The organism is Nocardia uniformis NBRC 13702 (assembly GCF_001613345.1).
GTDB classification, from domain to species: Bacteria; Actinomycetota; Actinomycetes; order Mycobacteriales; family Mycobacteriaceae; genus Nocardia; species Nocardia uniformis.
In genome coordinates this window covers 1-57671 of record NZ_BDCE01000006.1, presented here as the reverse complement: position 1 = coordinate 57671, position 57671 = coordinate 1, and the positions used below count along the sequence as shown (strand labels likewise).

At 65.4% G+C, this 57671-nt stretch carries 53 protein-coding genes and 1 pseudogene (1 of these 54 running past the window's edge); 27 read left to right on the top strand and 27 right to left on the bottom strand.

The window, feature by feature from the left end; translation table 11 throughout:
- A protein-coding gene (locus NU1_RS01250; RefSeq protein WP_371859748.1) for a DUF6049 family protein crosses the window boundary here: on the bottom strand, nt 1-1916 show its 5' portion. Its footprint begins 622 nt before the window's first position; the window shows 1916 of its 2538 coding nt (coding positions 1-1916); it begins with the start codon at nt 1914-1916; the stop codon falls past the left edge of the window.
- On the bottom strand, nt 1913-2452 hold the full coding sequence (locus NU1_RS01245) for an NUDIX hydrolase (protein ID WP_067516449.1): 540 nt from the start codon (nt 2450-2452) through the stop codon (nt 1913-1915). The genes NU1_RS01250 and NU1_RS01245 overlap by 4 nt, the downstream gene beginning before the upstream one ends.
- Nucleotides 2453-2614: 162 nt before the next feature.
- Between NU1_RS01245 and NU1_RS01240 the strand changes: the two genes are divergently transcribed.
- Nucleotides 2615-4099 carry a CCA tRNA nucleotidyltransferase gene (locus NU1_RS01240; protein ID WP_067516447.1) on the top strand — a complete coding sequence of 495 codons (1485 nt, stop codon included), beginning with the start codon at nt 2615-2617 and terminating at the stop codon, nt 4097-4099.
- Nucleotides 4100-4340: 241 nt separating this feature from the next.
- Here NU1_RS01240 and NU1_RS01235 read toward each other — a convergent pair whose 3' ends face one another.
- Nucleotides 4341-5168: a hypothetical protein gene (locus NU1_RS01235; protein ID WP_067516445.1), complete on the bottom strand. Its 828-nt coding sequence runs from the start codon at nt 5166-5168 to the stop codon at nt 4341-4343.
- Nucleotides 5169-5423: 255 nt separating this feature from the next.
- On the opposite strand from NU1_RS01235, the gene NU1_RS01230 reads away from it, so the two are divergent.
- Genes NU1_RS01230 through NU1_RS01215 form a run of 4 tightly spaced genes read left to right on the top strand, consistent with a single transcriptional unit; the run spans nt 5424 to nt 8513 of the window.
- A complete protein-coding gene (locus NU1_RS01230) occupies nt 5424-5861 on the top strand; it encodes a TOBE domain-containing protein (RefSeq protein ID WP_067516443.1) in 438 nt (145 codons plus the stop codon).
- Entirely contained in the window at nt 5819-6595 is a 777-nt protein-coding gene (gene modA, locus NU1_RS01225; protein WP_157551932.1) for a molybdate ABC transporter substrate-binding protein, read from the top strand. Before NU1_RS01230 ends, modA begins: the two co-directional genes overlap by 43 nt.
- On the top strand, nt 6592-7410 hold the full coding sequence (locus NU1_RS01220) for an ABC transporter permease (protein WP_067516441.1): 819 nt from the start codon (nt 6592-6594) through the stop codon (nt 7408-7410). The genes modA and NU1_RS01220 overlap by 4 nt, the downstream gene beginning before the upstream one ends.
- Nucleotides 7407-8513, top strand: coding sequence for a sulfate/molybdate ABC transporter ATP-binding protein (locus NU1_RS01215; RefSeq protein WP_067516439.1), 1107 nt, complete (start codon nt 7407-7409; stop codon nt 8511-8513). Before NU1_RS01220 ends, NU1_RS01215 begins: the two co-directional genes overlap by 4 nt.
- Nucleotides 8514-8516: 3 nt before the next feature.
- On the opposite strand, the gene NU1_RS01210 is transcribed toward NU1_RS01215, so the two are convergent.
- Entirely contained in the window at nt 8517-9422 is a 906-nt protein-coding gene (locus tag NU1_RS01210) for an NAD-dependent epimerase/dehydratase family protein (RefSeq protein WP_067516437.1), read from the bottom strand.
- An 85-nt stretch (nt 9423-9507) separates the two neighbouring features.
- On the opposite strand from NU1_RS01210, the gene NU1_RS01205 reads away from it, so the two are divergent.
- Genes NU1_RS01205 through NU1_RS01195 form a run of 3 tightly spaced genes read left to right on the top strand, consistent with a single transcriptional unit; the run spans nt 9508 to nt 11843 of the window.
- A complete protein-coding gene (locus tag NU1_RS01205; protein WP_067516435.1) occupies nt 9508-10260 on the top strand; it encodes a LamB/YcsF family protein in 753 nt (250 codons plus the stop codon).
- A 12-nt stretch (nt 10261-10272) separates the two neighbouring features.
- Nucleotides 10273-10992 (top strand): 5-oxoprolinase subunit B family protein, encoded by a 720-nt coding sequence (locus NU1_RS42950; protein ID WP_084520871.1) that lies wholly within the window; start codon nt 10273-10275, stop codon nt 10990-10992.
- Entirely contained in the window at nt 10989-11843 is an 855-nt protein-coding gene (locus NU1_RS01195; RefSeq protein WP_067516433.1) for a 5-oxoprolinase subunit C family protein, read from the top strand. The genes NU1_RS42950 and NU1_RS01195 overlap by 4 nt, the downstream gene beginning before the upstream one ends.
- On the opposite strand, the gene NU1_RS01190 is transcribed toward NU1_RS01195, so the two are convergent.
- From NU1_RS01190 to NU1_RS01180, 3 genes are all read right to left on the bottom strand, one after another.
- Entirely contained in the window at nt 11840-13483 is a 1644-nt protein-coding gene (locus NU1_RS01190; protein WP_084520870.1) for a glycoside hydrolase family 183 protein, read from the bottom strand. The two genes, NU1_RS01195 and NU1_RS01190, sit on opposite strands and share 4 nt — an antisense overlap.
- Nucleotides 13484-13623: 140 nt before the next feature.
- Nucleotides 13624-14928: an MFS transporter gene (locus NU1_RS01185; protein WP_067516431.1), complete on the bottom strand. Its 1305-nt coding sequence runs from the start codon at nt 14926-14928 to the stop codon at nt 13624-13626.
- Between the two features lie 53 nt (nt 14929-14981).
- Nucleotides 14982-15452 (bottom strand): NUDIX hydrolase, encoded by a 471-nt coding sequence (locus tag NU1_RS01180; protein ID WP_067516430.1) that lies wholly within the window; start codon nt 15450-15452, stop codon nt 14982-14984.
- A gap of 276 nt (nt 15453-15728) precedes the next feature.
- Here NU1_RS01180 and NU1_RS01175 point away from each other — a divergent pair, with 276 nt between their 5' ends.
- Both NU1_RS01175 and NU1_RS01170 read left to right on the top strand, forming a co-directional pair.
- Nucleotides 15729-16505 carry a pirin family protein gene (locus NU1_RS01175; protein ID WP_157551922.1) on the top strand — a complete coding sequence of 259 codons (777 nt, stop codon included), beginning with the start codon at nt 15729-15731 and terminating at the stop codon, nt 16503-16505.
- A 115-nt stretch (nt 16506-16620) separates the two neighbouring features.
- Nucleotides 16621-17100 carry a DUF4190 domain-containing protein gene (locus NU1_RS01170; RefSeq protein WP_067516426.1) on the top strand — a complete coding sequence of 160 codons (480 nt, stop codon included), beginning with the start codon at nt 16621-16623 and terminating at the stop codon, nt 17098-17100.
- Here NU1_RS01170 and NU1_RS01165 read toward each other — a convergent pair.
- The gene (locus NU1_RS01165) at nt 17097-17555 is read right to left on the bottom strand and encodes a hypothetical protein (protein WP_067516420.1); all 459 of its coding nucleotides are present in this window, start codon (nt 17553-17555) and stop codon (nt 17097-17099) included. The genes NU1_RS01170 and NU1_RS01165 overlap by 4 nt on opposite strands.
- 117 nt (nt 17556-17672) lie before the next feature.
- On the opposite strand from NU1_RS01165, the gene NU1_RS01160 reads away from it, so the two are divergent.
- The 3 genes from NU1_RS01160 to NU1_RS01150 all read left to right on the top strand — a co-directional run bounded on the left by NU1_RS01160 (nt 17673) and on the right by NU1_RS01150 (nt 21105).
- The gene (locus NU1_RS01160; protein WP_067516419.1) at nt 17673-18527 is read left to right on the top strand and encodes a helix-turn-helix domain-containing protein; all 855 of its coding nucleotides are present in this window, start codon (nt 17673-17675) and stop codon (nt 18525-18527) included.
- 28 nt (nt 18528-18555) lie between these two features.
- Complete coding sequence (locus NU1_RS01155) at nt 18556-18936, top strand: DUF397 domain-containing protein (protein WP_067516567.1); 381 nt, start codon at nt 18556-18558, stop codon at nt 18934-18936.
- A 186-nt stretch (nt 18937-19122) separates the two neighbouring features.
- On the top strand, nt 19123-21105 hold the full coding sequence (locus NU1_RS01150; protein ID WP_067516417.1) for a M13 family metallopeptidase: 1983 nt from the start codon (nt 19123-19125) through the stop codon (nt 21103-21105).
- A 254-nt stretch (nt 21106-21359) separates the two neighbouring features.
- Here the strand turns inward: NU1_RS01150 and NU1_RS01145 are convergent, their stop codons facing one another.
- The 6 genes from NU1_RS01145 to NU1_RS01120 all read right to left on the bottom strand — a co-directional run bounded on the left by NU1_RS01145 (nt 21360) and on the right by NU1_RS01120 (nt 28604).
- A complete protein-coding gene (locus tag NU1_RS01145) occupies nt 21360-22442 on the bottom strand; it encodes an ABC transporter ATP-binding protein (protein ID WP_067516415.1) in 1083 nt (360 codons plus the stop codon).
- A 186-nt stretch (nt 22443-22628) separates the two neighbouring features.
- Entirely contained in the window at nt 22629-23957 is a 1329-nt protein-coding gene (locus NU1_RS01140) for an ABC transporter substrate-binding protein (protein WP_084520869.1), read from the bottom strand.
- Nucleotides 23958-24002: 45 nt separating this feature from the next.
- Nucleotides 24003-24857 carry a carbohydrate ABC transporter permease gene (locus tag NU1_RS01135; protein WP_067516413.1) on the bottom strand — a complete coding sequence of 285 codons (855 nt, stop codon included), beginning with the start codon at nt 24855-24857 and terminating at the stop codon, nt 24003-24005.
- Nucleotides 24854-25837 (bottom strand): carbohydrate ABC transporter permease, encoded by a 984-nt coding sequence (locus NU1_RS01130; protein ID WP_371859750.1) that lies wholly within the window; start codon nt 25835-25837, stop codon nt 24854-24856. Before NU1_RS01130 ends, NU1_RS01135 begins: the two co-directional genes overlap by 4 nt.
- A gap of 190 nt (nt 25838-26027) precedes the next feature.
- Nucleotides 26028-26930 carry a L,D-transpeptidase gene (locus NU1_RS01125; protein ID WP_067516408.1) on the bottom strand — a complete coding sequence of 301 codons (903 nt, stop codon included), beginning with the start codon at nt 26928-26930 and terminating at the stop codon, nt 26028-26030.
- A 303-nt stretch (nt 26931-27233) separates the two neighbouring features.
- Nucleotides 27234-28604: a cytochrome P450 gene (locus tag NU1_RS01120; protein ID WP_067516406.1), complete on the bottom strand. Its 1371-nt coding sequence runs from the start codon at nt 28602-28604 to the stop codon at nt 27234-27236.
- A 150-nt stretch (nt 28605-28754) separates the two neighbouring features.
- Here NU1_RS01120 and lppU point away from each other — a divergent pair, with 150 nt between their 5' ends.
- Nucleotides 28755-29369, top strand: a complete 615-nt coding sequence (gene lppU, locus NU1_RS01115) for an LppU family putative lipoprotein (protein ID WP_067516404.1) — start codon at nt 28755-28757, stop codon at nt 29367-29369.
- Between the two features lie 90 nt (nt 29370-29459).
- On the opposite strand, the gene NU1_RS01110 is transcribed toward lppU, so the two are convergent.
- Nucleotides 29460-30134, bottom strand: a complete 675-nt coding sequence (locus tag NU1_RS01110; protein WP_067516403.1) for a S1 family peptidase — start codon at nt 30132-30134, stop codon at nt 29460-29462.
- Between the two features lie 487 nt (nt 30135-30621).
- On the opposite strand from NU1_RS01110, the gene NU1_RS01105 reads away from it, so the two are divergent.
- From NU1_RS01105 to NU1_RS01065, 9 genes are all read left to right on the top strand, one after another.
- Nucleotides 30622-31491, top strand: a complete 870-nt coding sequence (locus NU1_RS01105) for an MlaE family ABC transporter permease (protein WP_067516401.1) — start codon at nt 30622-30624, stop codon at nt 31489-31491.
- A gap of 3 nt (nt 31492-31494) precedes the next feature.
- Nucleotides 31495-32358 carry an MlaE family ABC transporter permease gene (locus NU1_RS01100; protein ID WP_067516399.1) on the top strand — a complete coding sequence of 288 codons (864 nt, stop codon included), beginning with the start codon at nt 31495-31497 and terminating at the stop codon, nt 32356-32358.
- 7 nt (nt 32359-32365) lie between these two features.
- The gene (locus NU1_RS01095) at nt 32366-33838 is read left to right on the top strand and encodes an MCE family protein (RefSeq protein WP_067516398.1); all 1473 of its coding nucleotides are present in this window, start codon (nt 32366-32368) and stop codon (nt 33836-33838) included.
- Nucleotides 33835-34863, top strand: coding sequence for an MCE family protein (locus NU1_RS01090; RefSeq protein ID WP_067516396.1), 1029 nt, complete (start codon nt 33835-33837; stop codon nt 34861-34863). Before NU1_RS01095 ends, NU1_RS01090 begins: the two co-directional genes overlap by 4 nt.
- A complete protein-coding gene (locus NU1_RS01085) occupies nt 34860-35858 on the top strand; it encodes an MCE family protein (RefSeq protein WP_067516394.1) in 999 nt (332 codons plus the stop codon). Before NU1_RS01090 ends, NU1_RS01085 begins: the two co-directional genes overlap by 4 nt.
- Nucleotides 35855-36952 carry an MlaD family protein gene (locus NU1_RS01080; protein WP_067516392.1) on the top strand — a complete coding sequence of 366 codons (1098 nt, stop codon included), beginning with the start codon at nt 35855-35857 and terminating at the stop codon, nt 36950-36952. The genes NU1_RS01085 and NU1_RS01080 overlap by 4 nt, the downstream gene beginning before the upstream one ends.
- A complete protein-coding gene (locus NU1_RS01075; protein ID WP_067516390.1) occupies nt 36949-38070 on the top strand; it encodes an MCE family protein in 1122 nt (373 codons plus the stop codon). The genes NU1_RS01080 and NU1_RS01075 overlap by 4 nt, the downstream gene beginning before the upstream one ends.
- Nucleotides 38071-38096: 26 nt before the next feature.
- Nucleotides 38097-39236 carry an MlaD family protein gene (locus NU1_RS01070; protein WP_307642651.1) on the top strand — a complete coding sequence of 380 codons (1140 nt, stop codon included), beginning with the start codon at nt 38097-38099 and terminating at the stop codon, nt 39234-39236.
- A gap of 102 nt (nt 39237-39338) precedes the next feature.
- Nucleotides 39339-40217 carry a hypothetical protein gene (locus NU1_RS01065; RefSeq protein ID WP_084520867.1) on the top strand — a complete coding sequence of 293 codons (879 nt, stop codon included), beginning with the start codon at nt 39339-39341 and terminating at the stop codon, nt 40215-40217.
- A 609-nt stretch (nt 40218-40826) separates the two neighbouring features.
- Here NU1_RS01065 and NU1_RS01060 read toward each other — a convergent pair.
- The 6 genes and pseudogenes from NU1_RS01060 to NU1_RS01035 all read right to left on the bottom strand — a co-directional run.
- Nucleotides 40827-41262, bottom strand: a pseudogene (locus NU1_RS01060) (ribonuclease H family protein); the annotation flags it as partial.
- Between the two features lie 10 nt (nt 41263-41272).
- On the bottom strand, nt 41273-41773 hold the full coding sequence (locus NU1_RS01055; RefSeq protein WP_067516386.1) for an SRPBCC family protein: 501 nt from the start codon (nt 41771-41773) through the stop codon (nt 41273-41275).
- 128 nt (nt 41774-41901) lie between these two features.
- On the bottom strand, nt 41902-43071 hold the full coding sequence (gene lhgD, locus NU1_RS01050; RefSeq protein ID WP_245719891.1) for an L-2-hydroxyglutarate dehydrogenase: 1170 nt from the start codon (nt 43069-43071) through the stop codon (nt 41902-41904).
- A 334-nt stretch (nt 43072-43405) separates the two neighbouring features.
- Nucleotides 43406-44212: a hypothetical protein gene (locus NU1_RS01045; RefSeq protein ID WP_067516384.1), complete on the bottom strand. Its 807-nt coding sequence runs from the start codon at nt 44210-44212 to the stop codon at nt 43406-43408.
- Nucleotides 44213-44527: 315 nt separating this feature from the next.
- Entirely contained in the window at nt 44528-45316 is a 789-nt protein-coding gene (locus tag NU1_RS01040) for a TIGR03084 family metal-binding protein (protein WP_067516382.1), read from the bottom strand.
- Nucleotides 45317-45523: 207 nt separating this feature from the next.
- Complete coding sequence (locus NU1_RS01035; protein WP_067516381.1) at nt 45524-46879, bottom strand: DUF445 domain-containing protein; 1356 nt, start codon at nt 46877-46879, stop codon at nt 45524-45526.
- 172 nt (nt 46880-47051) lie between these two features.
- Between NU1_RS01035 and NU1_RS01030 the strand changes: the two genes are divergently transcribed.
- A complete protein-coding gene (locus tag NU1_RS01030; protein WP_067516379.1) occupies nt 47052-48116 on the top strand; it encodes a metallophosphoesterase in 1065 nt (354 codons plus the stop codon).
- 50 nt (nt 48117-48166) lie between these two features.
- Here NU1_RS01030 and NU1_RS01025 read toward each other — a convergent pair whose 3' ends face one another.
- On the bottom strand, nt 48167-49291 hold the full coding sequence (locus tag NU1_RS01025) for a zinc-binding dehydrogenase (RefSeq protein ID WP_307642594.1): 1125 nt from the start codon (nt 49289-49291) through the stop codon (nt 48167-48169).
- A gap of 153 nt (nt 49292-49444) precedes the next feature.
- Here NU1_RS01025 and NU1_RS01020 point away from each other — a divergent pair, with 153 nt between their 5' ends.
- Entirely contained in the window at nt 49445-50830 is a 1386-nt protein-coding gene (locus tag NU1_RS01020) for a TIGR01777 family oxidoreductase (RefSeq protein ID WP_067516377.1), read from the top strand.
- A gap of 69 nt (nt 50831-50899) precedes the next feature.
- Here NU1_RS01020 and NU1_RS01015 read toward each other — a convergent pair whose 3' ends face one another.
- Nucleotides 50900-51745 (bottom strand): MerR family transcriptional regulator, encoded by an 846-nt coding sequence (locus NU1_RS01015; RefSeq protein ID WP_067516374.1) that lies wholly within the window; start codon nt 51743-51745, stop codon nt 50900-50902.
- Nucleotides 51746-51871: 126 nt separating this feature from the next.
- The gene (locus NU1_RS01010; protein WP_067516371.1) at nt 51872-52309 is read right to left on the bottom strand and encodes an Lrp/AsnC family transcriptional regulator; all 438 of its coding nucleotides are present in this window, start codon (nt 52307-52309) and stop codon (nt 51872-51874) included.
- Nucleotides 52310-52443: 134 nt separating this feature from the next.
- Between NU1_RS01010 and ddaH the strand changes: the two genes are divergently transcribed.
- Nucleotides 52444-53295 (top strand): dimethylargininase, encoded by an 852-nt coding sequence (ddaH, locus tag NU1_RS01005; RefSeq protein WP_245719890.1) that lies wholly within the window; start codon nt 52444-52446, stop codon nt 53293-53295.
- Nucleotides 53296-53464: 169 nt separating this feature from the next.
- The gene (gene lon, locus NU1_RS01000; protein WP_067516557.1) at nt 53465-55804 is read left to right on the top strand and encodes an endopeptidase La; all 2340 of its coding nucleotides are present in this window, start codon (nt 53465-53467) and stop codon (nt 55802-55804) included.
- Nucleotides 55805-55891: 87 nt separating this feature from the next.
- On the opposite strand, the gene NU1_RS00995 is transcribed toward lon, so the two are convergent.
- The 3 genes from NU1_RS00995 to NU1_RS00985 all read right to left on the bottom strand — a co-directional run bounded on the left by NU1_RS00995 (nt 55892) and on the right by NU1_RS00985 (nt 57411).
- Nucleotides 55892-56335, bottom strand: a complete 444-nt coding sequence (locus tag NU1_RS00995; RefSeq protein ID WP_067516367.1) for a PaaI family thioesterase — start codon at nt 56333-56335, stop codon at nt 55892-55894.
- A complete protein-coding gene (locus NU1_RS00990; RefSeq protein WP_067516365.1) occupies nt 56332-56913 on the bottom strand; it encodes a TetR/AcrR family transcriptional regulator in 582 nt (193 codons plus the stop codon). Before NU1_RS00990 ends, NU1_RS00995 begins: the two co-directional genes overlap by 4 nt.
- A gap of 75 nt (nt 56914-56988) precedes the next feature.
- The gene (locus NU1_RS00985; protein WP_157551920.1) at nt 56989-57411 is read right to left on the bottom strand and encodes a hypothetical protein; all 423 of its coding nucleotides are present in this window, start codon (nt 57409-57411) and stop codon (nt 56989-56991) included.
- Between the last annotated feature and the right edge of the window lie 260 nt (nt 57412-57671).

The following is a 57671-nucleotide window of genomic DNA, read 5'->3' as shown; positions in this document are numbered from 1 at the left end:
AGGAAGGCACGCGGGCTGAGTTCCTGCTGCGGTACCTCCGCGAGCGCGGTCATCAGTTCGGTGATCCGATGCGCCTGTGCCCGAACCGGATCGACGAACTCGCGCGGCACCGCCTCATCGGCGGCCTTGGTGAGGTAGTTCAGTTCGTACGACTGCGCCTCGGCGGGCTGGGCGATCAGGTCCGCGAAGGTGCGCGGGGTGGCGAGATTATTGCGAAACAGCAGCTTCAATTGGCCGAGCAGCGCGGTGGCCTCGTCGCGATTGGCGCCCCACTGCTGCGGCGGCATGAACAGTGCCGATCGTGGCCGGTCGGCTTGCGGGTTCAGCGCGGTCCAGGTGATGGCCCCCAGCGCATCCTGCAGGCGGGCGGCGCGGGAGTCATTGGTGACGTCGTAGCGCACCTGCTCCGGGGTGAACGACGGTGTCGGCGGATGCGAGCCGACGGCGGCCAGCGCGGTGGCCGACCAGATATCGAAGGTCGCGACCCGCAGGCCCGGATCGGTGAGCGGCGGGCTGTCCGCGGCGGTGGCGAGCGTGACATCGGGCAGTCGCACCACATCGGGGTTGGCCGATTCGGGGGTGTCATCGACCGGGCGGGCGCCGATGGCCGTGGACATCCCGTCGAGGGGTGTCACGGCATTATCGGCGAGCACCGTGGTGGTGAAACCATGACCGGCAAGCAGATTGGCGGTGTCGGTATCGATGGTGCCCGCATCGGGCAGGCTCACCCCGCGCAGTGTTTTCACCGACAGCAGTGAGTCGACGATATCGGCGGGGCCGTTCAGGGCCCGGTCGGTGAGGGTCAGATCATTGACGGCTGCCAGCGCGGTCTCGTCGACCTGCGCGAAGGGCAGGGCCACCGTGCACATGGACGGCGCTAGGGTGCGCAGCCGGTCCAGCCAGTTCTCGGCCGATTGCGTGCCGATACCCGCGCGGGTGGGTCCATCGGGATCCGACGGGCTGGCGAGCACCCGGTACCCGGAGATCATGGCGGATACGGTGAGCAGCAGATCCGGATCGATGGCCAGGCAGAGCGCACCGGCGAGGTCGCGGCCGCCATCGGATTTCACCGCGGATTCCACGGCCGACAGCAGTTGGTCGAGGCGTCCGCCCACGGTGAGTGAGGAGGCCAGCTCGTCATCGGTGAGCAGCGCGTAGCTGTCCACCGAGCCCGGGATCCCCGCTACCAGGCGCGGCCGGTCGGCCAGCGGCCAGATCATGGTGGTGGCCACCGGCGGAACGTCAGGGGAGATCGGAACCGCCGGCGACGCGGGCGGTTCGGTCGCGGTCGCGGTCGCGGTCGGCATTCCGAGTACCGGCAGCAGGAAACGGGCGTCGTCGAGGCGGGCCTGATTGCCGTAGGCGGGTTCACCATTGACATTCAGCAGCAGCGGGTAGATCCCGGGCGTGGTGATATCGAGGGCGGAGACATCCGCGGGCAGATCCGGATCCGCGCTCAGGGCGACGGTGAGGCTGAACTGTTTGCGCTGGCCCGACTCGAGCCGGTCGGCCACATCCCGGAACTCACCGGCGACGTCGTAGTTGATCTGGTCCAGCCGCAGCGAGGTGCGCAGTCCGCTCGCGGTGGAGATCGGGGCGGCGCGTTGCAGGCGAACGCTGACATCGTCGACCACACGGTCGCCGATATTGGTGACGGTGCCGGACACCACGAAGTAGGGGTCGCTGGATTCGGTGATCGCCGTCGGCGTCACCGAATCCAGGGACAGTTTCAGGAATTTCGGTCCTGCTGCCCCCGTGCCGTTGCCAGTGGGTTGGGCGGCGGCGGGCAGCGCGCACACACCGGTCGTAAGGACGGCCAGGATCAGCGCGACGAGCGACAGAATCCAGCGGTGCGTCCTTCGAGTCGGGTGAGCCGCCGCCATATTCTGTGGACGCCCAGACCCCGCACGCGTCATTGTCTGCCGTTCTCCATCCGATCGATCAGCCGGTTCGCCACCTCCGCCAGCCTCCGCTCGTCGGCGTATGCGAGGCGAGAATCCAGTTCGCTCAACGGAACCCAGGCCACCTTGGTGACCTCGACATCGGCATCGGAGAGTTCTCCGCCGATGCACCGCATGAGGTAGTGATGCACAGTCTTGTGTACCCGCCGACCCTCGGTGACGAACCAGTAGTCGATACTGCCGAGTTCGGCGACGACGGTGCCATGGATACCCGTTTCCTCGGCAACCTCGCGAATGGCGGTCTGCTCGGAGGTCTCGCCCTCTTCGATATGTCCCTTGGGCAGCGACCAGAGCAGTCGACCGCGACGGTCGGTGCGCCCGATGAGGGCGGCCGAGGCCTTGTCACGGGGACCGTCGAGTCCGTCCACCACCAGTCCCCCCGCGGAGGTTTCCCGCACGGTGCGCATGCGTGGTTTCGCCGCACTACCGGCCGAACCACCGCGGCGCCGGGGCTGGCGGCGTCGACTGTTCGCGCGATCGGCCGGAGACACTGCGTCAGTCTAGCGGTGCGAGTCCGATGAGCCGTCCCACTGCGTCGAGCTGCTGTGACGTCGCTGGATGAGGGTGCCGCGCGGGGTGTCGTCGGCGCTTTCCCGGGTGCGCGGACGATGGGCCCGTAATTGATTTGCCCGACTCCATTAAGCTGCGTCTTCGTGGTTTCGCCGAAGTCTGAGGACGCTAACGAGGATCGCCGTACCCGATTGCTCGCGGCGGCGGCGATCACGCTCGGACGGCTGTCCGATGTACTGATCCCGCTGGGGGAATTGTTCGCCGCGCACGGCCATCAGCTGTACCTGGTGGGTGGCAGTGTGCGCGATGCCGTGCTGGGTCGATTGGGTACGGATCTGGATTTCACCACCGATGCGCGCCCCGAGCAGGTGCAGGAGATGCTGCGCGGCTGGGCGGACAATCTCTGGGATACCGGTGGGTTGGCCTTCGGCACGGTGACCGCGTCCAAGGACGGGCAGCAGCTGGAGATCACCACCTTCCGCGCCGACAGCTACGACCGGGTTTCCCGCAATCCGGAGGTCACCTTCGGCGACACCCTCGAGGGTGATCTGGTGCGCCGTGATTTCACGGTGAACGCCATGGCGGTGCGGATCGGCGCACTCGGCGAGCTGGAGTTCGTGGATCCGCTGGGCGGTATCGAAGCGCTGCTGGCCGGAGTGCTGGATACCCCTGCCGCGCCGGAGGATTCGTTCCGGGACGATCCGCTGCGCATGCTTCGGGGTGCGCGGTTCGTGTCGCAGCTCGGCTTCCACCTGGCGCCGCGGGTGCGCGAGGCCATTGTCGCGATGGCTCCGGAGCTCGACCGGATTACCGCGGAGCGGGTGCACACCGAACTCGACAAGCTCATCGGTGGCCAGTACCCGATCGAGGGTATCGACATCATGTGCGAGACCGGCCTGGCCGACCGGGTGCTGCCGGAGGTCCCGGCCATGAAGCTGGAGATCGACGAGCACCACCAGCACAAGGACGTCTACCAGCATTCGCTGACCGTGCTGCGCCAGGCCATCGACCAGGAGCAGGGCGATCCGGATCTGGTATTGCGCTGGGCAGCGCTACTGCACGACATCGGTAAGCCACCGACCAAGAAGAACGAGCCGGGCGGCGGCGTGAGCTTCCACCATCACGAGGTGGTGGGCGCGAAGATGGTGCGAAAGCGCATGCGCGCCTTGAAGTATCCGAAGCAGTTCACCGAGGATGTGGCACGGCTGGTGTATCTGCACCTGCGCTTCCACGGCTATGGCAAGGGCCAGTGGACGGATTCGGCGGTGCGCCGCTACGTCACCGACGGTGGTGACCTGCTGCCGCGCCTGCACAAGCTGGTGCGCGCCGACTGCACCACCCGCAATAGGAAGCGCGCGGCCAGCCTGCAAGCCACCTACGACGATCTGGAGACCCGGATCGAGCGCCTGCGCGAACAGGAGGACCTGGAGCGCGTACGCCCGGACCTGGACGGCAACGCCATTATGGAACTCCTCGACATCAAGCCGGGCCCCGACGTCGGCAAGGCCTGGAAGTTCCTGAAGGAACTACGGCTGGACCGCGGACCCCTCCCTCGCGACGAAGCCGAAGCCGAGCTACTCGCCTGGTGGAAGCAGTCCCCGCGAGTAGATACGGAACGGGACAACTGATTTCGTAAGGATCGGGGTAACTCGTGGGGTACGCCCAGAATCGGTTCGGCTCTTAACCGCCGGCACGCGTGCACGACTGTCAACGGCTCTCAGCCGCGCGCTGAAGTCTCGGGGAGGCGGGGGAGATCGGGGTAACTCGTGGGGTACGCCCAGAATCGGTTCGGCTCCCAACCGCCGGCACGCGTGCACGAATATCAACGGCTCTCAGCCGCGCGCTGAAGACGCGGAGAGGCGGGGGAGCTTAGAAGACGATCAGGGTTGTGCCCGCGACGATGGCGTCGCGGATCTGTGCCAGTTCGAACGATCCGGTGAGTCCCGGCAGGTCGGCTTCGAAATGTACGTAGTCGCCGACTCTTTGGGCGCGGGTGATGCGCGCGTAGTTCGGTAGGTCGGTCAGGGGGATCGGCTGTAGCCGCACCGCCCGTCGCGGCATTCGGATGCCCCACCAGTTGGCGCGGTGCAGGGTGATGGTGAGGACATTGTCGATCACCTCCGCCGTGGCGAGTGCGCGTAACCGTCGTCTTCGGTGCTGCGCCAACACCATTCCGCCGGGCGCGGGTGTCAGCTGCCAGTCCGGCTGCCAGGTATTGATCCAGTGCGTGAGTGCGTCGATACCGATGACGCCGCGCAGATCCAGCTGGGCGGAGCGGATTTTGGTCGGTGCGCCGGGGATGAGGCGCACGCCGTGCGCGATCACGGTGAGCTCCTCGATCGGATGCTCGTTCCAATGCAGTCCGGTCACCACGATTTTCGATTGGAAGTGCGCGCCGCGTCGCCGCACCTTGAGCGTGTGCAGGGTGGCGCGCATGTCATGGCCGAGGAAGGTGGCGTTCACCTCCTGCCCGCCGAACTGGCTGAGGATGCCCTCCGACAGCAGGGTCATCAGGACATCGGGCATGAGGGCGGTGACGGTGCCCGCGCCGAAGTCGACGACCGGATCCAGCCAGGCGGTGGTGAAAGCGGTCCACTGATCCAGCCAACTCTGGTCGAACAGGCGTTTTCCCAGGTCCATGCCCAGGTCTACCGCGCGCAGGGGTGACCAGGCCTTCGGATCGAAATACGTGGCCATGATTGCCCCGAGAGTACCGGCTCCCCCGCCTCCCCGAATTGTCAGCGCCCGGCGCGGAGACCGTGGACTGTCGTGCACGCGTGCCGGCGGCTGGGTGCCGAACCGACTTTGGGCGTACCCCATGGGTTACCCCGAATCTTGCGAAACCAGTCGTCGAGTACTGCATCCAGCGCGAGGCGCACGCTGACGTCTGGTGCCCGCATTTGCGGGTTCATTTGGTTGATAAATCCGCATCTGCGGCTATATTCTCCTCGCATGCCCAGTCTCCGTATTCGCGACGCCGCTCAGCTACTCGGCGTCAGCGACGACACCGTGCGCCGCTGGATCGACGCCGGATCGCTGTCGGCGCATAAGGACGAGGCGGGCCGCCTGGTGGTGGACGGCGCGGAACTGGCGGCCCTGGCCGTCGAACAGGCCCGCACACCCCGGACACAGCTGGGCAGTGCCAGCTCGGCACGCAATCGGTTTCCCGGACTGGTCACCCGCGTGGTGGCCGATACGGTGATGGCGCAGGTGGAGATGCAATGCGGGCCGTTCACGGTGGTGTCGTTGATGAGCAGCGAAGCGGTGCGGGAGCTGGGGTTGCGTCCCGGCAGCGTGGCGGTGGCGAGCGTGAAGGCGACCACCGTGGTGGTCGAGACCGCCGGCGAATCCGGCGGGGGCGCACAGGCTTCCGCTCCGGTGCGGCGCTGACCGCATTCGCGCTGCTCGGCGTCGCGGCGCTCTCGGGTTGCGGCTCTTCGGATTCCGACGCCACCACGGTCACGGTCTTCGCGGCCGCCTCGCTGAGGCAGGTGTTCACCGAGCTGGGCGCGGAGTACGAGGACACCCATCCCGGCACGAAAGTGGTGTTCTCCTTTGCTGGTTCGTCCGATTTGGCGGCCCAGTTGAATCAGGGCGCTCCGGCCGATGTGCTGGCCACCGCGGATGCGGTGAATATGGACAAGGTGGTCACCGGCGGCCGTATTACCGAGCAGCCGCAGATCTTCGCGACCAATGCGCTGACCATCGTGACCCCGCCCGGTAATCCGGAACATATCGCGTCACTGGCGGATCTGTCCCGACCCGGCCTGAGCCTGGTGGTGTGCGCGCCGCAGGTGCCATGTGGTTCGGCGACCGAGCAGGTGACCAGCGCCGCCGGGGTAACCATCGCACCGGTGAGCGAGGAGTCCTCGGTCAGCGATGTCCTGGCGAAGGTCACCACGGGTCAGGCGGATGCCGGAGTCGTATACGTCACCGATGCGAAGCAGGCCGGTGACAAGGTGGTGACGGTGCCGTTCGCCGAATCCGCGTCGGTGGTGAACGCCTATCCCATTGCGGTGCTGTCGGATACGACCAGCACATCGGACGCACGCGGCTTCGTAGCGCTGGTGACCGGCGCCGATGGCCGTCGGGCTCTGACGGCGGCGGGGTTCGGTTCCCCGTGAAACAATTCCGACCGATATCGCTGGGCCCCGGTGTTCCGGTGTGGCTGCTGCTACCCGGATTGCTGGGTTTCGCCCTGGTCATAGGCCCACTGCTGGCCTTGACCGGAGCGGTGGACCGGTCGAACTTCTTCGGGCTCATTACGACGCCCGCCTCGCGGGACGCCCTGCTACTGAGCCTGAAGACGGCGCTCGCCGCGACGGTGCTGTGCGTACTCCTCGGTGTCCCGATGGCGATCCTGCTGGCGCGACTGCGCTGGCGAATACTGCCGATACTGCGGTCAATGGTGTTGCTACCACTGGTTCTACCGCCCGTGGTGGGCGGTCTCGCGCTGCTGTACCTCTTCGGTCGCCAGGGTCTGCTGGGGCAGGAGCTGGAGGCGGCCGGAATCCGTATCGCCTTCAGCACCACCGCGGTCGTGCTGGCACAGGCCTTCGTGGCACTGCCATTCCTGGTGATCACCCTGGAGGGCGCCATGCGTACCGCGGGCGACCGCTACGAGCGCATAGCCGCCACGCTGGGCGCGCGCCCGACCACGGTGTGGTGGCGCGTAACGCTGCCGCTGCTGCGTCCGGCCTTGATCTCGGGCGGTGTGCTCGCTTTCGCGCGTGCCCTGGGTGAATTCGGCGCGACCCTGACCTTCGCGGGCAGCCTGCAGGGCCGCACGCGCACGCTGCCCCTGGAGATCTACCTGGCGCGGGAGACCGATCCCGATGCGGCGGTGGCCCTATCGCTGCTGCTGGTACTCGTCGCGGTGGCGATCGTGCTGATCGCGTACCGCCGAATGGGTGCGTTGGCCAATGGGAGGCCGTCGTGACCGAGCGGGGCCTGCGGGTAACGGCCGCGGTGGCGGCCAGAGACTTTCGGATCGATCTCGAGGTGGCCGCCGGCGAGGTACTGGCGGTGCTGGGACCCAATGGCGCCGGCAAATCCACGCTGCTCGATGTTATCGCCGGTCTGTTGATCCCGGATACTGGTTCCGTCCGGCTCGACGGTCGGAGTCTGACCGATACCGCGAATGGCGTTGCGGTGCCGCCGCATCGGCGTGAGGTCGGGCTATTGGCGCAGGAGCCGCTGCTGTTTCCGCATCTATCGGTCGCGGCGAATGTGGCATTCGGTCCGCGCGGTCAGGGCCTACGCGGCCGAGCCGCCGATGAGATCGCCCGAGAGTGGTTGCGAGCGGTCGATGCGCAGGAGTGGGCGCGCCGATCCCCGGATACGCTGTCCGGCGGTCAAGCCCAGCGGGTGGCCCTGGCTCGCGCGCTGGCGGTGCGTCCCCGGGTACTGCTGCTCGATGAACCGATGGCCGCGCTGGATGTGACCGCCGCCCCCGCCATGCGCACCCTGCTGCGTCGCGTACTGCGTACCTCCCCCACCGCTCCCACCTGCACCATCCTGGTCACCCACGACATAATCGACGCCCTCACCCTGGCCGACCGCCTGCTGGTGCTGGAATCCGGCCGGGTGGTCGAGTCCGGTCCGGTCGCCGAGGTGCTGGCTCGCCCCCGCAGCACCTTCGCCGCCCAGATCGCGGGAATGAACCTGATTGTGGGTACGGCCGCCAATGGTGCCGCCGGTGCGGCGATCGAGCCGAATCACGCGGTCGCGGTCGGGGATGTGCTGGTGCACGGTCGCGCGGAGGCGGAGTGGTTGCCGGGCGGTTCCGCCGCGGCGGTGTTCTCGCCCACCGCCGTCGCGGTGTACCGGGAGCGTCCGGAAGGCAGTCCGCGCAATGTCTTTCATGTCCGGGTCACGGAGTTGAGTGATCGCGGTGGCACGGTCCGGGTCGGGGCCGATGGCCCGGTCGGTGGCCTGGTCGCCGATCTCACGCCCGGAGCCGTGGCCGATCTCGGGCTGGCTCCGGGTGCGCAGGTGTACTTCTCGGTGAAAGCCGCTGAGGTCCAGGTCTATTCGCGGTGACGGTCACGAGACGAGGGCGCGCAGTCCATCGGTGACGGTCGGATACTGCGGCTTCCACCCCAGTTCCGCCTTGGCCCTGGCATTGGAAACGCGCATATTCGCCTTCGTCATCCGGTGCGCGTAGGACATCGGCTTCATCATCCACGCCGGGACGGTGAAAGGTGTGGGCGTGCCGAATGTTTCGGCGACCAGCCGCACATGCGACCCGAAACCCGAGGGCGCGTCGTCGACAATGTTGTAGGCGCTACCGGGCCGCCCGCCTTCGACGGCCAGCGCTACGGCGGCCCCGGCATCGGCCAGATTCACCCACGGCAGCACCCGTCCGTGATCATTGACGGCGGGCAGTTGCCGCTTGCGCAGCATGTCGACCAGGTTCTCGGTGCCGCCCGCGCCGTAGAAGAGGCCGTACCGCAATGAGATTCCCTCGATACCGGGGGCGCCGAGCATCAACTCCTCCTTGACGCGCATCCCTTCCAGGTGCGGGGCCACGGCCTTGTCGCCGGGAGTCCCGAACGGATCGCCCTCGGTGACCACGTGATCACCGAAATCGCGGTAGCCGTAGCCGAACACCATGGATTCGGCGATGACGCGCCGCGCGCCGACTGCCCGGGCGGCGGCCATGAGGTTCTCGGTTCCGGCAATGCGCAGGTCATTGGTGGCGTACATATCCCGGTGCCGCATGGGGGCTTTACGCAGGGCGGTGGCGGCGTGCACCACCGTATCGATCTCGAGTCCCTCGACGGCGCGGAGCAGTTGATCGCGATTCATCAGGTCGGCTCGGACGGCGGCGTCCGAGCCACGGGAGAGTGTCAGCACGGTGTACCCGGACGCTCGCAGCGCATGGGCGATGTGGCGGCCGAGGACGCCGGTCGCACCGGCGAGCAGGATGTTCTTATCGGTGTTGTTCATGACTATCGGACAATCCGGCTGGGGTATTCGTGACACCTGGGACAGTGAACTGTGTCACAAACCGTTCGGGTGCGATGCTTGAGTTATGGCGTTCGATCTCAATAGCGATCTCGGTGAAGGCTTCGGCGCGTGGTCCATGGGTGACGACGCGGCCATGTTGGACATTGTGACCAGTGCGAATATCGCCTGCGGATTCCATGCCGGGGATCCGTCGATCATGCGCCGCACCTGTGCGCTGGCGGTCGCCAAGGGGGTGCGGATCGGCGCGCATATCGGGTATCGGGATCTGATCGGATTCGGTCGCCGCGCCCTGGCGATCTCACCGGAGGAGCTGCGTGACGAGACGCTGTATCAAATCGGCGGTCTCGATGCCTTCGCCCGCGCGGCCGGTGATCGGGTGCGCTATGTGAAACCGCACGGCGCGCTGTATCACGCCGCCGCCGCGGATCGGGCGCTGGCGGAGGCCGTGGTGGGACCTATGCGCGAATTCGATTCCGGGCTGGTGCTACTCGGTCCGGCCGGTACCGAATTGGAGGGGGCGGCACGCGACGCGGGGATCGCCTTCGTGGGTGAGGGTTTCGCCGACCGTGCCTACCTGGAATCCGGCGCCCTCGCCGCCCGCGGCCTGCCGGGCGCGGTGCTCTGGCCCGACGATGCAGTTATGCAGGCGCTTTCGATTGCCCGCGACGGTAAGGCGAATACCGTGGACGGTGGCTCGGTGACCGTGCGGGCGGCGAGTATCTGCGTACACGGCGATTCTCCGGCCGCGGTGGAAATGGCTCGCCGCATTCGCGCCACCCTGGACGATGCCGGTGTTACCGTCACCGCATTCACCTGATCGGAGCCAGCGGTGAGTGAGGGCGAGCGGGATACGACAGCCGGGGAGATCCGGTCGGCGGGCGACCGTGCGCTGCTCGTCATCCCGCCGGTGCCCGCCATGGTGGCGGATCTGGTTGCGGCGCTGCGCAATCGACCGGCCGGTGTGGTGGATGTCCTGCCCGCCGCCGAAACCGTACTGGTCACCCTGACTTCCCCGGCTGTCGTCGAATCGGTGCGCGGACGTCTCACGCGTCTGCTGGAGCGGATGGATGCCGAGGCACGGGTGGCGGCCGGTGCGCGCCGGTTACCCGACCGTGCGGATGCTCCCGGCAATGCCGTGGGCGGCGACGGTTTCGGCTCCGAACCCCTCGTCGTCCCGGTCCGCTACGACGGCGCCGATCTCCCCGCGGTCGCGCACCTGCTCGGTCTGACCACCGACGAGGTGATCGCCCAGCACACCGGGACCGTATGGCGTTGCGCCTTCGTAGGATTCGCCCCCGGATTCGGCTATCTGGAATCCCCGGACGGTCGGCTGTCGGTCCCCCGCCGTACCCAGTCCCGCACCGCCATCCCGCCGGGTGCGGTCGCCCTGGCGGGTGGCTACTCGGCGGTCTACCCGCGCCGCAGCCCCGGTGGCTGGCAGCTGATCGGCACCACCGAGCTGCCCGTGTGGGATGTGCACCGCGACCCGCCCGCCCTTGTTCGCGCCGGTACCCGGGTGCGTTTCACGATTGCCGAGCAGGAAACGTGATCCGCGTCGAGCGGGTGGGACCGCTGGCCACCATTCAGGATCTCGGTCGTCCCGGCTGGTTCGATTCGGGCGTGGGTATCTCCGGTGCGGCGGATCGCGCGGCGCTGCGCTTGGCGAATCGGCTGGTCGGAAATCCGGAGGGCGCGGCCGGAATCGAGGTCCTGCTGGGTGGATTGGAGTTATCCGCCCAGCGGCACCTGACGTTGGCGGTGACCGGCGCACCCGCACCCGCCTTCGTCGACGATCGGCCGGTCGGCCCGGCCAGCGTCCTGGAACTGGAAGAGGGACAACACCTTCGGCTCGGGTTGGCCGGTACCGGTCTGCGCAGTTATGTGGCGGTGCGCGGTGGTATCGATATCGCACCCGTACTGGGTTCCCGCAGCCGAGACACCATGTCCGGGATCGGCCCGGACCCACTGCGTCCCGGTGATGTGCTCCCGGTCGGTTCGCCGCCGCGTACCTACCCGATCGTGGATGTCGCGCCGGTGCCCCCGCCGGGCGGTGCGCCACTGACCATTCGCGCCCTGCTCGGGCCCCGGGACGACTGGTTCACCGATCCCGGCGCCCTTTTCGCGGGTGAGTGGATGGTGTCCTCGGATACCGACCGGGTCGGCGCGCGTCTCGACCGTCGTATCGGACCACCGCTGGAGCGGCGCATTCAGGATGAATTACCCACGGAGGGAGTCGCTTTGGGTTCCATCCAGGTGCCGCCGAGCGGGCAGCCGGTGGTTTTCCTCGCGGATCATCCGATTACCGGCGGTTATCCGGTGGTCGCCGTGGTCATCGATGCCGATGTGGACGCGATGGCCCAGGCGCGCCCCGGACAGACAGTGCGGTTCCGCCGCTACTAGCGGTTCAGTGTGGCGTGCATGAGGTACACGTTGTAACTCCCCCAGGCCGATAACGCGAAGTACAGGTCGCGATCGGTCGACCACGGATGGATGAAGCCGCCGTAGGCCGCCGGATAGTCATTGGTGCTCACCAGGGGAATCGGCTCACTCCAGGTGCCCTGCGGTTCCGCCGCGGTCCGCAGCACGATCTGATGCGCGGGGGCATCCAGATACACCATCTGCCATTCCGCGCTGGTCTGGTCGTATCGGATCGACAGTTCGCTGGCGGTGCCGAGAACCAGTGGCGTGGCGAGCAATTCGTTCGGTGTGGACGCCGGGACCCAGTTGCCCGCGACCCAATACTGGTAGGCGGTCTTATTGAGTACCTCGGTGGCGGGCACCCGGGCCAATCCGATAACACCCATGCGCCCGTTGGGAGTTCCGAACATGTACACCCAGTCGCCGTGCGGCACCATGGTCGCCACCTGGAAGCGTCCGATGCCGAAGAGGTTGTCCCACATCGCATGCTGGGATTTGGTCCAGGTGCGGCCGTTGTCGTCGGACCAGGCGATACCGCCGTGATTGGTCCACCACATTCCGGGGATGCGGCTCCACCGGTTGATCGACATATAGGTCATGTACTGCCGGTCGCCCACCGCGAAACCCGATGTCGGGATGGTGGTCACCTCGAAATTCTTGATCTTGCGGCTATTGAGAAGTTCCGCGGCATGGCAGCGGCTGTCCTGTACGAAGGTATCGAGGGTGAGTCCGTCCGACAGGTCCCGGTCGCTACTGAAGCCCAGGACATTGCTGCGCCAATCCGCATCCGCGCCGCCCGCGCCACCGGGTTCCCACCCTTTGCCGAAGGTATCGCCGAAGAGCACGGCCACCTCGCCGGGCCGGTTCTCCCACATCACCCCCAGATCGGTGCCATCCACCTGCCAGCGCATATCGGTGCGATTACCGGAGCCGGGCCCGGTGATCTGGTCGACGAGCCGAACATTTTCCACCCGCGGCGGCGCGACGGGCGCGGCCAGCGGTGCGGGGGCAGGTGGGACGTACACCGGTTCGGGTACGGGCTGTGGTTCGGGCGCTTCACCACCGGGCACCGGGACCGGAATCGGCTCGGGGTCCGGATGGAATTCGATACTGGGCAGCGCGATTCCGCCGGGCGGGGCGGGTGCGCTCGGGGTAGCGCTCTGCGGTTGAGCGTCATTCGGCTCGCCGGTGGTCGGTGGCGTGGATTCCGAACGCTGTGAGCCCTCCGGCACGGTGGTCGTAGTCGGCGGTGGCGTAGTCGGTTTCGGAGCGTCGCGAATATCCGGGCACGGGTTGGCGCAAGGGTCCGCGGGCAATGCCTCGGGCTCGATGCGGGTGTTGTCCGGACCCGGACCCGGAATCGGCACGGGTACGAATTCGGGGACGGGAACCGGGATCTGAATGGTCGGCGGTCGCGGATCAGGCGTGCTGCCGGGCTCGGGTTCGCGGGCCAGTGGATCGAATCCCACTTCGCCGCAACTGTTCACCGGTGCCGGTGCCCACGGATGCGGTGCGGCGGCCGTCGGCTTCACGCAGACCAGTCCGAGGAGAGCGGCGCCGGCGAGGATCGAGGTGGTGCGGAGGTGCGATCTGGGGATCGGCGCGGACCGCAGTAGTCCCATGGCGCTGTGCGTCTCCTGTCCAGTCGCGGCGAACCGCGCATTTCGACATCGAACCGGCACACCGTATCCCGGTCCTCGCGCACCATACGACGATTGTCCGCGGTGTCCACCGATCGCGACCGAAACGATATGGATGTCCGTTATCCCGCAATCCCGATGCGCCGTCGCGCATTCACCGCGACGGCCACGAGTCCGCATCCGTAGATGCCGGCCGCCGCGACCACCACCGCCGGTGCGCGACCGTCCGCCGGAATGGCCAGCGAGGTGACGGCCAGCGCCAGTACGAAGCCGATATTGAAAATGGTGTCCTGCAGGGCGAATACCTGGCCACGATGGGAATCGTCAATGTCGATCTGCATGGCAACATCACCGGTCAGTTTGATGATCTGTCCGGCCAGCCCGAGCAGGAAGGCGGCGGCGAGCAGCAGCAGATGCGCGCGACCCGTATCCGCGCCGGTGGCGACGGTAATGGGGGTGACCAGCGTCAATTGCACCACCATGGCGGTCAGCAGCCCGACGACCACGGTGCGGGGGCGCCCGAGCCGTGGAATCAGCGCCGGTGCGAGTACGGCGGCGACCAGCATGCCCGCCCCGGCACAGGTAATGGCCACGCCGAAGTTGGCCAGCTGCGTCCCGACTCCCGACCCGTCGGTCCCGCGTCGCAGCACCAGCACCATGAGCAGGGTGTCGGCGCCGAACACCATGCGGTGCGCGCAGATTCCGATCATGGCGGTGGTGACCTCCCGCGAATGCCAGGCCGCCACCGCGCCATTGCGCAGACCGGCGGCAATCGCCCGGACCGAGCTGCGGGCATCGCGTTCGGCCCGATCGGGTCCGAGCGCGTGCCGCCGAAACCCCCAGGCGGCAACCATGCCGACCACCGAGCCGACCGCACTGCCCGCCACCGCGACCGCCGAACCCGTGTCCCCGGCCCCGGCGAGTCCGACAATGCCGAATCCGAGGCTCGCGCCCACAATGGCGGATCCGGCTGCCGCGCTCGCCAGTATCGAATTCATGGGCACCAGCCACCGCTGCGCCAGGACCCGCGGTAGTGCCGCCGAGCAGCCCGCGCCGATGAATCGTCCGATGCCCACCACGGCCAGCGCCAGCAGCAGCAGCGGTGTCGCCTCGACCCCGGTCGCCAGCAGTGCGGCCGTCACGCCGATCAGCGCCGCTCGCGCCACATTGGCCAGCAGGAGGACGGTCCGCCGATCCCACCGGTCCAGTAGCGCGCCCGCGTAGGGCCCGACCAGGGAGTACGGCAGTAGCAGGGCCGCGAACCCGGCCGCGATATCGAGGGGATCGGTCTGGCGTTCCGGATTGAACAGAATGGCCCCCGACAGTGCCGCCTGGAACATGCCGTCCCCGAACGGCCCCGCCAGTCGAATCACCGCCAGCCGCAGTACCCCCGGACTGTCGCGCAGTGCCGCGCGGATGGTGCGCAATACCGCTGTCGGGGAGCGCCGCGACGGGCGGGAAGCCCGCTCCGCGGGCACGTTCACCGGGCCGGGTGCGTTGTCACGAGGGCGTACGCGGCGGCACGCATATCGGGAGCCATGGGCAGACTGTCGAGGCCGTCGGCGTCGACCCATTGGTACTGATCGTGTTCGCTCGGGTCGAGCGAGATCTCACCGATTTCGGCTTCCACCACGAAGCTGTATTTGCGCACGCGGGATTTGGTGCGGGTGGCGTAGTCGAAACCGCCGATTACATCGGTGATACGCACGACACGCAGCCCGGTTTCCTCGTACAGTTCCCGGACCACACATTCGGCGAAGCTTTCCCCGGATTCCACTCCGCCACCGGGCAGTTCGTACATTCCGCCGTGCCAGTCATCGGCGACACGCCGTACGACCAGCAGTTTTCCATCGAGAAAGACGGCGACGCCGACCACGAAATGGGTAATTCCCTCACTATGGGCCTGTTGTCGCAGTTCACGTTCGATACCTGCGAGCACCTCTGGTCGCATCCGTCCCCTCCCTCCGGTACCTCTTGCGGCCCATCATGTTACGGTCGCCGTCCTGGTCCGGCGCAGTGGCCGTCATTTCGCCGTTACTTCGCGGGCCCGGCGGCATAGTCGATGCCGAAAATTTGCCTATCGCACTCCCATACCTGAAATGCCTGGTCGGGGGCGTGTGAGCGATTGCTGCTCCCACGATAGAATTTACCGGGAATTCAGGCAGGTGTTCCGATTGTGCTTCTACCCTGGAAGCCGATCGGTCTCGCCGGTGAGAGGAGACGGGCGGTGTCCACGCTCACGACACCACACATCGATGTCCACAGGGGCAGCGATCGCATGAAAACCCGTGTGCCATGGCTGGATTCACGGCACTCCTTTTCCTTCGGTGAACATTACGATCCCGACAACACTCATCACGGTCTGTTGCTGGTCAACAACGAGGATGTCGTCCTCCCCGGCGAGGGTTTCGAAACCCACCCGCACCGGGATATGGAGATCGTGACCTGGGTATTGAGTGGCAGCCTGGTACATCAGGATTCGCTGGGGCACGCCGGTGTCATCTATCCCGGGCTGGCGCAGCGGATGAGTGCGGGCAGCGGCATTCTGCATTCGGAGAAGAACGATTCGTGGCGGCTCAGCGCCGGCACCGCACACGATGAGCCGGTGCACTTCGTCCAGATGTGGGTGGTTCCCGACGAGCCCGGTATCGAACCCGGCTATCAACAGTTGGAAGTCGACGACGAGTTGGCGGGTGGCGGCCTGGTGACAGTGGCGTCCGGCCTGCCGCAGTACCGCGATCGCACCGCCATCGCCATTGCCAGCAGCCATTCCGCCATGCATGTGGCGCGCATGCTCGACCAGCAGACCACCGAGGTGCGACTACCCGAAGCGCCGTATCTGCACGTCTTCGTGGCGCGCGGTGAGGTGGAGATGGAGGGCGTCGGCACCCTGTACGAGGGGGATGCGGTGCGGTTGGCGCGCAGCGGCGGTCAACGCATTACGGCGCATATGCCCGCGGAGATTCTGGTGTGGGAGATGCACGCGCGCCTCGGTGGGCAATAGCATTTCACGGGCAATAGCATTTCAGATGACGGCCGCAGCCGTGTGTGACCGCGTGCGTTAACGGCCCCACCGCGGGCCTGCGATACCGGGAGCAGCACTGACGGAAGGACGCCACATGTCGTACCCACCCCCTGGGCAGTACCCGCCACCCGGTGGCTATCCGGAACAGCCGGGCGGCTATCCCCAGCAGCCGGGTCAGCAGTACTGGCAGGAACCGCAGAAGGGTAAGGGCCTGGCCATTACGGCACTGGTCCTCGGCATTATCGCGTTGCTGTTCTGCTGGACCGTTATCGGCGGCATCCTGTTCGGCGTCCTCGCCGCCATATTCGGCCTGATCGCCCTGCTCAGCAAGAAGGCGGGCGGTACCGGCCTCGCGATCACCGGCCTCATCCTCGGCATTATCGGCCTGATCATCGCGGTGATTATCGGCGTCGTCGCCTGGGGTTTCCTCGAGGAGACCGGCTTCACCGACTTCACGGACTGCGTGAACAAGGCGAACGGTGATCAGACCAAGATCGAGCAGTGCGAAAGCGACTTCCAGCGGCGCGTGGAGGACAAGTTCAGCATTACGCTGACGCCGGAGCCGACGCCCTAGCGGCGGCAGGCCCGGGTCGCGGACACCACTTCCGCGAGCTCGGGCCGAAAGTCCTTATCCGGCAGACATACCCAGCTCCGATACCCGCCGTACTCATCGGCCGGTGACGGCAGCACGATATGGCTGCCCGGCAATGCCACACCCGCGCAGTCGCGGAAGAGGTCCGCGAACAGCGCCATATCGAGGTACGAATTGTCGTTGGGCCCGGTGAGAAAGGTCCAGCGCCCCGATCGAGGGTGCGCGATGACCGGTCCGCAGCGACTGTGTAGGTGGTCGCGCACCCGGGTGCCGAGGTCGGTCGGCATGGTGACCGCGCCGACCGCGCCGACTTCCAGAATGATGCGGCCGACGGCCTGGTCGACGACGCCGTAGAGGCCGTGTTCCGTGCGGTAGCGGCGGCAGCGGACCAGGGCTTCCCGGGTGGTCGCGTAGGCGTTCGGGTCGAGCGTGTTCATGGCGAACCTCATCTCGGTTCGAACCGGCTCGTGGAGCTGTTGCACCGACGGTAGCCCTGCGCAATCGGAATGACAATAGTCACACACCATTGAGGTGCAGGCGTAGCATCAGCAGTCATGGCACCCGTCTCGCCCACTGTCGCACGCTGGGAATTGGTGCTGCGCCTGCGGGAACTACGTGAGCAGCACGGCTTCGATTCGGCGACCTTCGCCAAGCGGGTCGGGTTCACCCCGGCCAATTGGTCGCATGTGGAGAAGGGCCGCCGCGTCCTCACCGTCAATACCATCGGCCCGGTCCTGGAACTCCTGGACGTGGACGGGGAAGAACGCGAGGAACTGCTCGCCCTGCTGGCCGCCAGTAAGGAGCGCGGCTGGTGGGCCAAGTCCTCCGCGCTCATCGGCACCGAACTGCAGCGCTACTACGGCATGGAGTACGGCGCGGAGGCCATTCGCAGCTACGACAGCCTGGTGGTTCCGGGTCTGTTGCAGACCGAGGAGTACGCCCGCGCCCTCATCAGCGCCGACGTCATGATTCGCCCGGTGCAGGTGGAGCAGCTGGTGGCGGTACGCATTCGACGGCAGCAGCGGTTGTACGGTGACGATCGCCCCGAACTGACCGCGGTGGTGAGCGAGGCGACGCTGCGGCAGCAGATCGGCGGGCCGAAGGTGCTGCGCGGCCAGCTCGAGCATCTCGCCCGGCTGCTGGAGGAACTCGATACCGTGGCGGTGCGGGTTATTCCGTTCACCGCCACCGCGGGCGCGATTCTGGGCGGTTCGAGTTTTCATTTGCTCGATTTCGCGTCGCCATCACTGCCGACTTTCGGCTGGGCGGAGAGTGCGGTATTCGGTGGTCCGGTCGATGATGCGGATCAGGTCCGTGACCTGGCCTTTGCATATGTACGTGCACTCGACCAATCACTCAGTCGTTCGGACTCTTTGGACATGATCCGAACCTATATAAAAGGGGAATGATCGCATTTCGTACCGTAAAATGCCGCATATGTCTACCACCGCAAGGCACCATCCGGAATACACCGGCTGGTTCACGTCGTCCCGTACCAATAACGGCAATCAGTGTGTCGAGGTCCGGTTCGACGGTGATGCGGTGCTCATCCGTGACAGCAAGTACCGCCGCGATCCGGCGCACCGCCCGGACGAAGAGCCCATCATCACCGTCAGCACGCACGAATGGACCCACTTCATCGACTTCGTGACCGGCCGGGCAACGACGCCCCCGACCCTCACCTGCCACACCACCCGCGACGGATCCACCACCCTCCGCCACCGCGAGATCACCCTCGTCTACACCCCCGGCGAATGGAAAGCCTTCGTCGCGGGAGCACGTGACGGCGAATTCGACCGCATCGCCCTGCCCGCCTGAATCGCTGACATGACAACTGATTTCGTAAGAATCGGGGTAACTCACCGGGTACGCCCAGAATCGGGTCGGCTCCCAACCGGCGGCACGCGTGCACGACAGCCGACGGCTCTCAGCCGGGCGCTGAAGATTCGGGGAGGCGGGGAGTGCGCTGAAGATTCGGGGAGGCGGACAAGCATACTGGTTGGCGTGACTTCGCAGCAGCAAGCTCCCTCCGGAATTGACCTCTCCCATGTCGACGCGAGCGTGCGGGTGCAAGACGACCTGTTCGCCCACGTCAATGGCAAATGGCTGGACAGCTACGAGATACCGGCCGATCGCGCGGTCGACGGTGCTTTCCGGACGCTGTACGACCAGGCGGAACTGGATGTGAAGGCGATCATTCAGGACGCTGCGGATACCAATGCCGAACCGGGTAGCGATGAGCGCAAGATCGGCGATCTGTACTCCAGCTTCATGAATACCGAAGCTGTGGCGGCGGCGGGGTTGTCGCCGATTACCGAGGAACTGGCCGCCGTCCGTGCCGTGACCGATCGCGGTGAGCTCGCGGCCCTGCTCGGCGGCCTGGAGCGCACCGGCGTCGGCGGTGCGCTCGTCATGTACGTCGATACCGACGATAAGAACTCCGACCGCTACCTGGTGCACACCAGCCAGTCCGGTATCGGCCTGCCGGACGAGTCCTACTACCGCCAGGACGAATACGCCGAAATCCGCGAGAAGTACATCGCCCATATCCGCCGGATGTCGGATCTGGCGGGCCTCGATCTCGACCCGCAGCGCATCTTCGAGCTGGAGCGGAAGCTGGCCGCCGGACACTGGGATGTGGTGCGCCGTCGCGATGCCGAATTGTCCTACAACCTGACCACCTTCGATGCCCTCGTCGCCGAGAATCCGGAATTCGACTGGAATGCCTGGACTTCCGCGCTGGCGAAGAACCTGGACCGCACGGGTCCGGAGCTTTTCGCCGAACTGGTGGTGCGCCAACCGGATTACGTGCGCACCTTCGCGCAGCTCTGGGCCTCGGAGTCGCTGCAGGACTGGCAGGGCTGGGCGACCTGGCGGGTACTGCGTTCCCGCGCCGCCTATCTCACCGATGACCTGGTTGAGGAGAATTTCGACTTCTACGGCCGCACCCTCACCGGTGCGCAGGAGAATCGGGAGCGCTGGAAGCGCGGCGTCAACCTGGTGCAGGATCTGCTCGGCGAGGTGGTCGGGAAACTGTATGTGGCCCGGCACTTCCCGCCGGAGGCCAAGGCCCGCATGGTGGAGTTGGTCGACAACCTCCAGGAGGCCTACCGCCGCAATATCTCCCAGCTGGAGTGGATGAGCCCGGAGACCCGCCAGGCGGCGCTGGCCAAGCTGGAGAAGTTCACCCCCAAGATCGGCTACCCGGATACCTGGCGCGACTACTCCGGTGTCGAGATCGACCCGTCCGATCTGGTCGGCAACTACCGCCGCGGCTACGCCGCCGAGCACGATCGCGACCTGAACAAGCTCGGCGGTCCCGTCGACCGCGACGAATGGTTCATGACTCCGCAGACGGTCAATGCCTACTACAACCCCGGTATGAACGAAATCGTCTTCCCCGCAGCGATTCTGCAGCCGCCCTTCTTCGATATGAACGCCGACGACGCCGCCAACTACGGTGGTATCGGCGCGGTCATCGGCCACGAGATCGGCCACGGCTTCGACGATCAGGGTTCGAAGTACGACGGCGACGGCAATATGATCGACTGGTGGACCGAATCCGATCGCACCGAATTCGGTAAGCGCACCAAGGCTCTCATCGCCCAGTACAACCAGTTCTCCCCCAAGGATCTCTCCGACGACCACACCGTGAACGGCGAATTCACCATCGGCGAGAACATCGGCGACCTCGGTGGTCTCTCCATTGCCCTGGAGGCCTACAAGATCTCCCTCGAGGACCAGGACTCCCCCGTCCTCGAAGACCTCACCGGCCTACAGCGCGTCTTCTTCGGCTGGGCCCAGGTCTGGCGCACCAAGGCCCGCCAGGAGGAAGCCGTCCGCCGCCTCGCCGTCGACCCGCACTCCCCACCGGAATTCCGCTGCAATGGTGTGGTCCGCAACCTCGACGGTTTCCACGAGGCCTTCGATGTAAAGCCGGGCGATGCCCTCTACCTGGAACCCGCTGAGCGCGTAAAGATCTGGTAGTTGCTCCCCCGCCTCCCCGAGACTTCAGCGCGCAGCTGAGAGCCGTTGACCGCCGTGCACGCGTGCCGACGGTTGGGTGCCGAACCGATTCTGGGCGTCCCCGGCGGGCTACCCCGCCCTCGCGAAATCAGCTGTCGAGTTGGCATGAGGACGTAAAGCTGCCTCCCGAACAATTCGAGCCCCTGCCCGTCCGGGCAGGGGCTCGAGAGCTAGGAGAGAAACCTCAGTTCCAGTCGCCGTATCCGTCAATACCCTCAGCGCAAACGCTGTTCGGTTTCCGCGTCGAAGAAATAGATCTCGTTCGTCTTGGGCGTCAGCCGCAACCGATCACCCAGCGCCACCTCGAAGTGCCGGTCGACGCGGGCGACGACCTTGCCCGAGCGGCTGGACCATTCGTCGTTCACGCCGTGCGAGTACAGGAAGGATTCCGCACCGAGTTCCTCCAACAGTTCCACCTCGACGGCCAGGGAATTGGCCGGATCGGTGGTGACCTCCCAGGATTCGGGCCGGATGCCGACCACGATCCGCTTGCCGGTGATCGCATCGCGCGGTACCGGGATTCGGAGATCGTTCAGTACCGCGTGGCCGTCGTGGATGTTCGCGGCCAACAGGTTCATACCCGGTGAGCCGATGAATCCGGCCACGAAGGTATTGACCGGATTGTCGTAGAGTTCGCGCGGGGCGGCGACCTGTTGGAGCTGGCCGTCGCGCAGCACCGCCACCCGATGCCCCATGGTCATGGCTTCGACCTGGTCGTGGGTGACGTATACGGTGGTGGTGCCGAGTCGCTTCTGCAGCGCCGCGATCTGGGAGCGGGTACTCACCCGGAGTTTGGCGTCCAGGTTGGACAGTGGTTCGTCCATACAGAACACCTGCGGCCGCCGGACAATGGCGCGGCCCATGGCCACGCGCTGACGTTGTCCGCCGGAGAGCTTGGCCGGTTTCCGGTCGAGCAGCGCTTCCAGCTCCAGCATGGCCGCCGCCTCCTCGACCCGAACCAGGGTGTCGGCCTTACTCATTCCCGCATTGCGCAGTGCGAAGCCCATATTCTCGGCCACGGTCATATTCGGGTAGAGCGCGTAGGACTGGAAGACCATGGCCACGTCCCGGGCCCGCGGCGGCAGACCGGTCACATCCTTGTCGCCGATGAGAATGCGTCCGCTCTCCACGGATTCGAGTCCGGCCAGCATACGCAGACTGGTGGATTTACCGCAGCCGGACGGCCCCACCAGGACCAGGAATTCGCCATCGGCGATGTCGAACTCCAAACTCTCGACCGCCGGGGTGGGGGTTCCCGGATACCGGTGGGTGACACCGTCGAACCGCACAGTCGCCATGCTTTCCGCCTCTCCGGGACTTCAGCGCACGGCTTGGAGCCGTTGTCCGTCTCGCACGCGTGCCGCCGGTCGTGTGCCGAACCAATTCTGGGCGTCCCCGGTGAGTTACCCGGATCTCGCGAAATCGGTTGTCACGTTGGTGAATAACCGCCCCGATGCTCTCGACCGGGGCGAGTGGACAAAGTTCTACTTGGGCAGTTTCGGCAGGATCTGCCGGTCGATAATGGTCTGGAGCTGGTTGGTGACATCCGCGAAGGCGGCCGCCGCGTCCCGGTTCTGCAGGCCGATCTGTTCGAGTCCGGTGCCGATGATCTGATCCGCGCCCGGGATGAATACCCGGGCGTAGTCCTGCGATCGGGTCAACGCCAGCTGGTCGATGGCCGTCTTCGAGTTCGGGTTCTCGGCCAGGAACTGCTGCTCGGACGGATCCTGTAGCGCCGACTTGCGTACCGGCATATACCCGGTGCCCTGGGAGAAGTACGCCGTATTCGCGGCATTGGTAATGAACCCGATGAACTTCAGCGCATTCTCCTTGCGAGTATCGGAGATGCGCGCCGGAATGGCCAGGCCCGCACCGCCGGTGGTCGCGCCCGGTCCGTTGGGATGCGGCAGGAAGGCGGTGCCGAGGTCGAACTTTCCGGCGGCACTGCTCGTAATGGACTTCAGGTCACCGGTGGAGGCGATGCCGGAGGCGACGAGCCCATTACCGATATCCACGGGGAGGGTCGGCCGGACGCTCGCGTACTTCTTGGCATTGATGCTGTCGCGCAGGTAGTTTCCGGCCTCGATCGACTTGGCGTCGTTGAAGGTCAGCTGCCACTCCTTGGAGTACCGGCCACCGAAGGTCCACATCGGGCCCTGGAAGGTCCATGCCAGGTAGTCTTTGGCGTTACCCCAGCCGTGCGCCCACTTGTCGGCTCCCACGATCGACTGAATCTTCGGGCCCCACTCGTCGAATTCGGTCCAGCTCTCCGGACCACGTTCGGGCAGACCGGCCTTCGCCCAGACATCCTTGTTGTAGTAGAAGAGCGGTGTCGACCGCGCGTAGGGCAACGCGTAGTGCTGACCGTTGAATTCGTAGTCGGCGGCCAGCGAGTCGACGTAGTCGGCGAGATCCACTCCGGCCGAGGAGAAGTGGCTGTCCATCGGCTCGATGGAGCCGTTCAGCGCGTAGTTGAACCACCAGACATCGGACAGCACAACCACATCCGGGAGGTCGCCACCGGAGAGTGCCGCATTGAACCGCTGCGACACCTCCTCGTAGTTCTTGCCCGCGGAGACCAGATTCACCTTCAGATCCGGGTACTCGGTCTGGAAGCGGCTGATCAGCTCGTTCTCCAGCTCCTTGGAGGTACCGGGGTGATTGGACCAGAAGGTAATGGCGTTGGCGTCGCCCTCCTGCTCATCGCCGCCCCCGGTACCCGCACAGGCGGTCAGCGCGAGACCGGCGGTGGCGGCACCGGCCAGGCCGAGGAACCCGCGCCGCGACAGGCCGGGGAATTGTTGATCTGACACGGGAATCTCCTTGTAGAGCAGTGGAACTCAGCGGAACGGAACAACTCAGCCTTTGACCGCACCGGAGGTGAGGCCCTTGATCATGTGGCGTTGCAGGGCGAGGAAGACGATGAGAATCGGCAGCATGGTCAGCAACGTCCCCGCCATGACCGGCCCCCAGTTGGTGACGCTCGGGTTCTCCGTGTTCTGCAACAGGGTGAGACCGACCGGCAGGGTGGCGACCCGGGTGTCATCGGCCATGAGGAACGGCCAGAGGTACTCGTTCCACTCGTTCACCAGTGTGACCACCGCGAAGGCGACCATGGTCGGTCCGGACATGGGCAGCACCACCCGCGTCAGCAGCCGCCACCACCCGGCACCGTCCATCCGGGCGGCCTCGATGATCTCCGCGGGCAGTGACAGAAAGTGGTTGCGCATCAGGAAGGTTCCGAAGGCCACCCCGCACAGCGGCACGATGATGCCGGCGAAGGTATTGCGCCACCCCAGCTGTGAGATGAGTGCGTAGTTGGAGATGACGGTGATCTGATTGGGCACCATGAGTGCCGCGATAATCACCAGGAATACCGCGGTCTTACCCGGAAACCGCAGGAAGACAAGCCCGTACGCACTGAGTACGCCGAGTACGAACTTCACCACCGAGATGATCAGGGTGATGATCACCGAGTTCCGCAGGAAGGTCCAGAACGGTAGCAGCGTGGTGGCTTCGCGATAGTTCTCCGGATGCCAGCTGCGCGGCCAGTACACGGCGGGCTGGGTGTAGATATCGGGCCGTGCCTTGAACGAGGTGATCACAATCCAGAACAGCGGGACCCCGACAATGATCAGTACACACACCATCGCCCCGTAACCGAGCCAGGTGGCGGCGCGTTGCCGATCGCGGAATGCCTTGGCATAGCTCATCGCTCGCTCCGATCCATAATGCGTACCTGCACGAGCGTCACGATGAGCAGCACCAGGAACATGATGGTGGCCACGGTCGCGCCGTACCCGGCTCGGAAGTTGACGAAGGATTCGCGATAGACCTGGAAGACCATGGTGGTGGTGCCGGTGCCGAGCGGCCCGCCGCGTGTCATCACATTGATGATGTCGAATACCTGTAGGGAGTTGAGCAGCACGGTGATGGACAGGAAGAAGGTGGTGGGCCGCAGCTGTGGTAGCAGTACCCGGGTGAAGGTTGTCCACCGGTTCGCGCCGTCGATCTCGGCCGCCTCCATGAGATCGGTCCGAATCCCCTGTAGCGCCGCCAGATAGATGACGAAGGCGTAGCCGAGGTTCTTCCAGATATAGGTGACGGTCACCATGAACAGCGCCCAGTGCGGATCCTGGTAGAAGTCCGGCACCTGCCGCACGCCGAGCCGGTGCAGAACATCCTGTACCAGTCCGAATCCGGGATCGAAGATGAACTGGAAGGCCACGCCGATGGCCGCGCCCGAGATAACGAACGGCGCGAAGACCGCGGAGCGGACCACATTGCGCCCGAAGAGCTTCCGATCCAACAGCAGTGCCAGGGCCAACCCGAGCACCATGCTCCCGACCACCGCGGCGAGCGTGAAGATCACCGTATTGGTGACGACCTCCCAGGAGTCGGCCCGACCCCACCACTCCCGGTAGTTGTCGAAGCCGATGAAGGTAGCGGCGGTATCGGAGATATTCCAGTCGAAGAACGACAGCCGAATATTGTCCAGCAGCGGCCGGTACACGAACATCGATAGCAGGATCAGATTCGGCCCGACCAGCACCAGGAACAGCGCGTAGTCCTGCCACGGCCGTCCACGCCAGCCGCGTGACTTCGGTTGCGGCAGTACTCGCTCGGGCCTCGATCGCACTGGCGCAGCCTGCCCGCCCCGAGCTAACGACCGGCTACTTGAAGATGGCCAGATCTTGAACTGTCGGCGCGAACTATCGCCGGAACGACTTCGGTCCAGTTCGTCCCGCACCGCGCGCATGGCGGAATAGTAGGGCCGCCCAGTCCGTTTCGGAGGCGGATTCGATCAAGACAGCAAACCGCCCGAAAAAAGCTGGAGCCCTTGCCCCGTCGGGGCAAGGGCTCCAGTCCTACGGACGGAAACCTCAGTTCCAGTCGCCGTATCCGTCACCCTTGCTGAGGGTTCCGCCGGTGGTGTTCTGTACAACCACCGGGTCACCCTTCTTCACGTTCTCGAAGTACCACTGCGCGTCCGCCGGGCTGATATTCAGGCAGCCGTGCGACGCGTTGGAAACACCCTGCTGTCCAACCGACCACGGGGCCGAGTGGATGAAGATGCCGCTGTTGGACATGCGCACCGCGTATTCGACATCGAGTTTGTAGCCCTCGGGGTCGGTCGTCGGCACGCCGTAGGTGGACGAGTCCATGATCATCTTGCGATTGCGTTCGCTGACGATGTAGGTGCCGTTCGGGGTTTCGTGCTTCGGCTTGCCCATCGACGTCGGCATCACCCGGACGACCTCGCCATTGCGGGTCACGGTGATCTCATGGGTGGTGTCATCGGCGGTGGCGATGAATTCGTCGCCGATCTCGTAGGCGGTGTGGGTGCCGCCCGCCTCGACGGTGATCTGGGATCCGGCGGGCCAGAACGACTCGGGCCGCCACCGCACCTGCTTATCGCCGTGCCAGTAGAAGTGGCCGTCCACCTTATTGGTGGAGGTGATGCGGATGGCCTTCTCGGCGGTCTCGTGGTCGGTGACCGGTTCCTTGAAGTTGATGATGATCGGCTGGGCGACGCCCACCACCTCGCCGTCGCCGGGGTTGATATTCGGCGCGGTGAAGTTGGCCGGCGGCACCGGCGCCTTCGCATTGGGCGAGTCCGGGGTGTCACCGGGCGTGGGCTGCGGCATGACGGCCGACGGCAATCCGATATCGGGTCCGCCCGGCCACAGCGGTGCGGCCTGTGCGGGGGCGGCCAGCACCAGTCCGGCGGCCGCGCTGGCGGCAAGGGCAAGGAGTCCCGTTCTCCGGTACGTGGTCGTGCGCAAGGCTCAGTCCTCTCCGGTACTTCGGTTCACGCGCGCATCTTTCAGGCGCGCGTAGAGCGCGAGTAGATCTCGCGGCAGGTCCCAACCCCGCGTTCATTCCTACCGTGCGATCACCGGCATGCCAATTGCCTTCTGGCAGTTATATATACAAACCAGTCGATGTGCGACGTGTCACACTGACGTGGGTGGGCGACTTACCGGGTGTGAACATGCCGTTCGCCCCGGCGATTCGCCCCACGGTCCACGGGGCAGGTCGCGAACCCGGTTGTCACGGTCTCAAACATGGCTGTGACAGAAATCACTCTATTCGCTACCGGATTCGAGGACATCGAAGGTAATGGCCACACGCGGACCGGTCGCGATGTTGTGTGGCACCGATATCGGTATCCGCCCCTGTGCGAACCGCGGCGACAGACGCAGTCGCGCCCGGCCCAGCACGGTGGCGAGCACGATCCGCAACTCGTAGTCCGCCAGCGCCGCACCGACGCACCGCCGGTGCCCACCGCCGAAGGGTGCGAATTCGAAAGGCCCGTAATGCCGTTCGAGAAACCGTTCGGGACGGAACTGCCGTGGTCGCGCCCACACCGCCGGGTCGGAGTGCAGTAGCGGCACCGCCACCCCCATGGTGTCCCCCGCCACCAACCGCTGTCCGCGCAGGGTGAACTCACCGGTGAGCCGCCGCAGCACAATCGGCACCGGTGGATGCAACCGCAAGGTTTCCTGGCATACCGCGTCCAGATAGGGCAGCCGCGCGATGTCCGCGGGTTCCGCGCCGGCATGCGCCGCCAGCTCCGCCCGCAGTCGCCGCAGCGCCGCCGGCTCGCGGTGCAGTCGATACAGCGCCCACACGAGTACGGTCGCCGTGGTCTCGTGCCCCGCCACCAATAGGGTCCGCACCTGATCCCGCAATTCGGCATCGGTAATCACACTGCCGTCGTCATAACGGGTGTCGAGCAGCGATCCGAGAATGTCCGTACCCGGTACACTGGTTCTGCGACAAGCGATTTCGCGATCGATCAGGGCGTCGAGCCGATCCCGCGCCGCGATGAAACGATTCCAGGGCGCACGCCCGAATACTTCCCGGCGCAGCGCCGGAATCAACATCAGCGCTCCTCCGTAAGTGTTCAGGAATTCCGTTGTAGCGGCGCAATATTCGTCGCGGCGGCGTTCATCGTCCACTCCGAGCACCACCGCGAGTACCACCCGCAGAGTTATGGCCCGTGCCGCCGCCCGCGCATCGATCCGCGTTCCGCTCCGCCAGGGCGTCCCGGTCCGTTCACCATCCAGCTCGGCTGCTGCCGCATCTCGAATAATGCTGCCGTAGGTGCGAATTCGGCCGCCGTGGAATGCGGGCGCGAGCAAAGTCCGATCCCGCCGATGCTGCGCGCCGCGGGTCAGTATCAATGAGGAAGGCCCGACCATCGGCTCGATCGGATTCGGCAGCGGCGGCCGCACCGAATCCGCCGGTGCTCGGAACACTTCCCGGGCCCCGGCCGCACTGCCGGTGAACAATGCCGACCCGAACCCGGGAAACCGCACCAGGAACGGATCCCCGTCCCGTGTTCGCCGCCACCGGAAGTACCGGTCGAAATCGAGCCCGGCCAGCAGCGCGTGCAACAGCACCGGGCGCGGCGCGCGTGGCGCGGTCCCGACCGGTCCGGTCTCGGCACTCATATCCGGCACTACGTTCCTCGCCGTCGACGGGTTCGATTCCGTCGGGTTCGGTGCCTGATCCCGCCGGGCTTCGAGGTCGACGCGCCCCGCCGGGTCGTGTATGCATTTGCTGACGGAAAAGCTAGACAATCTAAGGATTTAGGACTCATCGTGTCGCGACAGTCGTTTTCCCTCCGGGTCGCCGTCTCGGCGTTCGCCGCTGCCGCCGCCCTGGTCGTCACGGGCTGTGGCGCCACCGTGACCGGCACCGCGCTGGCCGCCGACGGTGACGGGCCGACCAGCAGCAGCTCGACGACCACGAAGTCGGCTCCCACCACCACCAAGCCCGCGCCGACCACGGTGAACAAGGGCGGCTCCACCGACTTCCAGGCCAGTATCGGCGACTGCGTGAAGCTCGGCGGCACCACCGAGAACGCCACCATCGAGGCGGCGACCTGCGGTTCGGAATCCTCCAATTACAAGGTGGTCGGCAAGGCCCGCACGAACGACCAGTGCCCCACCGATGTCGACCAGGCGTACTACGAGACCTTGAACGATATCGAGACCGGTGCGCTGTGCCTGGATATCGACTGGGTCATCGGCGACTGCCTCGAGCTCGGCGGTGAGGATCCGGCACGTATCTCCTGCGATTCGACCGCCACCACCGAGGGGGTGAAGGTGCTGGCGATCGAGAAGAACACCACCAGCGTCGACTCCTGCAGCCTGGGTGACCAGGGCTATGTCTACGACGAACGCCGCTTCGTCGTCTGTGTAACCAGCCTGTAGCGGAATAGGACTCGACAGAACACGCGGCGGGGCGGTGATCCACTCGGATCACCGCCCCGCTGAGCTCCCGGGATGACGAGGTGCGCCGATCTAGATCGGGCGGTACCCGGCTCCCGTACCACCGCGCGCATTGATGTCGTCCATGATGGCGGTCATATTGGTGCCGACCTCGGGACCGAAGCAGGCGAGTGCCAGATACGCGTTCACCATGCCGACCAGCGTGCTGCCGACGACGACCGGCGCACCGGAATCACCTTCTACGACGCACATCTGGGTCCATGTCTCGTAATTGGTGCCGAAGACATCGCCCCAGGTGAGCCCGCAGGTATTGCCGGTGGTGCGGCCTTCCTTGCAGACGATCATCGGGAACTGCGGCGGAGCACCGAGATTGGTGATGGCGACATTGCCGATCCGGTTCACCGGAATGACACGGCCGGGCTGGAACTCGATGACGGCGTAGTCGAGTTCGTGGTTGGAATACACGAACTTGCCGATCACGCCGTAGTTACGGGCGACCTCGGCGTACACCTGGGCGCCGGGATCACCGCAGTGTCCGGCGGTGAGTCCGACCAGTCGGCCCGCGTTATCGTGGCCGATCGTGGTCAGCGTGCACTCGAATTCGTTGTCGATCACGATTCCGGAGCCCCCACCCAGCACCGGCGGTGCGGGATCTGCTTGCGCGGCCCCGGCTCCCGCCCCGAGCAGTGCCGCGCTCATCGCGACGGCAAAGGCGGCGTGTGCCACCCCGGCGAGTTTCCTGAACATGACCCTCCAGACGTCGGATGCTGCTATTCACACTGACTGTCGTCTCATCCTGTCAGTATTCGTCCCGGATCGACGCTTGTACTGCCCGATGTTGCCCAGCCGTGTCCTGACATCGCCAGAAGTTCCGTCGATGTTGCGAGAGAGTGCCCCGAGATCGTTCGCGCAATCGCCCGAACTAGCGCCGAACAATCCCGCGTCATGTCGATTTCGGATAAGTTTTATCCAATTTAATTATTCGGGGGGCTTTGTAATTGTCTCGAGATCGGCGCGAACGACTTGCTGAACTAGAACAAGTTCTAGATATCTGCCTGGTTCTTTGTGAACCCAACCAACCATGTTGCTGCTGGTCACATCAGTTCAGACAAAGTGATCCTGCTCTATGACGAGTAGCACAGGACTGTGATGTGTTTTTCCTAACTCCGTAGTAAGGTGCGTCAAGCAACAGTCGCCGGAGGCAGGTCACCGGCGTCGAGAGGGGTATCGAGTGGTGCAGTTGACCAAGAGTCCGGGAGGGGCCGGGTCATCAAGGGAATCGCGACTCAACGCAGCGACCGACTGGGCCAAAGGGTACTGGGAGGACCATCCGAAACGGTCCCTCGAAACCGGTGGTCGCATGATGGCGATGGGAGTCTCGGCAGTCGCCGAACTCTTCATAGCCATCTTTCGTAAGCGCTTCCCGTTCGGTGAGTTCATCCGGCAGTGCGCCTTCATGGCCAATGTCGCCGCCGCTCCGACGTTGCTCGTAGCAATTCCGATCGGCGTGATCGTGTCCATCCAGGTCGGCTCGGTCGCCGGCCAGGTCGGTGCCACCTCATTCATCGGTGCCGCGAACGGATTGGGCATCATCCAGCAGGGCGCGCCGCTGGTCACCTCGCTCATGATCGCGGGCGCGGTCGGCTCGGCCATCTGTGCCGATCTCGGCTCCCGCACCATTCGCGAGGAGATCGACGCCATGAAGGTGATGGGTGTCGATCCGATGCGCCGCCTGGTGGCTCCACGTCTCGGCGCGGCCATGCTGGTGTCGGTACTGCTGTGTGGCTTCGTGGTTTTCGTCGGCTTCCTGACCGGATACGTATTCAATATCTTCGCCCAGGGCGGCACACCGGGTTCCTATGTCGGAACCTTCGCCTCGTTCGCGGTGACCTTCGATCTGTTCGTCGCACTGCTGAAGTCGCTGATCTTCGGCTTGCTGGCGGCCATCATCGCGTGCGATACCGGCCTCAACGCCAAGGGCGGTCCGGGCGGTGTAGCGAACGCGGTGAATACCGCGGTGGTCATGTCCGCGGTGATGCTCTTCGGCGTGAACCTGATTCTCACGCAGGTCTACAACACCCTCTTCCCCCCACAGATGGTCTGAGTCGTGTCAGCAACGTATGTTCCGCCGCTGCTGCGGCCCCTCCAAAAGCTCAAGAGTTCCGGACGTGCTCCGCTCGACTTCGTCGCGCGCGTCGGCCACCAGGTCTTCTTCTTCCTGCGTTCCATCGGCTCCATGCCGCTGGCCTTCAAGCAGTACCCCAAGGAAGTCTGGCGACTGCTGTCCGACGTCACCTGGGGCAATGGCAATCTCGTCGTTGGTGGCGGCACCATCGGCGTGGTACTGATCCTGTCGGCGTTCGGCGGTATGACCGTCGGCATCCAGGGCCACACCTCGCTGAATCTGCTGGGCCTGAGCCCGATTACCGGTGCGATCTCCGCCTTCGCGACCACCCGTGAACTCGGTCCGCTGCTGGCGACACTGGCCTTCGCGGCGCAGGCGGGCTGTCGATTCACGGCACAGTTGGGCGCGATGCGCATCTCCGAGGAGATCGACGCGCTGGACGCGCAGGCCATCCGGCCGCTGCCGTATCTGGTCAGTACCCGCATGATCGCGGCGATGATCGCCATCATTCCGCTGTACTGCATCGCGCTGCCGGTCGCCTACATCTCCGCCGCGCTCACCGTGCAGATGATCGGTGGCACCGCCTCCGGCACGTTCCAGCACTACTTCTACCAATTCCTGATACCGGAAGACGTACTGTATTCGATGTTGAAAGCGATTCTCTTCGTCGCGATCACCACGTTCATCCAGTGCTACTACGGCTTTTTCGCGTCGGGTGGCCCGGAGGGCGTCGGCGTGGCAGCGGGTCGCGCGATCAAACTCAGCATTATCGCGGTGGTTTTCGCGGACCTGTTCATGACGTTGGCCATCTGGGGCGTCAACCCCGGCATCCGGATCTCGGGGTAGGGGCAACATGATCATCGATCCGAGTGGGCGTGGACCGACCATGCGCCAGCTGCTCCTCGCTGGCACCTGCGGTCTCCTTGTGTTCGCCGTGATTCTGGGCTTCCTGTACGCCCGCTACCAGGGCAAATTCGTCGAAAAGGTGAATGTCACCGCCAATCTCACCACCACCGGTGACGGCCTGCCGGATCAAGCGGACGTGAAATTCCGCGGGGTGCTGGTGGGCGCGGTCAAGGATGTCACGGTCGCGGCCAAGGGCGAGCTGCAGGAAGTCAATATCGAACTGCGGCCGGATTACGCCAAGGGCGTTCCGGCGAATGTGACCGCTCGCGTGGTGCCGAGCAACCTGTTCGCGGTGACATCGGTCGAGCTGGTCTACAACGGGCCGGATTCCGAGACCCTGAAAGAGGGCTCGCAGATCTCCGAGGACCGCTCCAAGGGCACTCTCGCGCTGCAGGACACCCTCACCACGGTGCGCGATATTCTCAGCCGGATCGACCCGATCCAGTTCGGCCGGGTGCTCGGCACCCTGTCCTACGCGCTGGACGGCAGCGGCCGCATGCCCGGCTCCACCATCGAACGGGTGGACAGGTGGCTGCTGGCGGTGGACGAGTCCATCCCGGATCTCGGTGTGATGCTGGACGATTTCTCCAATTCGTTCCGGGCGCTGAACGCGTCCGCCCCGGAGCTGATGGGGGTGCTGGCCGATTCGGTGCAGACCGCACAGACCATCTCCGATCGTCGCGGTGAACTGGTCTCGCTGATCACCGGCACGTCGGGCACCGTGGATAAGGTCAATGCCCTCTTCGCCCGCAATCCCGATGTGGGCAAGGAGGTTACGAGCGGTACCAGTGCGCTGTTCGGTGCGATGTCGGAGGATCCGTCCGCGATCCCGCAGGCCATCGCCAATCTGAATACCGCTGTGCGGGCGCTGTCGAGCACCTTCACCTGGGGGCCGCAGAAGCAGATGGTGTGGAACGCGGGCATTACGTTCACGCCGTACAAGCCATACACGCAGGCCGACTGCCCGCGCTACGGCGAACTGGCCGCGCCCAGCTGTGCCACCGCACCGCTGGAATCGAGTCCGGGCGTGCTGCCGGAATCGATGCGGCCCAAGGCCCTCGAATCGGCGGCCGGACTGCCGATCATCGAGACCCCGCCCGGCTTCCCGACCATTCCGGGTCTCACCGGTGACGTCACCCAGCCGAATAGCCCCGAAGCCGCGCAGCCGAACAACCCGTTCGCCGGTACGCCGCTGGAGGGTCTGTTCCCGAACCTGACCCTGCCCCCGCCCGCCGCTCCGGCGGAGCAGGAGCCGGAGCCGGGGACCGTTCCGGCCTCCGCCGGGCCCATCTCCTACTCCGGAGACGACGCCGTCGCGGCGCTGCTGGGTCGTAAGCCGACCATTGCCGAGTACCTGTTGTTGAGCTCGATCCTGAGGGGTGGAACGTTGCAAGTGACCGAAACCGGAGGCGGCCGATGAGTATTCGCAAACCGCTGATCGGATTCAGTCTCTTCGCGGTCGTGGCGATCCTGGTGACCGCCGTCATCTGGAATACCCTCGCGCGCACCGTGGAGGGCTCCACCAATACCTATAACGCCACCTTCACCGATGTCCTCGGACTGCGGGAGGGCGACGACGTCCGCATGGCGGGTGTGCGCGTCGGCAAGGTCTCCAAGATCGAGCTCGACGATAAGAACAACGCCAAGGTGACTTTTATCGTGCAGCGCGATCAGTCGTTGTTCAATAACACCAAGGCCCTGGTGCGGTACCAGAACCTGATCGGCCAGCGCTATGTAGCGCTGGCCCCGGGGCAGGGTGGCGACACTTCGCAGTTGCGTAACAAAGGCTCGATTCCGATCGACCGCACCGAGCCGTCCTTCGATATCTCGGGTCTGCTCAACGGGTTCCAGCCGCTGTTCCAGGTGCTGTCCCCGGAGCAGGTGAACAACCTGTCGGAGACCTTCATCCAGGCCCTCCAGGGTGATGGAGTGTCGCTGAGCGCCTTCATCACCCAGGCCGCGGGTTTGGCCACGGACTTCCAGCGTCGGGACGCCATCCTGTCCGATGTGATCACCAACCTGTCCGGTGTCATGTCCGGATTGGCCAAGCGCGGCGGCGAATTGGAGACCCTGGTGGCTCAGACCCGAGCGCTGATCGGCGGTCTGTACGACCAGGGTCAGTCGCTGCAGACGTCGACGGTGCAGATCGCCGATGCCACCACCGCACTGGTCGATATGATGAGCCGGATTCAGCCCAAACTGGCGCTGGCACAGAGTTCTACGCGTGACGCGCTGACACTGCTGCTGGCCAATGGCGAAAAGTTGGACCAGGCGGCCGTCGACCTGCCTGCCATTCTGGCCAATGTCGGCAAGTTCAGTCAGAACGGCACGTACGCCAACGCGTACATCTGTTCGCTGGATGTGTCCCTCTACGGTGTCCTCTTCCCGCGCGGTGTGTTGACTCAGATCGGCGGCAAATCCCACTCGGCGGTGTGCCGTCCATGATTGACAAACTCAAGTCCCGCTTCAATAGCAATCGCAACTTCTGGCTGGGCCTGCTCGGCGCGGCGGTGATCGTGGTGCTGCTGCTGTCCTCCAGTATCGTTCGCTTCCTCGGCGTCGGTGAGCAGGACATCAAGGCCGAATTCGCGCAGACCGCCGGTGTCAAGGTCGGCGATAAGGTGGATATCTCCGGTGTTCCGGTCGGCCGGGTATCGGGTATGAAACTCGAGGGCGATCACGTGCTGATCACCCTGCAGGTCAACAATGATGTGAAGCTCGGTCCCGATGCGCGGGCGGCCATCAAGATGGCCACCCTGCTGGGCGCGCGCTTCATCGATCTGGATCCGGGCGACGGTTCCGGACTGCCGGGTAAGCGAATCCCCAAGTCCAATACCGACGTTCCCTACAACCTGGCCGATGTGGTGCAGGAGGGCACGCCGAAGTTCGCGGCCCTGGAGACCGGGCAGCTGGCCGAATCACTGAATGTGATCAACCAGCAGATGGCTGACAGCCCGCAGCTGCTGGTGCAGGCGCTCGACTCGGTGGGCGCGCTGGCCAAGACCATGAACGACCGCAAGGACGATGTCGACCAGCTGCTCAAGGATCTGGACAAGGTCACCCAGATCCTCGGCGACAACCGCAACAGCATGCTGCTGGTGATCACCCAGGGCGAGGCCATTGCCAATCGGGTGATGGAGCGGCAGACCCTGCTGCGTTCGCTGCTGGACAATATCGCCACCCTGAGCGGCCAATTGCAGGCTATCGGCACCGAGAACGACAACCAGTTCGGTCCGACCCTCATCCAGCTCAACACCATGGCGGAGGGCCTGCAGAAGAACAAGGACAATCTGGATCGATTGCTGTCGATCATGCCGCCGTCGGTACGGCAGTTCAACAATGCGTTCGGCAATGGCAACTACGGCGAGGTCGGTGTGCCGTGGCTGTTCCCGGACAACTGGCTGTGCTTCGCGCACGTGAACGAGGGGTGCCAGGGATGACGTCGAAGTTCTCGCGAATCGTCAAGGCGGCCATGGTCGGCGCGGTCGCCCTCGCCGTGGGCAGTTGCTCGCTCATACCGGTGGGGGTGAAGGACGCGGTCGGCCAGACCCAGCACTTCACCGCCGACTTCCTCAATATCGCGGGCATGTTCGAGGGCAACCCGATCACCGTCCTCGGTCTCGAGGTCGGTGAGGTCGACAAGATCGTGCCGAAGGGTCGGTATGTCGAGGTCCATATGACGGTGGACAAGGGCATCAAAATCCCGAAGAACGTAATCGCGGCATTGATCTCGCCGTCCATCGTCACCGATCGACATATCGAACTCTCGCCGGTGTACACCGGCGGCGACACCCTCGCCGAGGACGCGCATCTGACCACCGAGCAGACCAGGACCCCGGTCGAGCTGGACCAGATGATCAAGACCATCGACGAGTTCGCGGAGGCACTGAGCCCGCAGGAGGGTTCGGAGGGTATCGGCCCACTGTCCGGTCGAGTGCTCTACCCGATGCTGAACGGCCAGGGCGAGCAGATGCGCGACACCCTCAACGCGCTCTCGGGTGCGCTGAAGGTCGGTGTCGACAATAAGGACGCCGTCTCCAGCATCATTATCAAGCTGAACGAGCTGACCACCATGCTGGCCGAAAACGACCAGTCCGTGCGCGATTTCAGCGACAGGATGACGCAGATGTCCGGTCTGCTGGCGGAGCAGGCCCCGGGTCTGCAGGCCACCCTGGATCAGCTCAACGGCTTCCTCACCAATACCAGTGGCGCGTTCGCGCAGTACCAGGATGAGCTCAACGGCACCCTTACCGGTCTCACCAATGTCACCCAGCAGCTGCGCGACAATGCCAACGGTGTCATCGAGGTCGTGGATACCGCGCCCCTGCTCATGCAGAACCTGGACCGCTCGGTCAACCGCGAGGGTCGGTTCATTCGTCTGCACGCCGTCATCGGCACCGTTCTCTCCGGCGAGATCATCAGCCTGTTCTGCGAACGTATTCAGATGAAGGCGGACGGTTGCCGCACCGGCAAGATGGAAGATTTCGGACCCGATTTCGGACTTACCGCGGCAATGTTGGGACTGACACGATGAGTAACCGCTTCACCCGTGACACCCACCGTGCCAAGCGAATTCGCCGGGCCGTGGTGGCATTGGCCGCCAGTGTGGCGACCCTGACGGTTTCCGGTTGCGGTTTGACCGTTGAGGATCTGCCGCTGCCGAAACCCGGTGCGGGTGATGACACCTACACCGTGCACGTGGTTTTCGACAACGCGCTGAATCTGCCCGACCAGGCCAAGGTCAAGATCGGCGGCTCCGACGTCGGTGTGGTCAGCAAGATCGAGACCAAGAATTTCGAAGCGTTCGTGGATCTGGATATCCGTACCGATATCGAGCTTCCGGCCGACAGCACCGCCGAACTGCGCCAGGCCACCCCGCTCGGCGACGTCTTCGTGGCGGTATCCAAGCCGATGTCCGAATCGGGCCAAAAGCTGCTGAAGGACGGCGATACGCTGCCGCGCGAGAACACCTCCGCCGGTGCCACCGTCGAGGAACTGCTGCTGTCGATTTCGCTGCTGTTCAATGGCGGCGGTATCGCCAGCCTGTCCAAGCTCACCTCCGAACTGGACTCGATTGTCGGTGGTCGCGGTCCGCAATTGGCGCACCTGATCACCGAAATGACGGGTGTGACACAGAGTCTCAATGACAACAGCGCCCGGGTCGACGAGGTGCTCGCCGGATTCGGCGCGCTGTCGTCCACCCTCGAGACCAATCGCGGCGAGCTGGGCCGGGTAGCCGACAGCCTGCCGAGCATGATCGGCGCGATTGCCGAGAACAACCAGGCCATCGGCGATCTGCTCACCAGGATCTCCACCACGAGTGCGGCACTGGGCGATTACGCCAACACCACCTCGGATGATCTGGCCAGTCTGCTCGACAATGTGCAGCAGCTGATGGACGCTCTGGCGGCAACCGAGCCGAATATGGGCCCGATGCTCGACGCCCTGCACGAGATCCGTCCGAAGGTGGACGCCTCGTTCAAGGGCAATACGCTGGCGGTGGCGGCCACACTCACGATGCTCGATATCGGTCTGCTCACCGATCCGGCCAATAGTAAATTCCCGGATCTGCGCGATTTCAACGACTTCGGGGGCAGCCTGATCCAGGTGCTGCAGATCGTCTACGGTCGCATTACGGGGGGCCAGCGATGAGTTGGGTCAAACAGCATAAGAATTTGGTGTCGAATACGGCGCTGGTGCTCATCCTGCTGCTGGGCGCTTCCTATCTCGCCATCACCGTGATGCGGTTCAACCCGCTGCGCAATACCTACACGGTGACGGTCAGTCTCGACCGTTCCGGCGGTCTGCAACCCGGCAATGATGTGACGCTGCGCGGCTTCCGGGTCGGCAAGGTCACCGATATCGTGCTCGTCGACAGTGGCGCGGCGCTGGCCGCCACCGCGGAAATCGATACGAAGTACAAGATCTCCGAAGATGTCGAGATCGCCGTGCAGGCGCTGTCCGGTGCGGGTGAGCAGTACATCGACTTCCGTCCGAATACCGATCAGGGTCCATTCCTGCGCGATGGTTCGGTGGTGGCGTTCGATCCGGAGACGGTACGCACCCCCACCCCGGTGTGGTCGGTGCTGGATAATTCCAGCGCGCTGATCGCTCAGATCGATCCGGAGCAGTTCAGCGTTATCCTGTCCGAACTCGATACCGCCCTGTCCGGCGGCCCGGATCAGTTGCGCGCCATGATCAATGGCATCAGCCTGGCCACCGCCGGTCTGGACGGGCTACTGCCGCAGACCACGAATCTCATCGCGAATCTGCAGACCATCACCGCGACCACCTCGCTGGCCCAACCGGACCTGGGTACGCTGACCAGTAATTCGAGTGTGTTGTTCAATCAGTTCAACGACGCGAATGCCGAACTCCAGCGGATCCTGGATGAGGCGCCCGGTCAGATGGCGACCCTCGGTGCGGTGCTCGACAAGACCGCCGACCCGATGAGTACCCTGGCCCAGAACTTCGCGGCCATCACCAAGGCGGCGCAGCTGCGCGTTCCCGCGCTGCGGGCGCTGTTCCCGTCACTGGTGGTGGGTACTTCGGCCATGGGTGTACCCGCCCATGACAACGAGTTCTACACCATTGTCGATATCTGGCCGCGGCCGTTCTGCGCTTACGACACGAAGAGCGTGCGGCCGGATGTCGCCACCGAGAGCACCTTCCCGAAGTGGAATACCTGCGTCAACCCCTCGGCGGATCAGCAGATTCGCGGTTCCGCCAACGCCCCGCGTCCGGATGTGCCGAACAATGGTGCCAACCCGCCCGCGGACGCCGATCCGAACGACCGCACCCTGCCGCCGATCAAGTGAGAGGTGCCCGGCCGGGTGGGAGGCAATCGCCGGGCCGGGCATACTCGCTGAGAGAACCTAGACGGTGCGTCCGCAGCGCACCGGGAAATGTGAGACCTATTCATGTCGGATGACGCTGCCCAGGACAAGACAACCGAAAACGATTCGACCGCCAAGGCCGAAACCGGGGGCAGCGCCGACACCACGGCGAAGCCGGAGACCGAGGCGACGACCGAGGTGAAGGCCGCCGCTGAGCCGAAGTCCGATACGGCCGCCGAGCCGAAGGCGGACACGACCGCTGAGCCGGAGGCCGCGGCCACGCCGAGCCTCGACAAGAAGTCCGACGCTCCGGCCGCGGTGCCCGCCGCCAAGGTCAGGGAGCCGAAGGCAGCCACCCCCGCACCCGCTCCGGCTGCCGCCGGTGCCGGTGTGCCCGCCTCACTGCCGCTTATCGGCGCGTTCGCCGCGGGCGTCCTCTTGGTCGCGTCGATTGCCACCGGCACCTGGTTCTTCATGCAGAACCGCACCCATGTCAATGAGCTCGCGGCTCGCGATGACGCCAAGGCGGCCGCCTGCGAATTCGGCAAGGCGGTCTCCAATTACGACGCCAAGAACCTCGACGAATACTTCGATAGCGTCAACTCCAAGTCGACCGGGCAGTGGGGCCAGTTCTTCGGCGGTGCCACCGACGCCCTCAAAGAGGCCATGCAGAGCGTGAACGCTCGCTCCACGCTGGACGAGATCCACTGCGCCTACGAATCCGGTGACGAGAACAAGGCCCAGGTGGTCCTGATCATCACCCAGGTGCGTTCCAACTCGGTGGTGCAGGCGCCCGACATGCTGACCGTCTCCGGTGTGGCGGATATGGAGAAGAAGGACGGCAAGTGGCTGGTCGCCAACTTCGACTCGCCCGCGCTCAAGGGCCTGGCCCCGACGGGCAACGGTCAGCAGACCGAGCAGCCCGCTCCGACTACCGAGCCGGCCCCGGCACCGGGCAACTGACGCGGTAGCCGCAGCACCACGGACAGACCCCGGGCGACAGTGAATCGCCCGGGGTCTTTGCCGTCGTTGCGGAGAGTCTGCTCGCCATACCGGCAAGTCCTCGGCCGGAATCCACGTCGCGACACATCGACCGAGGGTGGTAAAAGCACGCCGGAATGACGCGTGACGGTCAGCGACGGGTCACAGTCAGTGACGGGTGACGGTGGGTGATGGTCAGTGACGGATGAGGGCCGGAACAGGGTGAAGGTCAGAACAGGGTGAGCGCGTCCGGGTCCGGTGCCTTCGCTGTGGGGCGACGGCGCAGCGTTCCGGAAGCTGCGATGGTGGTCGCGAGTGCGCCGGGTTCGGCTGCGGCCGATTGGCCCGAGGCGGTGACCGAATTGGCCTGGGCACTGGTTTCAGCCGAGGCGGACATCGATTCGGCCGGGGCGGTAACCGAGCTGGTCTTCGCCGAGCTGGTCTTCGCGCTGACCGGCTTCCGAGTGGCGACCGGCTTCGTTGTGCGAGCGGCGGTCGCGCGAGGCACAACAGGGATCGGTGTGGTGGGCGCCGAATCGACTTCGGGGCCGGTATCGGTCGGTTCGAACTCGGCCAGATCCGGGTCGGGCAGGGCGCTCGCGGCGACCGCGCGCGCGGCCTCACCGCACAGTTTGTCGGCCATCTCATTGAAGTAATTGCCGACGTGCCCGCGTACCCAGCGGAATCGCACGGGTCCGGGTCGGCTGGCGATGGCTTCGTCGATCAGCCTGATGAGCTCGACGTTCTTCACCGCCGCGCCGGTGGAGGTGCGCCAGCCATTGCGTCGCCAGCCATTGATCCACTCCGAGGCGCATTTGATGGCGTAGAGGGAATCGCTTTCGATGAGCAGAGGTTCGGAACCGGTATGTGCGCGAACGGCCTCCAATAGCGCACGTAGCTCGGCGATTTGATTGGTGCCCGAGGGAGCTCCGCCGCTGGCCGATCCGCCCGCGTGATTCACCCAGGCCCAGCCGATGGCGCCACCTGGATTACGCAGGCACGATCCGTCGGTGCTCACGATGATCATGCTTGGCACCCTACGCAATCCGACCGACAAGATCCGTTCCGTGGAATTCCTCTATCTCCCTTCGCAATTGCGATTCGGTGCGTCGCACCGCCGATTGTACGGCGGGATGGAGCATTCGCGAGCACAGGCGACCCATAAGACCGGGCGGTTCGAAGTACTCCGCCTCGGAGGTGATCACGGATCGACCGTAGCCCAAAGGATCGAAGCGCAGGCAGATGGCCACCAGTGGGGAGTCCGCAGGCGCCGCCTTCCCCGGTCGGCGCCTGCGGAGTGTGAACTCGATGACGGCGTTGCGCCGGTACTCGGTGATCTCACACTCGACCGTTGGATGCCACGGGCCGACCCGCAGCCTGCATGCGAAGGTAGCTCCCGAACCGTGGTCGGTATCACCGACGGGTTCGAAGGCTGCGACGAGGAAGGCCCAGTCAGGCACGAACGTATGGTTGTCCGTGTACCTGAACGCGACCTCCACGGGCGCTCCGACGTCGCTCGCGACTTTGATGTGGCCCATAGGTGCTCCCTGTCCCACGGCTTCGCTAAAAGTACTACATCCATCCTCTTTATTGTCAGGGTTACCGGTGGATAACTTGCGATGGCACAGCGGAATCGCTGAATCGTTGCCGGAATGGCAATAAGTGGTCAGGCGTCCAATTCATTGACGATGTGATCGGCGATGGGCAGCGCCGAGGTGGCCGCCGGTGAGGGCGCATTGAGGACGTGCACCGATCGTGCGGTTCGCTCGATCAGGAAGTCGTGGACGAGCGTGCCGTCGCGCAATACCGCCTGCGCCCGGATGCCCGCCTCGCGCGGCCGCAGATCCTCGATGGTGAGTTCCGGGCAGTAGCGCCGACATTCGGCCAGGTAACCCCGCTTGAACAGCGAATTGCGCAGTTCGCGCAGGCCCGTTCGCACATTGGCCGCGGCCACCCGGTGGAAACCAGGGAATCCCAGCACCTCTCGCGCGTCCCGCGGATCGATGCTGCCCTTGCGGTAGCCCTCCCGTGACAGTCCCAGCACCGCATTCGGCCCCACCGTCAGGTCGCCGTCGATGGTCGGGCTCAAATGCACGCCCAGAAACGGTAACTCGGGATCGGGAATCGGGTAGATGAGTGTTCGGACCAGACCCTGACGGGCGGGCGGTAGCTGGTAGTACTCACCCCGGAACGGCACGATCCGCAGCTCGATCCGCAGTCCGGCCATCCGGGCCATCCGATCGGCCTGTAGCCCGGCGCACGCCACCAGCCGACGTGCCCGCCACGATCCGGCGGGACCGGAAACGGTTACCGCGTCGCCGCTTTCATCGATGGCCGTCACCTCGGCCCCCACCACGATCTCGCCACCCGCGGTCCGCACCCGGGTCGCCAGCGCCTCGGTCACCCGCCGATAGTCGATGATCCCGGTGTCGGGAACGAACAGTGCGCCGACTCCGGTCACATGGGGTTCGCGTCGCACCAGCTCGGCCGCATCGAGCAGCTCCACCTCGACACCATTGGTGATCGACCGCTCGTACAGGGCCAGCATGCGCGCGTGTTCGGCGGAATCCGTGGCCACCAGGAGCTTGCCGCAGACCTGGAAGGGAATGTCGTGGGCGATCGCGAATTCCTTGGTCCGCCGCGCACCCTCGCGGCACAGCCGCGCCTTCAAACTGCCGGGCTCGTAATAGATTCCCGAGTGGATGACACCGCTGTTGTGCCCGGTCTGATGCCCGGCCAGCGCATCCGCCTTCTCCAGCAGCAGCAGACTCGCGCCGGGATGCCGGGACAGGACTCGGTGCGCCGTGGCCACACCGACGATCCCGCCACCGATCACGCAGTAGTCGTACAGTATTCGAGACCTTGGAGATTCGTTCCTCGGCCGCGATTGACTCCGCCGGAGGCGAAGAAGCGGTACTGCGACCGCGTCGTGTGGGACGCTCCCGCACCCAGGTCGGGTCATACCGCCACCGAGTGGTGAATCCCCGATCCAACTGCGCAAGTACCCGATCCCTGGACCATGACAACCAGCCAACCCGATCCCCGGAACGTCCGAGGACATTGCGGGCGGCATCGACATCGGCCAGGAGTCCTCACAATAGCGTTAACTACCAAGTCAATACATCGAAATGCGATGGATCGAGGAACTAGTTGCGACATCTGAGGAAGTGTCACACAGCGGTGAGGTCCGCGGGTTCGGGCGCGCCGGGATGTTCTAGCTCCCGCGTATCGGATGGCACCGCACGATCGGTGCCCGCCGTATCGATCGCTTCCGGTGACGGCGTGCTCTCCACTCGCTCGGGAACCGGCTCCTCCGCGTTGGTGGCGGCCGGTGCTGGGTGGCGTGCCAGCTGTACACCGACCCTGCCGAGCGCTGAATCGGAGACGACCAGTGTCACCTCACCGCGCTTCATATCGAATTCGGTGTGCAGCCGGGTGGTTCCGGCCGGGCCGATGTCGAGCTGTTCAGCTACCCCGCTGGGTAGAACCATGTCGATGACCGTGCCGAACACATTGGTGTCCAGTGTGACTGCGACCGAATTGCGTAGTACCGGAACGACTTGCGCGCCCAGGTAGGTAGTGCCCAGCCGCAGATTTCCGGTGAATCCGGGCGAATTCGGCTGCTGCCGATCCGCTGCGCCGGCGGAAGGCTCGTCGACCAGCACCGTGGATTCGCGGGGCAAGGCGGCGAAGATCGATGCGAGCCCGATACTTTCGGCAATGGGCGCGATATCGACACGGTCGACGCTCCCGCCCGGCCCGGGATTCCAGGTGGGTTGGTTCGGTGCGGGTGGTGCGGCGATCGCGGCTTCGGGCCGCTGCGCCGCCGCCATCTCATTGGCGATATAGCTACCCGCGGCGACGGTGAGGCCGATACTGGTCATGCCCGCGGTGACAACTGCGGTGTGACGGAGAATCTGTGCGGCGCGCCGAGCTTTCCGGGCGGTCGCGCTCCGCGTCGCGACGTACTGCGACATTGGTGCGGTCCTTTCCCTACTCCCCTGCTCCCCTGCAGCGAACGACCCGCACCATTGAAAGTCGTACGCGCGTCCAGGTTACGGTGCCGCGCGGTTACACCAGTTCACGATGAGAGCAGGATCACAGCTCGGCAAACGGGGTATCGCGGGGGTTTCCGGAAGCCGGCGCGGGGGTAAATATTTCGATAGCTGGCGAGCGTCATTTTCGACTGCCATCGAAAACCTCCGGCCAACGGCGTCCGGTCGGCACCAGGCACGGCGCATCAACGGTGACGCTCGCCCGCTCCCGTTCCGGGGGTCGGAGGTTACGGCAGGTCAGGCGAACTGACCTGCCGTTCGGCCTTTTCCGGGGGGACCGGCGAAAGCCTGTGCGAGGGTGAGCCATTCGGTGGCATCCGGGCCGACGGCATGGAGCGCCAGGTCGTCGATATGGCGGCGCTGGGTGACGAGCTGACAGAAATCCAAGGCAGATCCGGTGATTCGCTGTGTCGCAGCCTCCGGCCCCCAGGTCCACACGCTGCCGTCGGGTGCGGCGAGTTCGACGCGGAAGTCCTCGGCCGGTGCGGTACGTCCGTGCACCAGGTAGGCGTAGTTGCGGGTGCGCACGCCGAGATGGGCGATATGGCGAATTCGCGCGGTCGGTGTGCGTTCGATGCCGAGTGCGTCGGCGACATCCTGTCCGTGCGCCCAGGTCTCCATGAGCCGCGCGGTGACCATGGAGGCCGGGCTCATGGGCGGGCCGAACCACGGAAGTTTGGTGCCGGCGGCAACATTGCGCAGCGCCTCGACCAAAGCCGTTCGCCGGGTGCGCCATTCGGCGAGCAGTTCCGGGGCAGGTGTGGTGGCCTTCGCCTCGGCGGCCTCGTCCACGAAGGTGAGCGCTTTTGGTGCGGCGGCTTCCACCAGTGCGGCGAACGTGGCGCTATCGGTGGCCGACAGCAGTGCGACCTCGTCGGTCCAGGCGAGGTGGGCGATCTGATGGGCAATGCTCCAGCCGGGCGCGGGCGTGGGCCGCTGCCATTCGGTGGGATCGAGGTCGGCGACCAATCGGTCCAGGTCTTCGCACTCGGCGGTGAAATCACCGAGCAGTGCCTCTATGTCCACAGTTCCGCCTCTCCGAATCTTCAGCGCGGGGCTGAGAGCCGTTGATATTTATGCACGCGTGCCGGCGGTTGGGTGCCGAACCGATTGTGGGCGTACCCGGGGAGTTACCCCTACCGTTGCGAAATCAGTTGTCGCGTTCGTGATCGCTAGCATCGCAGCGGGGTGCGGAAAATGCAAGCACGCGTGCTGGTTTTCGCTGTCGTCGTGCTACCAGCCGAAGAGGATTAGGTGCATGGCGCCGACGCCCAGGCCGAGTATCGCACCGTGCAGGTACAGCAGCCAGGCGTCCTGTTCCACGGAGGCGTAGAACATCTCCATGAATTCGCCAGGAGTGAGCTGCTGGAGCTTTCGGGCGGCGAATTCATTGATCTTCTCGGCCTGTTCGGCCGCGAAGGCCTCGTCCTCGACCAGGCTGGGGGCGAGTCCCACCGCCGCGCCGACCGCCCCGACCTTCAGATTGTCGAACTGCCGCCGACCGAACGCGGCGCGCACCATCGAGGTGGCCGGACCCAGCTGGCGGTGGATGGATTCGGAGATGAGCCGTTCCAGTAGCTGCCGGGTCTTATCGCCATTGGGTCCGTCGAGCAGTTCCTTGGCCAGATTCGGCAGGGTCAGCACCTGGTAGGCGAGGATATGTGCCAAATCCTCGGCCGCCTCGGGCTGCCGCTTGGCCAGCAGCGCCTGCTTCCACAGATACTTGTAGCGCGGCTGTGGATCACCGGGCTCGAACACCATCTTGACGGCAATGACATTGACGATTACACCGATGGCCGCCGACACCGCCAGCACAATGAACCAGCTGGGCAGCCAGCCGATTACCGCAATGTCGTGATGCACACTCAGATACAGCGCCAGCAGCACACCGAAGGGTGCGCCGAGCAAGCCGATGCGCACCATGAACTTCAGTTCGGGAGCGGCGATGGTGGTCGTCAGGTCCTTGAGGATGTACGGGTTGTCCCGCAGGTACCGGATGACGAAATCCTTGATGTCGATGAGCTGGTCGACATTATCGCCGAGGTGTTTGAAGGACAGCCGTGCCAGCGCGGGCAGTTCGCGCTCCACCCGCTGGTAGATGATCTGCCGCACCGCGCGCGGTGCGGTGGCCCACAGCTCCGGGTTCTCCCGGTTCATGATCTCGTCGACGATTGTCTCGACCTGTTTGCGCGCGATCTCGGCGATGTAGTCGGCAATACCCTCGAGGTCGAGTTCGTGGATGAAATCGCGGGGACTGCCGATCCGCATGAGCGCCTTGTCCACACAGATACTGGCCATCTTCTCGGCGCGGGCCGGAATGAAGCCCTGGAATCCGAGTTCTTTGCCATCCGGAGAGAAGGTCGGCAGCACCTGGACCCGGCGCGGGAAGTAGGGGTAGAGAATATCGAGGCCCGGAATGCGGAAGCCCTTGAAGTGGATCGGCCAGAAGAGCATGAGCACGCCGGTCCAGTTGGTGAGCCACCCGGCGACACCGGCGAAGAGCGCGAAACTCACCAGGTCGACGACGAGTTTCGGCTGGCCGGTGAGTTGCTCCCAATCAATGAAGAGCCCCGAGGCCAGTATCGTCATCGCAGCGTCCCCCTGCAGCCGTGCCGGTGGTGAGAAATAGTGTGGCTAACACTCTCACCGGCATCGGGTGCTGTCAAAAGGGTCGGCCGCTGTTTTCGGGCTAGTCGCGCGAGGTCTGCTCACGCGGTGAATACTTTGGTCGGTCGACCAAGACGACGAAGGGTGAGGGAAATTGAGTGTGGATCGCCGCGGCTTTCTTGCCGGAGCCACCGCAGTAGCGGGCGTCACCGGAGTCGCCTCGCTGACCGGGGTCGCGCCTGCCGCACCCGTCGAGGGCCTCGTCAAGTCGCCCCTTCCCACCGGCTCGTCGCTGCGCATTCTCGTTACCGGTGACGCGGGTACCGGCGCGCGCCCGCAGTGGCAGGTCGCCGACGCCATGCGCGCCCGGCACGCCAGCACACCCTTCTCGCTGGCGCTGGGACTGGGCGACAATGTCTACGAATCCGGCCCCTGGTCCGATGACGACGCCCAATTCGCCGCCAAATTCGAGGATCCCAACCACGGCCTGGATTTCCCGTGGCTCATGGTGCAGGGCAATCACGACAACAGTTCGGTCCTGCCGGGTGACGGCGGCTGGCTGCTGCGCGGTGACCATGAGGTGGCCTATCACGCGCGTTCGGCGCGGTGGTACATGCCGTCTCGCTATTACTCGGTGCGAATCCCGCAGGAGCAGCCGCTGGTCGAATTCTTCGTCCTGGACCTGAATCCCATCGCCGCCTATCTGCCGCCGGTATTCGCGCCCTACTGGGCGGCGGACGGTCAGTTCATGACCGAGCAGGCCGCCTGGCTCGATCGCGCGCTCGCGGATTCGACCGCCGAGTGGAAGATCGTCCTCACCCACCACCCGTACCTCAACAATGGCGGGCATGGGAACGCGGGCAATTACGAGGGCTTGAATATCGAGCCCATCAACGGGATTCACGTGAAACGCTTCTTCGAGAACCACGTGCTCGGCCGCTGTCAGTTCCTCTTCTCCGGCCACGACCACTCGCTTCAGGTGCTGGACCCGACCGTGGACACCAGGGGTACCCGCCAGCTCATCTCCGGTGCGGCCGCCAAATCCATTCACGGTGACCGCGCCAAGGGGCAAGCCCCGAATCCGGCCCTGTACGAGAACTACGAGGACCTCGGCTTCATGGTCTTGAACCTGGATGCGGGCGCGGCCGATCTCGAGGTGGTCACCGTGAACCTCGCCAGCGGCGAATCGACCACGGCCTTCCACCGCCGCCTCGCCTGATTCCCCCGCCATCCCGTCATTCCGGCGTGCTTTGGCCGGAATCCACACCCTCAGGGCCGGAGCACGATCCGGATCGGATTGCCCTCCTTGGCTTCCAGCGCGTGGACGGCCTTGGCGGCATCCGCCAGCGGCACCACCGCGCTGACCGAGCGCGCGAAGTCGATCCGACCCAGCCCCTGCAGCCGCACCAATTGCGTGACGTGCTCCGGCGCCGATCCGTAGTGCCCGCGCAGCTGCTGCTGGAAGAAGCTGAACGCCGTCCCGCCGGTAATGCTGATCGGCTTATCCGTGAGTCCGACGAGTACCAGACGTCCCTGCGGCGCCAGGCAGGTCACGGCCTGTTCACGGACCGCCGCGACCCCGGCGAAATCGAACGCGGCGGCGAGCCCGCTACCGCTCGCGGCCCAGATCTTCTGTCGCAGTGCGGGATCGGTGGGATCGAAGGCGAAGTCCGCACCGAGTTCCAGCGCCCGTTCCCGCGCGGCCGGAAGCGGATCGACGGCGATAATCGGTGCGGCGCCGATGACGCGCAGCAGCTGCACCCCGTGCGCCCCGAGGCCGCCGACCCCCCAAACACCCACCGGTTCCGCCGGTTTCACCTCGGCGGTAGCGGTAATCGCCGCCCATGGTGTGGAAACCGCGTCCGGAATGAAGCAGGCCTGCTCGAATGGCAGCTCATCCGGAATCGGCACCAGGGTATCGACGCGCGCGAGCGTGTACTCGGCCCACCCGCCGTCGTAATCGACGCCCCGGGTGAAGGTCGCGCCATTGCGAAGCTCCCCGGCCTGCAACAACACTCGATCCCCGACCCGCGCGGTCGTGACATTCGGTCCGAGGGTGTGCACCGTGCCCGCCACCTCGTGTCCGAGGGTCACCACATCACCCTTCAGGAACAGTGGCGTCAGGGTTCCGTCGATGAGGTGTACGTCCGACAGGCATACCCCGGCGGCTTCCACCTTGACCAGCACCTGGTCCGGGCCCGGTTCGGGGATCGGAACCTCTTCGAGTTCCAGTCGTCGCTGCGGTCCCAGATGCAGTCGCGCGGCCAGCATGGTCATCGGTTCCTCCAGATGATCGATAGTCCCCTCGGCGACATGGTAGGCCGGGCGGGCGGGCGGCACGCTGACGCTCTTTCGAATCTGGATCTGCCACTGCTCATTCGAGATGCCGCGCACGGGTCTCGGAGGGGTCGATCCGGAACTCCCCTACGAGCCCGCACAGCTGCGTGATCTGTTGGATCGGGCTCGTAGCCAAGGCGCATGGCTCCCGCTGTCAGCGAAACGATGCAAGAACGTTGCGCTTCGAACTCGAGTGGTTACAGTCGAGGGATGGGCATCGAGTGTTCGAGCACTGTCGAGGCACCGCTGGTCGAAGTCTTCGACTGGTTCGCACGGCCCGGCGCATTCAGTCGACTATCACCGCCTTGGCAGCCGATGTCGCTGGTGGAAGAGGCAAGCTCGCTGGCCGACGGGCAGGCCGTGCTGGCGTTACCCGGTGGGCTGCGCTGGGTCGCACAGCATGACCCGAGCGCCTACGACCCACCGCATCGATTCGTCGACCAGGTTGCGACCGACGGCCCCGCCTCGCTACCGATGGGGCTCGCGGTGCGATGGCGGCACACCCACGATTTCGAGGCGGTGGACGCCGAGCACACGCGCGTAGTCGACAAGGTCGACACCCCGGTCCCGGCCGCAGCGCTGCGCTCGACATTCGACTACCGGTACCGGCAGCTGGCCGGTGACCTCGCCGCGCACCGGCTCGCCGCCGCGCACGACTTCGCGCCGTCGACCGTCGCCGTCACCGGCGCATCCGGTCTGGTCGGTACGGCCCTGACCGCTTTCCTGAGTACCGGTGGCCACACCGTAATTCGCCTCGTTCGACACGCCCCGCGTAATTCCACTGAGCGGCAATGGAATCCGTCCGATCCCGCACCGGACCTGTTCGACGGTATCGACGCGGTGGTGCACCTGGCCGGCGCGTCGATCGCGGGCCGATTCACCGAGCAGCACAAGCGCGATATCGGCGACAGCCGCATCGGCCCCACCCGTGCGTTGGCCGAACTCGCCGCCCGCGCGGGTGTACCCACCGTGGTCAGCGCCTCGGCCATCGGCTACTACGGCTACGACCGCGGCGACGAGATACTCACCGAGGACACCGGTCGCGGCGACGGTTTCCTCGCCGATGTCGTCGAAGCGTGGGAGGCCGCGACCGCGCCGGCCGCCGAAGCCGGGGCACGGGTGGTGCGGATCCGCACCGGCATTGTGCAAACTCCACGGGGTGGCACCCTGCGTCTGCTCCGTCCACTGTTCGCCCTGGGCCTCGGCGGTCGGATCGGTGACGGTCACCAGTGGCTGTCCTGGATCGGAATCGACGATCTGATCGATGTGTATCACCGTGCGCTGTGGGACAACTCGTTGTCCGGCCCGGTGAATGCGGTGGCCCCGCACCCGGTGCGCAATAGCGAGTACACCAGCACACTGGCCTCGGTACTCCATCGACCGGCGCTGCTGCCGGTACCGAAGTTCGGACCGGCGCTACTGCTCGGCGCGCAGGGTGCGCGCGAGCTCGCGGCGGCCAGTCAGCGCGTGGACCCGTTACGACTCGCGGTTGCCGAACATCGTTTCCGCACAGCGGATCTCGATCGGACGCTGCGGCATCTGCTGGGAAACCGGCCGACGGCAGCGGACACGCCGCCGCCGGTTAGCAGTAGCTGAACATCGATTTCGCATCGGCGACCGCGATTTGGGTGTTCGGTGCGGCGGGGGTGTGGGCGAACCGGTGGATCAGAGCAGGCGGTCGACCGTCTCGCTCAGGCTCTCGACGCGCACGACGGCCTCCGGCAGGATAACGGCCTCCCAACCGGGGCCGCCGACATAGACGTCGGCAGCAGCGGCGGTACAGACGCGTATCGCCGAGGTTCGCGCGGTCGGCTCGGCCTGCGACCAGAGCACCACGCGGGCTCCGCTTTTCAGGCGGCGAAGCGCATCGGTCAGCGCCTCCGTCGGAACATCGGCCCCGAGCATATGCGCGCCCACCCCGTGTTCGGCCAGCGCCGCGCGCAAGACCTCGAGCGGTAGTGCGTGTGCCTCGCCGCTGGTGCAGGCCAGTACCACCGTGGCCGGATCCACGGTTTCCGGCGGCGGATTCGTGCGATGCAGCACCGAGGTGATGCACCACGACAGCAGATGTTCCACATCCACGCAGCCCTCACCGCTGCCCTGCCGCGCGACGATATCGGCGAATGCGGGGCGGCACAGGTCATTCCAGGTGTCGGCTACGCCGAACTCCCGCACATGGGCGGTGACCAGGCGGGACACCGTTCTCGTATCGAGGGCGAAAGCGGCGGCCAGTAGTGGCGAAATATCACCACGTGCCGGGCGCGGACCGCGTACCGTCTCGGCCGCTCCGCCTGGGCTGGCACCAGCCCGCACCCGGGCGATCATGCGTTCCAGAACGGCGATATCGGCCTCCGAGTAGAGCCGATGCCGCCCCGGTTCATGCCGATCCGGTCCGATCCCGTAGCGCTGGTTCCAGCTCCGAAGCGTGGCGGTCGGTATGCCGAGACGTTCGGCTACCGCGCGCACCGTATATCCGGCCGCGTCGTCACGGGGAGCGGGGCCGGCGGGCATTGCCCCATTGTGCCCCCGACTCGACGACGTCCGCGCGGCCCGGGGTTGCCACGCCCAGGAGGCGCGGTAGCCGCATATCCGTCATCGCCACTCCCGTCGGCCGAAGATATATGCATCGAGCAATGATCAGGTGCGCGGCCGCTCCAGAATCCGCGACATGACGATATTGCTGCGGGTGCGGCCGACCCGGCTGTTCTCCCGAATGCGCTCGACGGTCCGCTCGATCTCGGCCATATCGGTCGCCATCACATGTACCAGCGCGTCGGCCTCACCCGCGATGGTCCACACGCCCACCACCTGAGGAATCGGTTCCAGGCTGCGGCGCAATTCGGCCGGGGTGATGTTGTCGCGGTAGTAGACCTCGACGTAGGCCTCGGTCCGCCAGCCCAGCGCGGTCGGATTGACCATGGCCGTGAACCCGGTGATCTGCCCGCTGGCCACCAGTTTGTCCACGCGCCGCTTCACCGCCGGGGCCGACAGCCCGACCACCGCGCCGATTTCCTGGAACGATGCGCGCGCCTGCCGCAGCAGGTGGCCGAGAATTCGCCGGTCGATCTCGTCCATGGATGCGCCCTCTTCCGGGTAAACAACGATTCGCTGCTTTCGGGGAAATCTACGCAACGAATCGTGGTTCTCCACGCAACGCTACGCCCAATACGTTCGTGTCAACGTTGTGTCGTCGATTCGGAGGAGTCCCGTTGACATCGCTAGCCACCCTCCGAGCCCCCGAACCCTCCGGTGCCCGCCGTCCCACCCCGCGGCGCTACCTCATGTGTCGTCCCGACCACTTCGACGTCTATTACGCCATCAATCCGTGGATGGACGCTACCTCCCCCGTCGATCGTGACCTCGCGCTGGCGCAGTGGGACACCCTGCGCGCCACCTTCGAACGCCACGGCCACCGCGTCGAAACCATTGCCGGTGAGCCCGGCCTGCCCGATATGGTCTTCGCCGCCAATGGTGGCCTGGTTATCGGTGAACGTGCGCTCTCGGCCCGCTTCGCCAATGCCGAGCGCGCCGCCGAAGGTCCGGCCTACCACCGCTGGCTCACCGATCAGCGCCTGACGCGGGTGCACGCGGCCACCGAAACCAATGAGGGTGAAGGCGATTTCGCCGTGGTGGGCAATCGCATCCTGGCCGGGTCCGGCTTCCGCACCTCGCACGCCGCGCACCGTGAGGCCGAGAAATTCTTCGACCGCCCGGTCATCTCCCTGGACCTGGTGGACCCCCGCTTCTACCACCTCGACACCGCTCTCATGCCCCTCGGCGACACCATCGCCTTCTATCCCCCCGCCTTCACCCCGGACAGCATCCGCCTCCTCACCGCCCTCTACCCCGACGCCCTCATCGCCACCGACGCGGACGCGAATGTCCTGGGCCTCAACGGAGTCTGCGACGGCTACCACGTCTTCCTCACCGGCCGGGCCACCACCCTCCCCGCCCAACTCCGCGACCGCGGCTACCTCCCCATCGGCATAGACCTCGCCGAACTCCTCAAAGCGGGCGGCAGTGTGAAGTGCTGCACCATGGAGCTGCACCCCGCGCACTGACCGATTCCCACCCCGCGACGCGTTCACCGTCGGCGAACGGAAGATCGGAACAAGACCACGGGGCGCCAGGTTGAGTAGATAACGCTCAACCTTGGAAGGGGTCGAAGACGTGACTACACCTCAGAACCTGCCGGTCCTGTTCCTGACCGATCCGATCGTGCTGCCCGGCATGGTCGTGCCGATCGAGTTGGACGAATCCGCGCAGGCCGCCATTGATGCCGCGCGTGCCGGGAAGGTCAACCAGGTGTTGGTCGCTCCTCGGCTGGACGAGGGCTATGCCTCCTACGGCGTGGTGGCGACCATCGAACAGGTCGGCCGCATGCGGGGCGGTGCGCCCGCCGCGGTGTTGAAGGCCGAGCGGCGCGCGAAGATCGGGCACGGTGTGACCGGGCCCGGGGCGGCGCTGTGGGTGGAGGCCGAAGAGGTCGATACCCCCGCCGCCGATGGGCGCACCCGAGAACTCGCCGATGAATACAAGAAGCTGGTCGTGGCGGTGCTGCAGCGTCGGGAGGCGTGGCAGGTCATCGATGCGGTGAACCAGCTCGAAGATCCGTCCACCATTGCCGATGCGGCCGGGTGGGCGACCTACATCTCCGATGCGCAGAAGCGGGAGCTGCTCGAAACTCCGGATACCGCAGCGCGTTTGACCAAGCTGATCGAGTGGACCAAGGCGCATATCGCCGAGAGCGAGATCAGCGAGAAGATCAGTGAGGATGTGCGCGAGGGCGTCGAGAAGACGCAGCGCGAATTCCTACTGCGCCAGCAGCTCAACGCGATTCGCAAGGAGCTGGGCGAGGACGAGCCCGACGGCGCGGAGGACTACCGCACCCGGGTCGAGAATGCCGAGCTGCCGGACGATATTCGCGAGGCCGCACTGCGTGAGGTCGGTCGCCTGGAACGGTCCAGTGATCAGAGTCCGGAGACGGGATGGATCCGGACCTGGCTCGATACCGTTCTCGAACTGCCGTGGACGGTGAAAACCCAAGACAGCACCGATGTTTCGGCCGCCCGCGCCGTCCTCGACGCCGACCACCACGGTCTGGACGAGGTGAAGGACCGCATGGTCGAGTACCTGGCCGTGCGCGCCCGGCGGGCCTCGCGCGGATTGGAGGTCGTGGGCGGTCGCGGCTCGGGCGCGGTCATGGTGCTGGTCGGCCCGCCCGGTGTGGGTAAGACCTCGCTGGGTGAATCGGTGGCACGGGCGCTGGGCCGCAAGTTCGTTCGCGTCGCCCTCGGCGGCGTGCGCGACGAGGCTGAGATCCGCGGTCACCGGCGCACCTACGTCGGTGCGCTGCCCGGTCGGATCGTGCGCGCCATGAAGGAGGCGGGATCGATGAATCCCGTTGTCCTGCTGGACGAGATCGACAAGGTCGGCTCCGATTTCCGGGGTGATCCGGCAGCGGCGCTGCTCGAGGTCCTGGACCCGGCGCAGAACCACACCTTCCGCGACCACTACCTGGACCTGGATCTGGACCTGTCCGACGTGCTGTTCATCGCGACCGCGAATGTGCTGGACACGATTCCCGGCCCGCTGCTGGACCGCATGGAATTGATCACCGTGGACGGCTACACCGAGGACGACAAGGTGGCCATTGCCCGAGACTTTCTCATCCCCCGGCAGTTGGAGCGCAACGCGCTGACCGCCGAGGAGGTGTCGATCACGGACTCGGCACTGCGGGAGATCGCGGCCAACTACACCCGGGAAGCCGGTGTGCGACAGCTGGAGCGGTTGCTCGCGAAGGCGCTGCGCAAGGCGGCGACTCGACTGTCCTCGGACGATTTCGAGGAAATCGTCACCGCCGGACTGGGTTACGATATGTCACTGGGGTACGAGAAGGCGACTTCGCTGACCATCGACCTCGGGGATCTGAAGGAATACCTGGGCCGACCGCGCTTCACCCCGGATGGCGTGGAACGCACCGCGGTCCCCGGTGTGGCGACCGGACTCGCGGTGACCGGTATGGGTGGCGATGTCCTCTACATCGAGGCCAATGCCGCCGAGGGTGAGCGTTCGCTGGCGCTGACCGGTCAACTGGGTGATGTCATGAAGGAGTCGGCGCAGATCGCCCTCACCTACGTGCGCTCCCACCTGGAGGAGATCGGTATCGAACCGAAGGTCCTCGATCGCAATATCCACATCCACTTCCCGGCGGGTGCGGTGCCGAAGGACGGTCCTTCGGCGGGCGTCACCATGGTCACCGCCCTGGTGTCGCTGGCGCTGGGTCGGCAGGTGCGCTCGGATGTCGGTATGACCGGTGAGGTCACGCTGAACGGTCGGGTGCTGCCGATCGGTGGGGTCAAGCAGAAGTTGATGGCCGCACAGCGCAATGGCCTGAAGACCGTGTTCATCCCGGCCCGCAATGAGCCGGATCTGGACGAGGTCCCCGCCGAGGTGTTGGCCGCCCTGGATGTCCGCCCCGTCGCCGACGTGGCCGAAATCCTGGCCTACGCCATCGAGCCGGTTGCTGAACCGGCGCTGGATGGGCGGAAGCTGGCCGCCAGCGCCTGAGGTAGCTGCCTCGCGGAAAGCCTACGCGCCACACGTGTTTCACATGAAACATGTGTGGCGCGTAGGCATTTCATTGATAATCCCTGGTCAGCTGCGGCCACCGGTATCGAGTTCACGGTCCACCGACCGGGTGGTGCCCTGTGCGACGGCGCACAGCACCTGGTCGCCGTGCGCGTCAACGGCGTAGATTTCGCAGTGGCACACCGCTTGCCGACGGGTTGCTCCGGTCACGCTGGCGATCGCGCGCAGCCGCGCACCGCTGGCTGGACGCAGGTAGGTAATGGTGAATCCACCCGTAAGGACATTGGCCCCCAACACCGTTCCGGCCGCATAGGTGAGGGCATTGTCGGCCGCGTAGGACAGCACGCCGCCGTGTACATAGCCGAACTGCTGCCCGAGCTCCGGGCGAATGGGGATCTCCAGGGTGGCCGATCCGTCACCGAAGGCGGTGATCTCCGCGCCTACCAACTGGCTGAAGGGTTGGGCGGCAAGGACTTGGCGGGCCGAATCGAGGTCGAGCGTGACGGTCATGGGTGGTCTCCGTGGTCGTCGGTGCGTGGTGTACGCAGTGCCTGCCAGGCGGCATCGGCCAGTACCCCGGCCACTTCGGTTGGCGCGGTGACGATTTCCCCGCCCAGCCACATGCGGGAGTACTGCTGCGCGGGGCCGAGCCACAGTGCGTACAGCAGATCGAAGTCGAGGTCGCGCACGATGCCGTAGCCGGCATGGGTGCGCCACCAGCGCGCGGCATTGCGCAGGAACTCCCGATTGCTCTCGCTCTCCCGCACGCCCGGTGGTCGAGCGGAGGTGAGAACCTTTGCGCGGTACTGGTTCTCGGTGACCCACCGCAAATGCTCGAGCACCCCCGCCCGCACCCCCGATTCGGCATCGACGCTATCGCCGATCGCCTGCCAGAAGTGCTGCTGATAGTCGGCGAGCGCATTGCTCCACACCTGTCGATACAGGTCGGCCTTATCCGGAAAGTGGTGGTAGAGCGCGCCGACGCTGGCCCCCGCCGCATCCCGAATCTGATTCAGTGTGGCATCCAGCGCACCCTGCTCGGCGAACTGTCGCTCGGCTGCCAGCAGCAACCGATCTCGAATCTTCATATCCAGAATTTAGTTCTGTTTCGTGGGCGGCACAAGACCCCTGATCCCGATCGGAACCGGCTTTCGGAATTCAGCTCAGGCCCGGGCGCGGCCCTTCAGCACTGCCCACAGGTATCGGTACGGGTAGCGCGCCTTCACCACGCCCGACTCCACCTGACCGGACACCCGTATCACCCGCGCACCGGGAAAGGCCCGCTGCTTCACCCGATTCACTACCCGTCCACCGTCGGTTCGCACCTCGTCGAGGTGCACCCGCCACCCGCGCGGGACAATCAACAGCACGGTCCCCGCTCCGACGGCAACCCGCATATCGATCTCCCGATGCGGACAGAACGCCCGCGTGAAATCGACTGTGACAGAGCCGGATGGCATATCCGCGACAATCCGCGGCGGAACCGCCCACTGCCCATTGACTTTCCGCCGCCCCCCGCCCGAGCGCAGTTCCAACAGATCGGATTTCACAGCCGCCGTCCGCCGCTGCCCCTCGGAACCGCTCACCAATGCTCCTCCACGAAAAACTGGGCCCGAGCATACGACGCCCCACCCCTTCCGGACACGAACCGTTATGCCCCCGATACCCACTCCGAAACCGAGCCGCCGCTGCGATGGTTTGCCGAGGCAATACCACCCGGCTCAGGTTGTCGGGAGTTCAGGGCGAAGCCCCTGCCAGCCTCCAGAGTCGGATGCGCCGAGGACCGGTGCCGTCCGGTGGGTTGGGGATTCGGGCGTAGCCCTCGAGGGCACCGGGGAGTCGGATT

Bases quoted from the DNA above. Each gene is read 5' to 3' on its own strand.
- NU1_RS01065 (WP_084520867.1), top strand. From the start codon at position 39,339: ATGTCGGATGACGCTGCCCAGGACAAGACAACCGAAAACGATTCGACC.
- NU1_RS01155 (WP_067516567.1), top strand. From the start codon at position 18,556: ATGTCTACCACCGCAAGGCACCATCCGGAATACACCGGCTGGTTCACG.
- NU1_RS01020 (WP_067516377.1), top strand. From the start codon at position 49,445: ATGGGCATCGAGTGTTCGAGCACTGTCGAGGCACCGCTGGTCGAAGTC.
- NU1_RS01015 (WP_067516374.1), bottom strand. From the start codon at position 51,745: ATGCCCGCCGGCCCCGCTCCCCGTGACGACGCGGCCGGATATACGGTG.
- NU1_RS01205 (WP_067516435.1), top strand. From the start codon at position 9,508: ATGGCGTTCGATCTCAATAGCGATCTCGGTGAAGGCTTCGGCGCGTGG.
- NU1_RS01080 (WP_067516392.1), top strand. From the start codon at position 35,855: ATGACGTCGAAGTTCTCGCGAATCGTCAAGGCGGCCATGGTCGGCGCG.
- NU1_RS01085 (WP_067516394.1), top strand. From the start codon at position 34,860: ATGATTGACAAACTCAAGTCCCGCTTCAATAGCAATCGCAACTTCTGG.
- NU1_RS01230 (WP_067516443.1), top strand. From the start codon at position 5,424: ATGCCCAGTCTCCGTATTCGCGACGCCGCTCAGCTACTCGGCGTCAGC.
- NU1_RS01160 (WP_067516419.1), top strand. From the start codon at position 17,673: ATGGCACCCGTCTCGCCCACTGTCGCACGCTGGGAATTGGTGCTGCGC.
- NU1_RS01120 (WP_067516406.1), bottom strand. From the start codon at position 28,604: ATGAGTGCCGAGACCGGACCGGTCGGGACCGCGCCACGCGCGCCGCGC.
- NU1_RS01165 (WP_067516420.1), bottom strand. From the start codon at position 17,555: ATGAACACGCTCGACCCGAACGCCTACGCGACCACCCGGGAAGCCCTG.
- NU1_RS01075 (WP_067516390.1), top strand. From the start codon at position 36,949: ATGAGTAACCGCTTCACCCGTGACACCCACCGTGCCAAGCGAATTCGC.
- NU1_RS01110 (WP_067516403.1), bottom strand. From the start codon at position 30,134: ATGTTCAGGAAACTCGCCGGGGTGGCACACGCCGCCTTTGCCGTCGCG.
- NU1_RS01045 (WP_067516384.1), bottom strand. From the start codon at position 44,212: ATGTCGCAGTACGTCGCGACGCGGAGCGCGACCGCCCGGAAAGCTCGG.
- NU1_RS01235 (WP_067516445.1), bottom strand. From the start codon at position 5,168: ATGGCCACGTATTTCGATCCGAAGGCCTGGTCACCCCTGCGCGCGGTA.
- NU1_RS01190 (WP_084520870.1), bottom strand. From the start codon at position 13,483: ATGGGACTACTGCGGTCCGCGCCGATCCCCAGATCGCACCTCCGCACC.
- NU1_RS01210 (WP_067516437.1), bottom strand. From the start codon at position 9,422: ATGAACAACACCGATAAGAACATCCTGCTCGCCGGTGCGACCGGCGTC.
- lon (WP_067516557.1), top strand. From the start codon at position 53,465: ATGGTCGTGCCGATCGAGTTGGACGAATCCGCGCAGGCCGCCATTGAT.
- NU1_RS01035 (WP_067516381.1), bottom strand. From the start codon at position 46,879: ATGACGATACTGGCCTCGGGGCTCTTCATTGATTGGGAGCAACTCACC.
- NU1_RS01055 (WP_067516386.1), bottom strand. From the start codon at position 41,773: ATGGGCCACATCAAAGTCGCGAGCGACGTCGGAGCGCCCGTGGAGGTC.
- NU1_RS01090 (WP_067516396.1), top strand. From the start codon at position 33,835: ATGAGTATTCGCAAACCGCTGATCGGATTCAGTCTCTTCGCGGTCGTG.
- NU1_RS00995 (WP_067516367.1), bottom strand. From the start codon at position 56,335: ATGACCGTCACGCTCGACCTCGATTCGGCCCGCCAAGTCCTTGCCGCC.
- NU1_RS01135 (WP_067516413.1), bottom strand. From the start codon at position 24,857: ATGAGCTATGCCAAGGCATTCCGCGATCGGCAACGCGCCGCCACCTGG.
- NU1_RS01145 (WP_067516415.1), bottom strand. From the start codon at position 22,442: ATGGCGACTGTGCGGTTCGACGGTGTCACCCACCGGTATCCGGGAACC.
- NU1_RS01010 (WP_067516371.1), bottom strand. From the start codon at position 52,309: ATGGACGAGATCGACCGGCGAATTCTCGGCCACCTGCTGCGGCAGGCG.
- NU1_RS01170 (WP_067516426.1), top strand. From the start codon at position 16,621: ATGTCGTACCCACCCCCTGGGCAGTACCCGCCACCCGGTGGCTATCCG.
- NU1_RS01095 (WP_067516398.1), top strand. From the start codon at position 32,366: ATGATCATCGATCCGAGTGGGCGTGGACCGACCATGCGCCAGCTGCTC.
- NU1_RS00990 (WP_067516365.1), bottom strand. From the start codon at position 56,913: ATGAAGATTCGAGATCGGTTGCTGCTGGCAGCCGAGCGACAGTTCGCC.
- NU1_RS01180 (WP_067516430.1), bottom strand. From the start codon at position 15,452: ATGCGACCAGAGGTGCTCGCAGGTATCGAACGTGAACTGCGACAACAG.